The organism is Photorhabdus australis DSM 17609 (assembly GCF_000711895.1).
GTDB classification, from domain to species: Bacteria; Pseudomonadota; Gammaproteobacteria; order Enterobacterales; family Enterobacteriaceae; genus Photorhabdus; species Photorhabdus australis.
This window is the reverse complement of the sequence record NZ_JONO01000028.1, coordinates 1-57,671: the sequence shown is the minus strand read 5'-3', so window position 1 is coordinate 57,671 and position 57,671 is coordinate 1. Positions and strand designations below refer to the sequence as shown.

Sequence of the window (57,671 nt, the reverse complement as noted above, 5' to 3'; positions counted from 1 at the left end):
CTTGGGTTTCATGGATGTTGCAGAACTGATAGGTGAATTACGTCGTTTACATTGCCAGGGCAAAGATATTGGTCAGCATTTCTATTTACGTCGATATGAACGCCGTCGTAAACATAGCGCAGCGGTGATGCTGGCTGGGATGCAGGGTTTTCGTCAATTATTCGACGGCAATAATCCAGTGAAAAAGCTTTTACGAGATATTGGGTTATCTCTGGCTGATAATTTACCCGGAATTAAACCTCAATTGCTTCGTCAAGCCATGGGGTTGAATGACTTACCAGATTGGCTCTCTTCTCACTCCTTATTCGACTGAAAAAATCTAATTTAGCCTCTGCATATCAATTAGTATTTCTCATGCACTGCTGAAATATGGATAAGTGGTTTTATTCATATTTCAGTTAGCTCTTAATGGAAAATGATCGTTTTCTAATGTTAATTGTTAATTTTGAGTATTATAGCTCATTTTAATAGTTGAAAATTCTGCATACTCATAGCGTGTTTTCTGGTTGTCTCTGAATTGGACCCTATTTTTACTTATGGTTCATTTTGATTTTCAATGATAACTTTCATTCTAAGATATCGTTTGCGTCGTGTTTTTTAGCCGCTTTTTATTCATGATTCACAGTATCTGTCGGTTAATACGCGGCATGTTTTCATGTAGGAAATGAAAAGAGGGAAATAATGGCAAAACAAACTCCATTGTATGACCAGCATCTGGCTTGCGGGGCGCGCATGGTAGATTTTCATGGCTGGATGATGCCTTTGCATTACGGTTCACAAATGGATGAACATCACACCGTCCGCACTGATGCGGGTATGTTTGATGTCTCCCATATGACGATTGTGGATTTGCATGGTACTGGCTGTCGTGATTTCCTGCGTTATTTACTGGCAAATGACATTGCTAAACTCACAGAGAAAGGTAAAGCCTTATATACCGGGATGCTTAACGCTTCCGGTGGTGTCATTGATGACCTGATTGTTTATTATTTTAGCCATGATTTTTATCGGATGGTGGTCAATTCCGGGACCCGTGAGAAAGATCTGGCCTGGATTAATGAACATGCAACTCATTACTCAGTCGATATTCAAGTTCGCGATGATCTGGCGTTGATCGCTATCCAAGGTCCTGAAGCTCAGGCAAAAGTACAATCTCTGTTGAATGATGAACAAAAACAGGCTATTGCCAGTATGAAACCATTCTTTGGTATTCAGGTTGATGATCTATTTATCGCAACGACGGGCTATACCGGAGAAGCGGGTTATGAAATAGCGATGCCAAAAGAGCAGGCCGCAGATTTCTGGCAAAAATTACTTAATGCTGGCATTAAGCCCGCAGGGTTAGGGGCGCGTGATACTTTGCGGCTTGAAGCAGGTATGAACCTCTATGGACAGGATATGGATGAAACTATTTCTCCATTAGCAGCCAATATGGGTTGGACAATCGCCTGGAAACCAGAAGATCGTCAGTTTATAGGCCGTGAAGCGCTGGAAAGACAGCGTAAAGGGGGCACAGATCAATTGGTTGGCTTGGTGATGAGAGAGAAAGGTGTATTACGCAGTGGTTTAATGGTTAGTTTCATTGATGAGATGGGCGCCTTACACTCTGGCGTTATTACCAGCGGTACGTTCTCCCCAACATTAGGATTCAGTATTGCCCTTGCCCGTGTACCGCAAGGGATTGGTGAACAGGCAATTGTACAAATACGTAATCGTGAAATGCCGGTTCAGGTAGTCAAACCTGGCTTTGTGCGGGCGGGTAAACCTCTCGTATATACCCAATAGATTTCAAGTTGCAGTGCGGCGGTAAGTGAACGCAACCAACAAAGCAGCAGCTTGAAAGATAATAGGTATAGTCATTTTTATCTAATAACATGATGAGTAAATAGCAACTTATCTCAGTAAGCATGATTGGTGCAAGAAAGCACAATGGCTTGAATGAGATTGGTTCTAAGATTGAAGGAGACGATGGTAATGAGTAATGTACCCGCAGAGTTAAAATATGCTAGATCGCATGAGTGGGTTCGCGCAGAAGGTAATGGTGAATACACTGTAGGTATTACCGAGCATGCGCAAGAGCTGTTAGGCGACATGGTTTTTGTTGATTTACCAGAAGTTGGTGCTGCAATCAATTTTGGTGATGAGTGCGCTGTTGTGGAATCAGTAAAAGCCGCCTCTGATATTTACGCACCGCTGAGTGGTGAAATTATTGCCGTTAATGAAACACTGAGCGATGCCCCTGAATTAGTTAACAGCGAGCCTTATGATGAAGGCTGGTTGTTCCGTATTAAAGCTGCTGATGAGAGTGAACTCTCGAATTTGCTAGATGCCGATGGATATCAGGCACTTCTGGACGAAGAAGAATAAAGTGCCCACTGTCGCCCCGTTTCACATCGTGATCGGGGCGTTTTTATTTGTATGCCATTTCTGGCCAGTTTCAGGAATTAGTACCAAATGACTCAGACATTAAGTCAACTTGAAAACCGGGGCGAGTTTATCCGCCGTCATATTGGCTCTTCCGCCGAACAGCAAAAAGAGATGCTGGCGATAGTAGGGGCAGGTTCTCTCAGTGAGTTAACCCAGAAAATTGTTCCCTGTGATATTGCGTTACCAGAGCCACCCGATGTAGGCGGTGGTGCAACTGAACAACAAGCATTGGCTGAACTGAAAGCCATTGCCAGCCAAAATAAGCGTTACCAATCCTATATTGGTATGGGATATGTGCCTTCTGTGCTCCCTCCGGTTATTTTACGCAATTTATTAGAAAATCCTGGCTGGTATACAGCTTATACACCTTATCAACCGGAAGTTTCTCAAGGACGCCTTGAATCATTACTAAACTTCCAACAAGTGACTATCGACTTGACGGGGTTAGATCTTGCTTCTGCCTCTCTGTTGGATGAAGCAACTGCTGCGGCTGAAGCAATGGCAATGGCAAAACGTGCCAGCAAACTGAAAAATGCAGACCGTTTCTTTGTTGCTGATGATGTACATCCTCAAACGCTGGATGTTGTCCGTACCCGCGCCAAAACTTTTGGTTTTGATGTGGTTGTAGATAAAGCAGAAAAAGTTCTGGAGCTGGACGGTGTATTTGGTGTGTTGCTGCAACAGGTTGGTACGAAAGGTGAAATTCATGATTACACTGACCTGATCGCACAACTGAAACAGCGTAAAATCATTATCAGCGTTGCTGCTGATTTGATGGCTCTGGTACTTCTGACTGCTCCGGGCAAGCAAGGGGCAGATGTGGTGTTTGGTTCTGCTCAGCGTTTTGGGGTGCCGATGGGTTATGGCGGTCCCCATGCAGCATTTTTTGCCTGCCGTGATGAATTCAAACGTTCTATGCCGGGACGTATTATCGGCGTTTCCCGTGATGCGGCTGGTAATACCGCTCTGCGCATGGCAATGCAGACCCGTGAGCAGCATATTCGTCGTGAGAAAGCGAATTCTAATATCTGTACTTCTCAAGTTCTGCTGGCAAATATTGCAGGGATGTATGCGGTATATCACGGTGCAAAAGGACTAAAACGTATTGCAGGCCGCATTCATCGTCTGACTGACATTCTCGCCGCTGGGCTACAGAAAGCGGGATTAACTCTGCGCTACAAAACTTGGTTTGATACGCTGACCGTTGAAGTGGCTGATAAAGCCACAGTATTGGCACGAGCAGATAAGGCAGAAATTAACTTGCGTACCGATATTCACGGTGCCGTGGGTGTTACATTGAATGAAACTACCACCCGTGATGATTTGGTCAAATTATTCTCTGTGCTGACGGGTACAGAGGAACGGCTGGATGTTGAGGCATTGGATGAGAATGTAATAGCGGAAAGCCACTCTATCCCTGCATCTATGCTGCGCAACGATGAAATTCTCCAGCATCCGAATTTCAACCGTTATCACAGCGAAACGGATATGATGCGTTATATGCATCGTCTTGAGCGTAAAGATTTGGCGCTGAATCAGGCAATGATCCCACTGGGTTCTTGTACCATGAAGCTCAATGCTGCGGCAGAAATGTTACCTATCTCTTGGCCTGAGTTTAATGCACTGCATCCATTCTGCCCGCCAGAACAGGCGCAGGGTTATCAACAGATGATTAGCCAGTTATCTCATTGGTTGGTGCAACTGACAGGTTATGATGCGGTTTGTATGCAACCAAACTCTGGTGCACAGGGGGAATATGCCGGTTTGCTGGCCATTCGCCATTATCACGAAAGCCGTGGAGAAGGGCATCGTCATATCTGTTTAATTCCAAGTTCTGCTCATGGTACCAACCCGGCTTCTGCTCATATGGCAGGAATGACAGTTATTGTGGTTGGTTGTGATAAAGAAGGTAACATTGATCTGTCCGACCTGCGTGAAAAAGCGGAAAAATCAGGTGATGAACTTTCTTGTATCATGGTGACTTATCCATCAACCCATGGCGTCTATGAAGAAACTATCCGTCAGGTGTGTGAAATTATCCATCAGTATGGTGGTCAGGTTTACCTTGATGGTGCGAATATGAACGCACAGGTTGGTATCACCTCTCCAGGCTTTATTGGCGCTGATGTTTCGCATCTTAACCTTCATAAAACATTTTGTATTCCACATGGCGGTGGTGGTCCGGGCATGGGGCCGATTGGTGTAAAAGCCCATTTGGCGCCGTTCTTACCGGGGCACTCGGTGGTTCAAATGGATGGAATTACTGAACAGGGCGCTGTCTCGGCGGCGCCATTTGGTAGTGCTTCCATTCTGCCTATTAGCTGGATGTATATTCGTATGATGGGTTCACAAGGGCTAAAACAGGCAAGCCAGACAGCGATTTTGAATGCTAACTATATTGCTGCCCGCCTGAAGAATGATTATGACGTGCTGTATACGGGCCATAACGGTTATGTGGCGCATGAATGTATTCTGGACATTCGGCCACTGAAAGAAAAGTTTGGTATCAGCGAAATGGATATTGCCAAGCGTTTGATTGATTATGGTTTCCATGCACCAACGATGTCATTCCCAGTTGCTGGCACGCTGATGGTGGAACCCACGGAATCAGAAAGCAAAGTAGAAATTGATCGCTTTGTGGATGCGATGCTGGCAATTCGTGCTGAAATTAGCAAAGTAGCGAAAGGTGAATGGTCATTGGAAGATAATCCATTGGTCAATGCGCCTCACGTACAAACTGAGCTGGTTTCTGACTGGAGCCATAGTTACAGCCGTGAAATTGCAGTATTCCCAACCGCAGAAACCAAAGCCAATAAATATTGGCCTGCCGTTAAACGTCTGGATGATGTTTACGGTGATCGTAATCTGCACTGCTCCTGTGCACCTGTCAGCGATTATCAATAACCACTAATATAATAATCAACACCAGTATGATTGCTGGTGTTGTTATTTATCTCTATTGACATTGGTGCAATTTTCCTAATGTTCACTCATTCTTAAACACTCGTTCACCCCGGTCATATGTTTGCTATGCTCCTGGGGATTTATAGTGGTCAACTAACACATGTTAAATATACATAAAATTGTCAGTCACGGTCTGAAAAGTCACAATTAATTTAGTTCATATTGGCTATTTAAAGTGACCACTACACTTTTCAATATGTGTCTATTTTCCTCCCGCCAGATCGATGAAACTACCCGTGACATATGAAGCCTCATCAGACAATAACCATACTATTGCTTGGGCTACCTCCTCAGGTTGACCGCCACGTTTCATCGGCAAATTATCTTTTATTCGATCAACCCGCGTTGCCTCACCACCATAAGCATGCATCTCGGTATAAATGAATCCAGGACGAACAGCGTTAACGCGAATTCCTTGGGCGGCCACCTCTAGAGATAGACCAATGGTTAAGGTGTCAATAGCACCTTTTGAGGCTGCATAATCCACATATTCATGTGGAGAGCCTAGTCGAGATGCTGCTGAGGATACGTTAACAATGGCTCCTCCCTGACCTCCATGGCGAAGCGCCATACGTTTAACTGCTTCACGTGCGCAGATAAAACTGCCGCTGACATTAGTGGCAAATATAGTGGCTAGTCGCTGTGCATCCAACTGTTCGATGGATGCTTGGGGCATAAGTATTCCTGCGTTGTTCACTAATCCAGAAATTGGACCGAGCTCTTTATCTATTTGCTGAAACATTTCCACGATCTGTCCTTCTTGGGCAATATCGGCCTGTACGGCAATGGCTTTCCCACCAGCATGAAGAATCATATCGACAACCTCTTGCGCACGGGCTTTACGCGTATGATAGCCAATGCAAACCTTATGTCCTTTGCTCGCCAGACATAACGCGGTAGCCCGACCAATGCCGCGATCCCCACCGGTGATCAGGGTGATTTTATTTTTCATGTTTTATTTATCCAGTCGCAAATTTATTTTTGATTTATTTATCAACATCAAAATAGCAATACTGAGGCAAAACAACGCCATTACGGTAAATACCCCTTTACCCCACCATTCTAGCAACGCGCCACCGATAAAAGGCCCCAAGGATAACCCCAGAATCACAAGTGTTGATGCACCTAAATAGGCTCCACGATAGCGTTCCGGTGCCAGACGGTCGAGCAAGATGCTCAGATTAGGTAACAAGATGGCTTCTGCAATGCTGAACACCACTGCAACCAAGCCCCACCAGAATGCACTGGCGGTATCGTTAATCCAGAACAACAGCTGGGAAACGGCAAAGATCAGCGCGCCAACTAACCTCTTTTCCAGCGGTAAAAAGTATTTGAGAAATTTCCCAATAACGGTAAGTCTTACTGACATTATTGTCCCCTTGAGCATAAGCTAATATTTTTTAAGTTTTCTTCTGACTTCCTGTCCTTCTTTCTTATATATTAACCTCAACTAACATATGTTAAATATATACCCGTTATCTTCCAGGTAGCCTCTTTGTTGGCTGCACTCACTCACCCCGGTCACAGAGTTATCTATGCTCCCGGGGATTCGTTCCCTTGTCGTCGCGATGCATCCTGAAATTCATTGGGTATATTTTATTTGCCGTTTTTTGTAATAGAGACTGAACCCGTTGGTTTGTCCATATTGCCTAGTCCGTAAAATCTGAAATCCTCGATCCTGTTCATAGATCGGCATATTTTCCTAAGCAGGAGTGCCGAAAGTTACATTTATGTATCTGATTAATCTTTTGTTTTTTACTTTTTTGTTACAAATTTGACAGTGGTGTAACCGTTTAATATATTAAATTATAGGTTATATTTTATGTTATCCAATTCATCAGGAGGTAACCATGGCGGTGCCAATGCTCAGGCATTTCATTAATGGTCAGTATGTTGAATCTAAAAGTTCCGAATATTTTGATCTGGTAAGCCCGGTCACTGGTGAAACTTATGCGCGTTCTCCTAACGCGACTGTGGCTGATGTTGATGAAGCGTATGTATCAGCTAAAGAGGCGTTCAAGATCTGGGGGCGTAGCACCCCGTCAGCCCGTCAGCAGGCATTGCTGGCATTAGCCGATGCAGTGGAAAAAAACGCTGAACGTTTGATCGAAGTGCAAAGCCGCAATACGGGGCAGCTCAAGCATATGATTGCCTCTGAGGAAGTTGCGACGTCAGTGGATCATATTCGTTTCTTCGCTGGTGCCGCTCGTTTTCTGGAAGGTAAAGCTACTGCTGAATATCTTCCTGATATGACGACCAGCATCCGGCGCGAACCATTAGGCGTGGTGGGTCAAGTTACACCGTGGAATTACCCGCTGATGATGGCCGTATGGAAGATAGCGCCTGCGCTGGCTGCGGGCAATACTGTGGTACTCAAACCGAGCGATACCACGCCGGAAAGTACTCTGTTGCTGGCTGAATTGGCCAATCCGTTCTTCCCTGCCGGTGCATTCAACGTGGTGTTGGGTAATGCTAATGCGGGTGCTTTGGTTGTTTCACACAAAACGCCAGCTATGGTTTCTATTACAGGTTCTGTGCGTGCAGGCTTGCAGGTTGCCTCTTCGGCGGCGACTAATCTCACCAGAACACATTTGGAGCTAGGGGGCAAAGCGCCAGTGGTTGTTTTCGCTGATGCAGATATGGATAAAGCAGTGGAGACCATTGTTACTGCGGGGTACTTTAATGCTGGTCAGGATTGTACAGCAGCCTCGCGTGTGCTGGTGCATGAATCTGTTTACGATACCTTCGTCGCCAAACTGGTGGCGGCAGCTAAAGTCACCCGCTTTGGTGATCCGGAAGATGAAGAGGCGCTGTATGGACCACTCAATAATGTTCGTCAGCTGGAGCAAGTCAAAGGGTTCATTGCACGTCTGCCCGCTTATGCCCGTATCGAAACAGGAGGCCGTCAAGCCGAACGTTTGGGTTATTACTTTGAGCCTACGGTAATTACCGGCCTGGAACAGCACGATGAAGCAATCCAGACCGAGATTTTCGGCCCGGTTATCACGGTGCAGAAGTTCTTCGATGAACAGGATGCCATAGAGAAAGCTAACGATGTGAAATACGGACTGGCCTCTAGTGTCTGGACCCGCGACCATGGCCGCGCGTTGCGCCTGTCACGTGAACTCGATTTCGGTACCGTTTGGATTAACACCCATATTCCTCTTACGGCAGAGGCGCCGCACGGTGGTTTCAAGAGCTCTGGATATGGTAAAGATCTGTCGGTTTATGGCTTCGATGAATATACGCGTATCAAACACGTGATGAGTTCCAACGACTGACACAGGACATCTGTAATGACTCAGAATAGATCTCTACGCGATTGGGTGTCGCGCGCACACCACGAGCTATTTACTGACCGTGATGTAGGGGCGCTTGAGCGTTGTTTCTCGCCGCATTTTATCGAACATTCTCCATTGGTCAAAGAGGGGCTTGCCGGATTACGTGAGCTGATCTGCACACATCCTGAGCTGCACCACGAAACGTATCGTGTATTGCAGGATGGTGATTTGGTTGCTATCCACGGTCGTTTTCTGGGGTTAGACGACAGGCCGTTGGTCGGTTTTGATCTGTACCGGGTTGTCGACGGCTTAATCGTGGAGCATTGGGATGGTCTGGTACCACAGGCTGCACCCAACGCCAGTGGTCGGACTCAGTTAGACGGCCCGACTGAAACAGGTCATAGCCATAACCCGGAGAAGAATCGCGAACTGGTGGTCAACTTTTTTACACGTACCCTGATCGAGGGTTACTACGAAGAGTTTGGGAACTATACCAATGGTGAACTGTTTCGCCAGCACAGCCCCGATATTCCCGATGGTACGGCGGCAGTCATCTCGTTTCTTAAGCAACTCAGGGATGAAGGGCGGGGCCTGCATTACACTAAAATTCACCGTACGGTAGCCGATGGGCAATTTGTTCTGACCCATTCGGAGGGGAGTATTGCCGGAGCGCGTCACAGCTATTTCGAGCTATGGCGCATTGAGAACGGTAAAGTGGCTGAGCTTTGGGATGCTATCACCCCGGTCCCGGAGGATGCGAAAGCGCTGCATCGCCACGGTATTTTTTAATGTCGTTTGCAGACATGTCGGAATCCATGTTTTTTCAATCAGGAATTAAAGAATGATGGCATATTCCATCGTCTACGCACAGCTCGATCAGGCCACCCGGACCGAACAGGTTGTGGAACGTTTAAGTAACGCGATCATCTCTGGGGTATTACAGACCGATGAGCAGTTGCCTAATGAAAACGAGCTGTCGCGTTTGTTGGGGGTGTCGCCAGTAACGGTACGTGATGCTCTGAATACGCTGCGCACCAGGCAGTTGATCGATACCCGGCGAGGACGTCATGGCGGTAGTTTCGTATGTCAGGTTCCCGTTGAGATAATGCGGAAATATCATCCGTTGCGGTTGATGGCTTCAGGCGAGCTGGCGGATTTCAGCGAATTTCATTGTGCAGTGATTGGCCACAGCGCGAGGCTTGCGGCGCAACGTTCAACGCCGGGTGAACTGGAGATGCTTGGGCAGTTGATCGACAGTTTTGCAGCTGCGACGCAACCAGATGCTCGTATACAGGCAGATATGCGCTGCCTGTTAACCCTGGCATCCCAGGCGCAATCGGCGAGGCTTGCTAACCAGGAGCTGGAGATTCAGTCCGAATGGACGCCTTTGGTGGTGCTTCTGTACCGGGAGGCTGCTGTACACAGCGAAGTTGTTACCGCCTGGCGTTCACTTTTGGATGTTCTACATAAGGCTGACGATTTCGCCTGTTATCAGCTGGCGCAGAGAATGATTTCCCGCATTACTGACCACCTGCTTGAATGCAAATTGCGCATGGATATCAATGCGTCGTTCTTGCAGAAACCCGCCCGCGAGTAACGCGGCTGCATTCATCCCAGGAAAGGAAGTGGCATATGTACAACAACATACATGCAGAATGGGTCAGGAACATCCTGGACGATATCCTGACCTCGGCACAGAGGGCTACCGCAGCCCTGGCAGATGCGACGGCGCGTATTTTATCGGAGATGCCTGTACATTATACGGAAGGTGCCCGCTTAACGCGGGAGCAGCGTACTGCATTGCAAAAACATATCCACGATGTACTGCATGACAACGCCTGGTGTAATGGGGCGGGGTTCGCCAGTTATGTGTCAACGAAGATGGCGGGGGAGGAGGGAGGCTACTGGACGTTGGAGTGGTGGCGTCAGGAAGGGGGCACCATTCAACAGGCACAACTGGAACACAATCAGGAGCAGTGCAGACGTCTGGACTTCCGATTGTTTGACTGGTTCCGGCAGCCGGCAAGTTGCCATCTGCCCTTTATCGATGGTCCCTATGTGGATTATGTCTGCAACGGAGCCTACACGATTACAATAGCTCACCCGGTACTCATCGGTGAGGATTTTGTCGGCGTTGCGGCGGCGGATATGCTGGTTTCAACGCTGGATCGGTTACTTCTGCCCGCTCTGGGAGCCATTGGTAAGCCAGTATTGGTTATTAATGGCGATGCGCGGGTTGTGACCTCGACAGTGCCGGGAGTGCGTTCCGGTTCACTATGGAAGTGTCAGGACGTTAATCAGTCAGTCGATGGTGAAGTACCTTCACTGCGTTTGGTGATCCTACCATCATTACATCGGGAGTCTGCCTGTTGGAGTGTGGTCTGATCCTGCTGATGTGTGGTATACACGGCAATGTGATACGTTTCCTTCCGCCGCTGACCATACAAAATAATGTTTTTGACGAAGCACTTAACATTCTGGAATCTGTGCTGTTCGATCTGACTGATCCGTCCGTAAAAAGTCAGGGGGGCGTAATGACTGGGAGCTTGCGCGAGTGTTGACTGAACGGGTGCAGATTTTACGGGTTGGTTAGAGCCTGCTGCTTCACAAGAGAGAACAACAATGCACTGGTATTTAAATGTATTAAAGAACTATGCATGTTTCAGGGGGCGAGCCAGGCGTAAAGAGTTCTGGTATTTCGTTCTGTTCCAGATTCTGGCTGTATTTATTATCTCTTTCCTTGAAAACTACTTTGCTGTTGCCAATCCTGAAATTTATATGGGCTGGTTCAGCGCTGTCTATCTGCTGCTCACATTTTTGCCCGCGCTAGCAGTGAATGCCCGCCGCCTGCATGACATCAACTGTAGCGCTTGGTGGTTACTGCTGCATCTCATTCCGTTTATCGGCACCGTTATCCTGCTGATCCTCGCCGGTCTGAAAGGGAGCTCTGGCAGCAATAAATACAGCTCAGAGAGCCGGATTCACTTACAGGGAAACGCCCCGGACTAGACCTGCGGGTGATTTCAAGATCACGACAGGAGTGCTGAAATGACAATGAACAGGAGAGACTTTATCTCTACCGCCGTGACACTCGCGGGGGCAGGAGTGCTTTCATCCGTACTTCCTTCCTTCTCCCTATTCGCCCGGACTTTAACTGAGGCTGATGTTTCTGCCGTCAATGTTGATAAGCTCCGGCCAATATTGTTGGAGGATGCGCAGCACAGAGCCAGCCGGTTGAGGTTGGACCCGCGTATCTGGAACTGGCATAAAGACGCTGCTGCTGACGTCATGCCAGCCAACTACTATGAAGCTTCTCTGGCTGACTGGCCCGCTTTTGGACGTCTGCCCGGAGACCAGAACTGCGAGGTTGTGGTCATCGGCGGTGGATTGCTGGGGGCTTCCACTGCATTGCATCTTGCAGAAGCGGGCGTGGATGTGATTTTGGTTGAAAAGGATAACATTGGTTCAGGCGCTTCTGGCCGCAACGGAGGACAGATGACTCCCGGGCTCGCTCGCTGGGAAGCTGAAACCATGCTGGAAAAACTTTCATCCGATGAGGCTAAACGCTTATGGCGTTTTGCGTCTGTTGAAGCGATGAATCTGGTGGATGAACTCCGTGAGCGTTACAATTTCGAATGTGACCGCAAATATGGTCATATCACTGTTGCGGTGCACGCAGGCCACATGGGGACACTGGTGGCTAATGCCGATGCCCGGCGCCAGCTGGGCGATACGGCGGTGAAGGTTATTGGATCGCACCAACTACAGGAAGAGTATGTGCGGTCGAGTATCTACCATGGAGCAAATATCGACAGTATCAGCGGGCAGGTCCAGTCTCTGGCACTGTTGCGTGGCTTGGTTTACGGTTTCGCCAGACTGGGTGGGCGAATCTATGACAGCACGAAAGTGAAGGGCATCAGGCAGGAAGCTGGTAGCACAGTGGTAGAAACTGAGTGGGGAATTATCAGGGCGAGTAAAGCCGTGGTGCTGGGTGTGCATAGCTCCACGGGTGAGTTTATCTCCGGCCCTTCCACCACGGTGCCTTTTTTCACCTATGTGTCGGTAACGCCGCCGTTGCCAGTGGATGTCAAGGAGCTGATCCCGTCAGATATGCCGGTCTACGATACACAGTTACAGGTTGACTACTATCGTGCAGTGCGTAACAACCGCCTGCTGTTCGGTGGACAGGGTACTGGCAACTCTTGGTCACCGCGTGATGTAAACAACTATCTGCTTGAGCGTATCAGAACCGTGTTCCCGCAGCTGGAAAAAATCGAACTAGAATATTCCTGGGGTGGGATCAGCGATCTGACCCTGAACGGTGCAACCGATGCCCGTAAGAGCGGCGACAGTGTACCCGTGTATATGGTACATGGCTGGAACGGTCATGGACTGGCGCAGACGGTGCGTATTGGCAAAGCTATCAGCGACGAGCTTACCAGACGCAATGACGACTTTACCATGCTTACCTGCATTGACCACGTGAGTATCCCGCTGGGTTCCTATCTTTCTCCGGTCGTCATTCCATTGGTTAAGGGTGCTCTGGGAATGATAAGCATGTTTAATCCGGCAGAAATAATTTCGTTCTGAGCAAGAGGGACGGTTTATTTTCCTTAACTTCGCTAATTTAGTAATATCAATAATCACCAATATAATAGTCAATGTCAGTATAATTACTGATGTTGCTATTTTTTCATATATTACGGGGAATTGATAGAAAATATAAATTTAAAAAATCACTTGTTTTGAGGATTTTTGTTTTTATATTGAAGAATGAAAAAAATTTAAAATAATGTTCCCCGTAACAATTAAAATAAAAATTATTTTTATTTTGTATTGAAAACATTTATATGATTTTTTTATTTATAATATGAGGATAAATTTATTTGACAGTTTTGTATTTGATGACTATTGTTCTTTCCTGATTTGTAAGTGTTATTTACAATTTAATAATATCACTTGTTATTATTTGTTTTAAATATAATTATATTTTTGTAATTTTTGTTTAACGCAATGTTTTTCCTTTTTTTTCTTGTTTTTTATGTTGTAAGTTTTATTTAATTAGTTTTCATAGGTGATTGTATTTGCTTGATAATAGACGGAAACTGTTTCTGAATGTGATTATTTATTGTTGTTGCATATTTGTTTTTTAATTTCACAAGTATTGGTGTGGTTCGTGATTTTAATTTATGACTGACGTGCTGTTAATTCTTTTCTACCATTGATGTAATTCGGTAAAAATATCTTTGCTGTAAAAAGGTAATAATTGTTTTTCTGTTGTTGTTGACAAAATATTTTAAATAAACTGGCTACAGGCCATACAGGAGTAAATAAGTGAAGTATGACTTTATTGTTGTGGGTTCAGGGGCAATTGCAGGTTCAATCGCTTATGAGCTGGCAAGCAGAAATTTTTCCGTTTGTAGAGTTGGCGAAACGGATAGAACCAACGCTGCCTCTAAAGCTGCTGGTGCAATGAATGGTTGTTTTGGCGAAATTACCAGCGGTTTATTAGCGAGTGAACACGGTAAGTTAAAGTTGAATATGGATTGTATCGCTAAGGAGCTTTGGCCGGCCTGGGCGCAACGGTTAGCGGACTCTTCCGGTGATACAAGGTCGCTGTTCACCGCTAAAGGGACTCATGTGATACTCAACACTGCCGGGATGGAAGAGGTTGACACTATCAATTATGAAGCTATCGAGCAAACCCTGATCGATTATGCCGCCCCTTATGAACCCGTTGATCCGCGTGAAATTCAGTGGTTAAAACCCAACGATTTAGTGCGTCCGTTGCGTGCTTTGTATATCCCTGATGAACATGCGTTGGACTCGCATTTATTACTGGAAAAACTGGATGCCGCATTGATTGCTGAAGGGGGTATCCTGAAAGACGAAAATATTAAGTGTGTACTGATTGAAGAGGGTGTAGCTACTGGCGTCGAATTGCTCAGTGGTGAGCATTTAATGGCAGATAAAGTTGTTGTTGCTGCCGGGGCGCATTCGTTGGATCTGTTATCAAATGTACCTTCTGTTGTTCGCCAAATTCCGCCAATTTTTGCCGGTTATGGGGTGTCAATTTTGGTCAAGATGCCAAAAGGTAGAGAGTTACCGACGTCAGTCATTCGTACTCCTAACCGGGCATTTGCCTGTGGGTTGCACTGTGTACCTCGTGGTGATGGTGTTCTGTATCTTGGGGCGACCAATATTTTGGCCGAAAAACCACGTAGTCAGGCACTGATTTCTGATGTGCAGTTCTTGCTGGGGTGTGCGTTAGAGCAGTTGGATATTAACTTACATGATGCTGAAATCCTTTCAATTCAGGTTGGTAACCGGCCAATTCCTGCTGATGGATTCCCGTTGATTGGTGAATGTGGCGTGAATGGTCTTTGGCTGGCTACCGGTACTTACCGTGATGGCTTACATCAGTCACCATTATTGGCAGATTATATCGCCAATGCTTTGACTGGCATTGAAAATACGCAGATTAACCTTGATTCCTTCAATCCTGTTCGCCCCCCACTCGTGGGTTTCTCCCGTGAAGTAATGGCTAAAGAGACTGTCCAGCAAATGCTTGCTACAGGTTACGAATATCGCTGGGATATCAAACCTTATTGGTTACCACTGCTGAATGAAGGTATGACGCGGAATTACCAGGATTTGATTGAATCTCTTCATCCTCAGTTCACACCACCACCAGAACTGGTTGCTTTCTCTTATATTTATGAATCTATGCGTAAACGGTTACGTAGTTATTATGAGGCATGGTCATGAGTTTTTCGTTGAAAGATCAGGAAGCCATTGATAAGGCCAGGGAATTACTGTCAGAAGCGGGTGTTTGGGATGTAGAAACCGATCTTGATTGTCTGGTTGATCGCTATCTGGAACGGCGCTGTCAGGATCGTGCCCGTGATGAATTCATGCTCGCGGTCCATGAGCGTTGTAACCGTATTCCGCTTGGGCATATTGTTGGTGCTGTGGATTTCGATGGGTTGCCTCTGGTGGTTGGTTCGGGGGTATTTATTCCGCGTCCTCATAGCCAGATTATTCATAAATGGCTGGAGAATGAGTATAAAGTGCCTCAAGGGGCAACTGTTTTGGATTTATGTTCCGGCAGTGGTGCTATCGGTTTAGCTATTGCTAAACGTCGCCCGGATTTAAAGATCATTTGTGTTGAATATGACGATGTCGCTTTTCAATACCTGACGCGCAATATCAATCGATTGACTAACTGGGCGATTAGAGCCGAAGCATTAAAAGCAGACTTACGGGATTGGCAGGCATTTTCTCAATTTAACCAATCGGTAGGGTTAATTGTTGCCAATCCGCCTTATGTTCCAGAGCAACAGACAATATTACCGGAGTGGGAGGAACATCATCCTTATACTTCGGTGTATTCAGGCAATGATGGACTTGATTTAACACGATTGATTATTAAACAAGCCTGCCAGCTACTGCAATTAAATGGTTGGTTGGTCATTGAACATGGTGAAAGCCAGGGGGAGAGAGTCAGAACATTATTTTCAGACGCAGGTTTTTCTCTGATTCGAACAATTATCGATGAAGATATTTCTGACAAAACAGGCAGTTCGGTAATCACTGTAGGTTGTAAGCTCATTTGAACTTAGACAGTTGGAGTCTAGATAATGGATGTAAAACACAAACAGGATTGGATGACAATTCGCAGATCGCGGACTACCAGAGCTTTAGCACAAGCTATCGACGAAGGTTTGACCAGCTTCACTGTAGTAGAGCGTCAAGGTAAACAAGTTACTACAGAAGAAAGAAAGGTTTTTACTGAATTTGTCTCCTGTTCTTATTTAGGATTGGAACATCATCCTGCGTTAATCGAAGCAGCAAATCAGGCAATGGCTAAGACCGGGATACATTTGTCATCATCCCGTGGTGCTATGCGCCCGCCATATTTAGGGCAATTGGAGAAATTGCTGGAAGAAATCTATCAGGGTGGCTCCGTTGCTGTGTTTACGTCCACCAGTAATGTGCATCTTGGGGTATTACCGTTATTGGGTAGTGGTTCTTTACCTAATTATCCTCTTGCCCGGTCAGCACATTGGTTAATGGATAAAACTGCTCATGCATCTATGCAGATATTACGCGGTATTCTCGAACAATTTGGACCGGTATCGCGGGTTGACAGTGCCGATGAGCAATCGATACAGCAAGCTTTGCAGAACTGTGAGGAGAATCAGCGTACTCCTATCCTGTTGATTGATGGCATTGGTTCAATGAATGGTTTGATCCCCGTTGCAGAATTAACCCGGAAATTGGCCGCTGCTGGAGGCTATGTCTATGTAGACGATGCCCATGGTATTTCTATTATGGGGCGTCATGGTGCAGGTTACGCCTTTGCAGCACTTGACCATATTTTGCCGTCTAACCTCATACTTGCTGGTTCGTTATCCAAAGCATTTGGTGGTGCGGGTGGTTTTGTGGTTGTTGCAGGTGCCGATGATGTTGAAGTGATTAGCACTTTGGCAAATCCTTTGGTTTTTGGTCATTCGATTATGGTGCCGATGCTGGCAGCTAATGTTGCCTCAGCAAAACTTCATCTTAGTCTGGAAATAGAAATACGGCAGGAACAACTATGGAAAAACATCAATCTGTTTGATTCTTTGATGAATAACAGCCTGATGAATGCTGGTGTGCAATCGCCTGTTCGTGGGGCTTTATTTGAAAACGAAGCAGAAGGGCTTGAAGCAGCTCGTTTGCTACGTGACAGCGGTATTCTATTGTTCCCGGTATTTTATCCACTTGTCCCGGATGGTAATGCGATGTTGCGTTTTGCTTTCTCTAGTGAACATAGAGTTGGTGAGATTAGGCACTTGGCAAATACTTTGCTCGAAATACGGGAGAAAGGGTTAAATTGGGTTGAGCCACAGGCCGTCGTTCCACAGGTCTAAGTGACACATAAATTTATCAATAAAAAAGATGATCACAATGAACGCGTGATAAAGAGCAAAGATATGACTCAATCAATAATAAGTAAGCAGGACATATTGCAACCTCACAGGGAATCTCTGGATATTATTAATATACAGATTTTGTCGCTACTTTCTGAACGGATGAAGATCTGTATGAAAATCGCTGAAATAAAGGCGGAGCAGGATATTCCGATGATGCAGCCGCAACGTATTACCGCGTTATTGGCTATGTTGAAGGATAAGTCAACGGATTTTGGGCTACGGCCTGAATATACTGAATTAATATTTCAATTGGTTATTGAAGAAACCTGCCATCAAGAAGAAAAACTGATTGATAAGTTATTACGTGAGAAAAAAAATAATAATGAAAATATTGCTCATTGATAATTATGACTCCTTTACGCAAAACATTGCTCAATATCTGTATGAAGTTACCGGCAATGTACCGGTTGTCGTTACCAATTCCGTGGCTTATGAGGAGTTGGCGATAGACGATTATGATGCGGTAGTCCTTTCGCCAGGACCGGGGCATCCGGCTGAAAGTCGTGATTTTGGCGTCTGTGCAGAAGTCATTGCACGTGCCAAAGTGCCATTATTGGGTATTTGTCTCGGTCATCAGGGAATTAACCTGGCATTTGGTGGTTCTGTAGAACATGCCCCCAATCCGGTACATGGTTATCGCAGTCGTATCAGGAATACCGGGGAAGGATTATTCCGCGGTTTACCTGAACAGTTTGAAGTGGTCAGATATCATTCGTTGGTATGTACCCGACTTCCTGATAATCTAAAATGCACTGCCTGGACTGATGATGGTTTAATTATGGCAATTGAACACACTCAACGGCCGATCTGGGGGGTTCAATTTCATCCTGAATCGATTGACTCTGAGTATGGGCGTGAGCTGTTGGGTAATTTTGTTCACATAGCGAAGGCATATAAAGAAAATAATGAGCCGGAAATTATAGTTCAGGATAAGCGCCTCTCTGTCAATGATGCTTATCTTGCAATAGGCGGAAGTGAGCATCTTAACCTGAATTATCGTGAATGTGAGGGCATCGTTGATCCTGAAGCTCTGTTCATTCATCGTTACAGCAATGATACCCATTCTTTCTGGCTTGACAGCGAAAACTCTGACAGACCCAATGCTCGTTTTTCAATTATGGGAAGCGGTAATGAACGGGGCACTATCAGGCTTGAATACAGTGTACAAACTGAGAATTTGCGTCTGGTTGGTGCTGAGGGAGAAAAGATTGTCCATGGTGATTTTTTCTCGTTGATGTCTGACCTACTGAGTTTTGTGGAGATTTCAACACCAAAAACGATGCCATTTGTATTCAAGGGTGGCTTTGTCGGTTATTTGGGATATGAATTAAAGGCGCTAACAATTGGTAGCAGTAAATATCATTCAGCACAGCCTGATGCCAGCTTAATATTTACGCCGCATTTTTTTGTATTTGATCACCAGCAGAATAAGCTTTATGAATGCCTGATTACACCGATAGGACAACCACAAAATTGGCCATCGGAGCCTTTAGTGGCAATTGCAAAAAATACCGGTGAAGTGATACCCAACTTTATTCCAGGTGCTGTCGATCAGAATAAGATTTGTCTGGAATATGATGCTCAGAAGTATATAGATGGAATTTATAAATCACTTCAATACATCAGAGATGGCGAATCTTATGAAATTTGTCTGACCAATAGGGCAAAGATGGCTTATTCCGGGCAGCCATTGGACGCTTATCGGCGGATGCGTCATGCCAGCCCCGTTCCTTATGGTGCATATTTGGCATGTGGAGAATTTTCTGTGCTCAGTGCATCGCCGGAAACGTTCTTACGCATTGATGAAACCCGAGGTGTTGAATCCAGGCCGATTAAGGGTACTCGGCCACGAGGAAAAACAGAGGCAGATGATCAGCGTCTTCAGCTGGAATTGAGTCAATCAGCTAAGGATAGAGCTGAAAATCTGATGATTGTTGATTTAGTACGCCATGATCTTAATCAGGTGTGTCGCCCCGGTAGTGTGCATGTACCTGAATTGTTTAAAGTTGAGAGTTTCTCTTCTGTACATCAATTGGTTTCGACAATACGTGGTGAATTATGTGATGAAACTTCATCAATGGAAGCTATCCGGGCATGTTTCCCGGGCGGATCAATGACTGGCGCGCCGAAGAAGCGCACGATGGAAATTATTGACACTTTAGAATCATCGGCACGCGGTATCTATTCCGGTGCGCTTGGCTGGTTATCCTTCAGTGGTGAAGTGGAATTGAGCATTGTGATACGTACCGCTGTGTTACATCAAGGATGTGCTGAATTTGGTGTAGGAGGAGCAATTGTGGCTCACTCCGATCCTTATGGCGAATTTGAAGAAACATTGGTTAAGGCTAGCGTGCCCTATTTCAGTTTTAGTCATACGGCGGAGGAAGCGTGTGAGTAACCACAAAGTCGTCATTCTTGGTGGGCAGGGGGCTATAGGTTCTTTATTAGGGCGTCTTTTTACTCACTTTGGTTGTGTGGTACACAGTGTAGACAAACGAACGCAGGGAGTGCGTTCTGATTGCTATCAGGTTGATATTTTAAATCCGACTGCGGATTCTGGAGTGATTTTTAATGAGGCAAAGGCAGTCGTCTTTGCCTTACCGGAAGCCGTTGCAGTACAGGCTTTGCCTTGGGTATTGTCGGCGGTGGGTGATGATGTACAGATCGTATCAACCTGTTCAGTTCAAGCCCCGTTCTATTCTGCATTGAAAGCTGCCGCCCCTGGGCAGCCTTTCATTGGGGTTAACCCGATGTTCTCACCATCTTTGCCGGAGCAAAAAAGGCCAGTTGCAGTCGTTCTCGATAACTGTCATGTTAGTGAGCATTGGATTGAGCAGGTATTGAAGCAGGCCGACATGCGCATTAGCAGAATGATGCCGGAGGAGCATGATCGGGTTATGGCGCTTTGTCAGGCTTTACCCCATGCTGCGATACTGATTTTTGGTCTGGTGTTGGCGAAAAGTCCGTTGGATATTTGTACTCTGGCGACGGTTGCGCCGCCACCGATGCGTACAATGCTGGCATTATTAGCAAGGATCTTACGTAATCCAATAGAAGTGTACTGGGACGTTCAATATGAAAATTCGATGGCTGCTGAACCACGTCAAGAGTTACTGCATGCCATACAACAGTTAAATTCGATAGTACAGGCTGGTGATCAAACTGAATTTGGCAATAACCTCGGAGATATTGCTCAACAACTGGGGGAACAGCTCGATATCAGTGCTGCTGATTGCCAGCATATTTTTTCAACGCTTGAATGATATTAGGAAAGGAGTTGAGGGGATGTCGTTAAATAGAGTTGCTGAGGCTAACGGGCGGGCAGGACTCAGAAATTGGCTGGGATTACTGATATTGATGTTACCCGTATTGTTGGTGACTGTGGACAATACGATCTTAAGCTTTGCTTTGCCAAAAATTGCTGAAGCTCTGGGACCCAGTGCAAGTCAGCAATTATGGATAATTGATGCTTATTCATTGGTATTGGCGGGTTTGCTGGTATCAATGGGGAGTATTGGTGATCGTGTTGGTCATCGTTCATTACTGTTATTTGGATCTTTGGGATTTACTGTTATTTCCGTGTTAACAGCGCTGTCAACTTCACCCGTGCAGTTGATTGGAGGACGAGCCGTACTGGGATTTTTTGGTGCGATGCTGATGCCTTCAACCTTAGCTTTAATCAGCACTCTTTTTGAGGATCGTGAACAGCGTCGATTAGCTGTGGCTATTTGGGCGACAACATTAACTGTTGGTTCAGCATTAGGTCCTGTCATTGGGGGTGTTTTATTACAATTCTTTGATTGGAACTCAATTTTTCTATTAGCAGTACCAGTATTAGTGCCATTGTTGATTTTTGGGCCTATGTTGTTGCCAGAGTCCGATAAAAAGCAGACAGGCATTATCGATGTGTATAGCGTTCTGTTATCGATCATTGCGATGGTTGGTATTGTTTACGCGATTAAACATCTTGCCAGTGACGGGTTTGAAACAAGTGTAATACTAGAGCTGTCGGTTGGTCTCGTGGCTGGCGTGTTGTTTGTTCGCCGGCAGCGGAGTTTGTCTGTCCCGCTGATGGATCTGTCTCTGTTCCGTAATGGTGTGTTTACCGGTTCGATTATGGTCAACTTATTGAGTCTGGCCTTGCTGGTTGGTTTTGTCTTTTTTGCCACTCAGGTTTTACAAATCGTGCTGGGAATGAAACCGATTTCGGCTAGTCTGGCACTGGTTCCAGGACAAATCATGGCGATTGTTATTGGTATGGCAATAGTGCCGGTTGCTCAGCGGATGCCGGCTTACTATCTGGTGCCGCTGTTGCTGAGTTTTGCTGGTGCTGCGTTTCTGCTGGTCGCCAGTATCGGTAGCGATTTGACCACTCTGATTATTGCTTTCGCATTATTAAATGTTGGTGTGGGCGCAATCGCTTCGGTGTCCAACGATCTAGTGCTTTCGGCAGTGCCATCGTCTAAAGCAGGGGCGGCATCGGCTATCAGTGAAACCGCTTATGAAGTGGGGGTTGTACTTGGTACGACAATCATAGGTGGATTGGTAACCGCCTTCTATCGTGTCACTCTGCAATTGCCAGATGGGATCTCTCAGGAACAGAGTGGGTTAGCGTTAGAAACTCTGGCTAGTGCTTACGTTGTAGCGAGTTCATTGGCTGAGGTGGAAGGGCAGCAATTGATAGCGGCAGCCTCAGAATCATTCACCAGCGCTATTCATATGATGAGTTGGATGACGACGGTATTGACCGCAGGCGTGGTATTGCTCGCCTGGCGTTTGTTGAAAGCTCCGCAGAAAGCCCAGGTGCTTGAATATTGATAGTCTTTAATAGTGCAGCCGTTGATAACGGCTGCACCGTGTTATGCTGATTATTAGTCTGCCCTGATTCAGTTATTTTGATTTACTGCGTGACTTCAATTAAGGCTATTTTATTTACCTTTCTTGTCGCTAATTTAAGAATTTTTTTATAGAATTAATTTTTTAAAAATTTAAGGTAATTCGTAAAATATCTCATTTTTAATTATTTATATATTTCACTTAAATTATATGCATAATTTCATCATCAAATAATGTCTATAGTTTTCTATCTTGTCGTTATTTCTGAACGATATACTTATTATTTGTATTTTATAATAGTACCTGATGGGAAAAATATAAAATTAAAAGTTTTAATTGGTATTCATTAAAATATCGTGGTGTATCACGGAAATATTCACTTAGATTAATGAAAAAAGTGTAAAATTACACTAATATTTTAAATTGTGTGATTTAAATGTGGCATCCAATTGCTTTTTATAAAGCGAATAAGTACTTACCTAATTAATTTTCATGGGAATTATTTTGCAGGCATATTCGCTGTTGAGATGCTTATATCCTTTGCCAGAAAAAATTGATGTTTTCGCTATTGTTAATTTGGCGATTAACCAGGGGCAATATTTGGGCTATTAGTAATATACCCTATGGATTTCAGGGTGCATCGCGACGGCAAGGGAGCGAATCCCCGGGAACATAGATAACTCTGTGACCGGGGTGAGTGCAGCCAACAAAGAGGCAACTTAAAAGATGACGGGTATAAACATATAAACTTAAATTCTGGAGAATATCTATGGATAAAATAAGAACTGTCTCTGAAACTTTGGCAATATTATATCAGTATCATCATCTGGTTGGTATAGAACGGCAGCCAAAGCAACTTAATACTTTGGATTTTGACGGCAAAGTAATATTCTCTAACGATCCAAAAACAGCTACTGTGCCGCCTGCATTTGTCACGATACAGACAATACAAGAGATGAAGGAACTCGGTGGTGTGCCTGACAGTGAGTATGGCCCTGGCAGGATGGAACCTCATCATCCATTACCTGAGCCGTTTTCTGCTGAACGATTGGCAAATGTCTCGGGTAATCATATTGATCTGTGCAAAGCTTTCAGGGCCTATATCTATAGTGACTCTAATTTGGTCAAAGATTATGAAGAAATTCTTAATACAAAGCGTTTCCCGATGAAAGTTGCATTATACCGTGGGGAAACAATCACTATTGCTGCCGATAATCCGTTGATTATTGAGGATAAAGATGACTATGGTGAACCAGTTGTTTTGGTGTATGACCAGATAATCATTGAACCAGGAGGTCAAATTATTTACCGCACTCATGGTCGGATCGAAGCTAACACGCTTGTAGGTAATGGAAGTGATCAGAGACCGGACATTATCAGTAAAGGCGATGATGGAGGTGATGGTGTTGATGGTGCGGCAGGATATGATGGGTGTAATGGCAGAGATGGTGCTGCTGGTATAGAGAATAAATATGGCTGTTCTGTGGAGCCTGCAGCAGGTTCGGATGCAACTGATGGCTCTTCTGGAGGATTGGGGGTAGGAGGCGGAGATGGTGGAAATGCAAATGACATAGTTATTAATGTTCAATTTGTTACTGGGTCAGTCAATGTGAAATCAATAGGCGGCCATGGTGGAAACGGGGGCAATGGTGGAAATGGAGGGAATGGGGGAATAGGAGGGAATGGAGGTAATAAGACAGGCAAATCCAGTACGGGGAGAGGGAGTGCAGGAAATGGAGGAGATGGAGGAGACGCGGGGCATGGGGGAAAAGGTGGGAAAGGGGGAGACAGTGGCAACGTATATATTAATTTCCTGGGCGGTCAGCCAGTAATGAATGCTCAGTCATATGGAGGTAATGGCGGTAGTGGTGGGAAAGGCGGAAAAGGTGGAGTTGGTGGAGTTGGTAACAGTAGTCAACCAGGAGTATTTGGTCGGGATGGTATTGATGGAAAATCGGGAGGGGCGGGTGTAGCTGGCAAGATATATATTAACGGTAATGTACAGAATTAATTCTTGGGGGCACAATAATCGGATTGGTTTGAACGACGATAATTGAGTTAACGACTTTGCGTCGATGGGTAAGTATAATAATTTGGCAAATGATTAATCAGAGTAAGAAATATCGATATGAATCGGCAATGGGCCAGATAGCCCATGAAGTTGGAAGCTTCTTGCGGCAGGGCCGGGGAACCGTCACAATGCCAAATTGCCGGTTTGCCCGTGTGGAACTATTTGTCTGTGTTGAACTACAAGATGTGCAGCTATTTCCAGTGGCTGCACTGTATCAGGATAATGATTGATTCGGTCGTTTTGATTAACGATTTATTTAATTATGACTGTTTTATTGATCTTTTTATCGGTTATTCAATCGTTTATTTTTAAAAAATCTTATTTTAATGAAGAATTATTTTATAATTTTAGTTTAAATCATATTCATAATTTTATTATTTAATAATATCGATAGGTTTCTATTTTGTTGTGATTTTTTAAGAATACAATTATTCTTATTTTTTTATCCTTATTTTATAATAATACCTCATGAGATAAATATGAAATTGAAAATTTTAATTAGTATCTATTAAAAGGTAGTGATGTATCACAGAAATATTTTCCATAATTAATGGAAAAAATGGTAATTTGCATTAATATTTTAAATTGCGTCATTTCAATTTCGTATCTAATTGCTTTCTGTATAGTGAATAAATATTTACCTAATTAATTCTCGTCGGAATTATTTTTCTGGCCTGCTTGTTGTTGAAGTGGCTATATCCTTTGTCAGAAAAAAATCGATGTTTTCGCTCCGGTTAATCTGGTGATTAGTCAAAGAAAAAATTCTGACTATTAGCAATTTAGTGACATAACCGGTAGCGATAGCAGTAGAGACGTTGGAACCAGGATTGATATATGAAGTTATTCTAAATGTATAAATTTGAGATTAGGAGAACTTTTATGGAAAAAATAAGAACGGTTGCTGAGACTTTGGCAATATTACATCAATATCATCATCCGTTTGGTTTGGAACGACAGCCGAAGCAACTTAAGACCTCCGACTTTGACGGGCCGGTCATATTTTCTAACGATCTGGAAACGGCTACTGTGCTGCCGGCATTTTTTACAGTACAAACGATACAAGAGCTGAAGGCACTCAACGGTGTGCCTGACAGCCGGTATGGGCCTGGAAAAATGGAGTCCTGTTATCCGTTACCTGAACCATTTTCTGCTGAACGACTGGCAAACGTCTCTGGTCATCATATTGATTTGTGTAAAGCTTTTCGCGCCTATATCTATGGTGATTCTACTTTGGTTAAAGATTATGAAGAAATTCTTAATGCTAAGCGTTTTCCGGTGAAAGTTGCGTTATATAGTGGCGAGGAGATCACGGTTACCGCAGATAATCCATTGATTATTGAAGATAAAGAGCATTGTGGCGAACCGGTTGTTTTGGTGTACAACCAGATAACCATTGAGCCGGAAGGCAAAGTTATTTGCTACACCAATGGCAGGATTGAAGCGAATGTTATCCAGGGGGTTGGATTAGGTCCACAGCACTTTGTTAATAAAGGGAGAGATGGAAAAGATGGTACTGCTGGTACAGGTGGAAGCAATGGCGTTAGTGGCGTTAGAGGTCAATCTGGTTATGAGAGTAAAAATCGCTGTATAACTCAGCCTACATCAGGTACTGGTGGAACTAAAGGTTCTCCGGGAATTCCCGGATCGGATGGTGAACCCGGTCAAGAGGCGAATAAACTCATTGTCACATGTGATGAGGTGGGTGGGTCGTTCTATTTGACGTCTGAAGGAGGAAATGGGGGGAATGGGGGGCATGGTGGTGATGGGGGCTATGGAGGGGATGGGGGTGATGGGGGGTATGGTAGTATTTATAGTGGTAATCGCCGTCTTGCTACTAGCACACTGTGTAGTTCTGCATATGGAGGGGATGGAGCAGATGGAGGGGATGGCGGTAATGGCGGTAATGGGGGAAATAGTGGAGATGGGGGTGACATAGAGTTTAACTATTCTGCTGGTCATCCACAAATTAGTTATTCGGCGAGACCAGGTTTGGCAGGGGTTGGCGGTAGAGCGGGAAGGGGAGGGAAAGGCGGTGATGGGGGGACCTCGTGGTGTAATGTTGAGGATAACACTAAAAACTTAAGTTGTTGTGGCAAACCAGGTATAAAGGGTAGTGATGGAAATCCAGGGGAACCAGGGAAACCAGGAAAGGCGGGGCAGATATATATCAACGGCAAATTGTATTAATGTTCCATTTCCTAAATACAAATTGTTTGGAAATGAGTAATATTCATAATTTTATTGTTTAATAATATCGATAGGTTTCTGTTTTGTAGTGATTTTTGAAAAATACAATCATGCTTATTGTTTTTATTTTATAATAATCAATGAGGTAAATATATAATTGGAAATTTTGATTAATACCTATAGAAGGGTAGTGATGCATCACAGGAATATTTTCTTTAATTAATGAAAATAATAAGGGATTACACTAATATGTTAAATTGCGTTATTTTAATGTTGCATCCAATAGCTTTCTGTCAAGTGAATAAATATTTACCTAATTAATTCTCATAGAAATTATTTTTCTGGCATACCTATTGTTGAAGTGACTATATCCTTTGCCAGAAAGAATCGATGCTTTCGCTATTGCTAATCGGGTAATTAGTCAAAGGCAAAATTATGACTATTTAGTCATTCAGTACCACAATTGGTAGTAATAACAGTAGATACCTTGGAATTTGATCAAATAGACAACGGATATGTGAAGTTATCTTAAATAACGTATAAACTCAGGAGAATTCCCGTGGATAAAAGAAGAAATATTACTGAAACTTTGGCGATATTACATCAATATCATCATCTGGTTGGTATAGAACGGCAGCCAAAGCGACTTAAGACCTCGGATTTTGACGACAAGATAATATTCTCTAACGATCCAGAAACAGCCACTGTACCACCGGCATTTTTTACAGTACAAACCATACAAGAGTTGAAGGCACTTGGAGGTATACCTGACAGTGAGTACGGCCCTGGCAGAATGGAACCTCATCATCCGTTACCTGAGCCGTTTTCTGCTGAACGATTGGCAGATGTCATGGGTTATCATATTGATTTGTGTAAAGCTTTTAGGGCCTATATCTATAGTGATTCTAATTTGGTCAAAGATTATGAAGAAATCCTTAATGCCAGGCGTTTCCCGATGAAGGTTGCATTATACAGTGGGGAAAGAATCACTATCACCGCTGATAATCCATTGGTTATTGAGGATAAAGATAACTATGGCGAACCGGTTGTTTTGGTGTATGACGAGATAATCATTGAAGCCGGGGGCCAAATTATTTACTGCACTAATGGTCGGATCGAAGCTAACACGCTTGTAGGGAATGGAAGCTCTATAAATCAAGGCATTATCAATAAAGGCAGTCATGGTGCCAATGGTGCTGATGGTGCAATGGGGTTTCGTGGAGCTACTGGCAGTGATGGTAGTGATGGTATAGCAGATAAATATGGCTGCTTAGTTGACGCTACACCAGGTAATGATGGGGCCCCTGGTTCTGTCGGAGCACCTGGGGGAGATGGAGCTCCGGGTGGAGGTGCAAATGACCTGACTGTTGATGTTCAATATGCTACTGGGACAATAAAGGCGATAACGGTAGGTGGTCAAGGTGGAAATGGTGGTAACGGGGGGCTTGGTGGTGCCGGTGGTCAAGGTGGAAATGGGGGGAGTTCGGGGCCTTTGGGAAATGGAGAAATCAGGAAGTGTCTTAGTGCGGATGCGGGACATGGGGCAAATGGAGGAGATGGCGGAAATGGAGGGCATGGGGGTAAAGGTGGCGACGGGGGTAACATATATATTAATTACTCTGACGGTGATCCAATACTTGAGGTTGCGTCATATTGTGGTTTTGGCGGGGAAGGCGGGAGGGGGGGATTGGGTGGAATAGGTGGATTTCCTGGACGAAATCCTATTCCACGCTTTCCTGAAAAAAGTAAAAGATATGGGTTCAGTGGTGAAACTGGTAGTAGGGGAGAATTTGGCGATGACGGCATCGCCGGCAAGATATATATCAACGGCCATGAAAAAAAACCTGATCGCTAGTGAGTGGTGCAGCAATCCGCTTGGTCTGAGCTAATTAATTCTCATAGAAATTATTTTCTGGCATACCTGCTGTTGAAATGTTTTATATCCTTTGCCAGAAAAAATTGATGTTTTCGCTATGGCTAATTTGGTGATGAGTCAAAGGCAAAACTTTGACTATTTAGTCATTCAGTACCACGACCGGTAGTAATAACCACATATATTCCAGAGATTGACCAAATGGATAATGGATATATGAAGTTATCTTAAACAACATATAAACTCAGGAGAATTCCCGTGGATAAAAGAAGAACTGCTGCTGAAACTTTGACGGTATTACGTCAGGATTATAATCTGATGGGTATAGAACGGCAGCCAAAGCAACTTAAGACCTCGGATTTTGACGGCAAGGTAATATTCTCTAACGATTCAAAAACAGCTACTGTGCCACCTGCGTTTTTTACGGTACAAACCATACAGGAGCTGAAGGCCCTGGGAGGTGTTCCTGACAGTGAGTATGGTCCTGGCAGAATGAAATCTCATCATCCATTACCTGAACCGTTTTCTGCTGAACGACTGGCAGATGTTACGGGTTATCATATCGATTTGTGTAAAGCCTTTAGGGCTTATATCTATAGTGATTCTGCTTTGGTTAAAGATTATGAAGAAATTCTTAATGCTAAGCGTTTCCCGATGAAGGTTGCGTTATACGGTGGTGAAAGAATCACTGTTACCGCAGGTGCGCCATTGATCGTTGAAGATAAAAATGATTATGGCGAACCCGTTGTCCTGGTGTATGACCAGATAATCATTGAACCGGGAGGTCAAATTATTTACTGCACTAATGGTAAGATCGAAGCTAACACTGTTGTAGGGAATGGTAATGATAAAAAGCAGAGCATTGTCAGTATAGGCTCAGATGGAGCCGATGGTTTTGGGGGTGAACAGGGAAGTAATGGGGTTAATGGCAGCAATGGTAGTATTGGTTCAGATGATAAACACGGTTGCGCTGTCGCATCCACACCAGGTACTGATGCAACTGGCGGTTCTTCGGGGGCACAGGGGATGGATGGCAAAAGGGGGGGAAGTGCAAATGACGTTGTTATTAATGTTGAACTTTTTACCGGAGTAGTCAATGCGGCATCGATAGGTGGTAAGGGGGGAAATGGTGGATATGGCGGTAATGGGGGGAATGGAGGGAACGGTGGAAATGGGGGAGATCCAACAAGCGAATGTAGTGCTGGATATGGAGGAAGGGGAGGGAATGGCGGAAATGGAGGGGACGGGGGGAATGGGGGTAAAGGTGGGGACGGGGGTAACATATATGTTAATTTCACTGAGGGTCAGCCAGTAATTAATGCTCTGTCGCGTGGAGGGGATGGTGGAAGAGGCGGGGATGGAGGTAAGGGAGGAATAGGCGGATTAGGTGGGGCAGGTGGCGTTGGTAATAGAGGAGTAAGGACTGATGGTCATCCAGGAGTCTCTGGTGAAGGGGGTAATGATGGAGAATCCGGCGGTGACGGTACTCGTGGCAAGGTATATGTTAACGGTAATGTACAGAAGCATGGTGATAGTCAGACTTTAGACTGGTTTGAACGACTATAAATCTCTACAGGTCAGTTGTTTGTATTTCATAATGCATTTTCCTTTGGAGGGAAAGATGCTGAAGTATAGCAACTGACCGCCTTGCCAGAAAAGTTCACTTATTGGTTGAATCCAGGCTACACAATTGGCTATTTTATTTTTCTGTGCCAGTAATATTTAATTGTATAAAGTTTAGATTGAAATTATCAATTGATTTAAATGAAAATAGTGACGCACCATAAAAAATTCATTTTTATGATGGAAAAAGCAGAAAGGCATATTAATATTTTTAGTTATTGAAATAAAGTTTGCATTAAATTACTTCATATAAACTGAATAATTTTTTAATTGATTGTAGATGTTTATGAATAAAGTATAGGGGATATATCAATTCCCCTGAAATTATTTATTCAGTTGTTGAATGTCTATTGTGATGAATAAAATAATCACGCAAGAAGATAAGATGAGAGTGAAAATACACATTGTGAACAACGACAGGAGATAAGTTACTTTGTCTATTAGTTTTCACTCTAAACGGAGATAAATATATCATTGAATGATTAATATTCTGTATTTAAAGGGATTGTGTGAGAATAAAATATCGTGGGCAGTTATATAACGGAAAGATGATTCTAAAACTACAAATTTATATTCAGGAGATTTCCTATGAATAAAGTAAAAATTGTTGCTGAAACTTTGGCGGAATTGCGTGAGCATTATCGTCTGATGGGGATAGAACGGCAACCAAAACAATTGAAGACTGCGGATTTTGATGGACCGGTCATATTTTCCGATGATCCGAAAATAGCCACTGTTCCACCCGCATTTTTTACCGTACAAACGATACAAGAATTAAAAAGGTTGGGAGGTGTGCCTGATAGTGATTATGGCCCTGGAGGAATGGAACCACATCATCCATTGCCTGAACCTTATTCAGCTGAACGGTTGGTGAATGTCACGGGTAATCATGCCGATTTATGTAAAGCTTTCAGTGCTTATATTTATGGTGATTCTGCTTTGGTCAAAGATTATGAAGATATTCTTAACGCTAAGTGTTTCCCGCTAAAAGTTGCGCTATATGGTGGTGATAGCATGACGATTTCGGCGGACAAGCCATTGATCGTTCAAAGTCGAGATAATCACGGTGAACCTATTGTATTAGTTTATGAGCGGATAACAGTTGAACCTGGTGGACAAATTATTTATCGCACCAATGGGGCTGTTCAGGCGAATACCATGACAATGGTTAGCTCTTTGGGTTCAGATAGTGATCAGACCAATATTACTAATCGGGGAAGTGATGGAAATCATGGTGGCAACGGGGCTAATGGAAGTGATGGAAAGACCGGTAGTCATGGTAATGCCGGACAAGATAACAAAAGCTCCTGTGCAAAGGCTGCTACGCCGGGTACTAACGGGAGTGACGGTACAGATGGCGGTGCTGGAAACAATGGCGAAAATGGCGGCGACGCAAGTGATATTGTTCTGAAGGTTGCCCATCTTGTCGGTACGGTAATCCTGGAATCGACAGGAGGTAATGGTGGTAATGGCGGTGCCGGTGGTAAGGGGGGAAGAGGGGGAAATGGGGGTAACGGAGGTAGCTCTACTTCTTACTGTGGTGCTGGAAGAGGAGGGAATGGAGGGAATGGAGGCAAAGGGCAGAACGGTGGCAATGGCGGTAAAGGGGGAAATGGGGGCAATATTTATGTTACCTATGAGAGTGGAACCCCTGTCTTTAAGGCTCAGTCTGCTGGTGGTATGGGAGGTGAAGGTGGTTATGCTGGTTACGGCGGGAGTGGGGGCTATGGTGGTAGTGGTTCTCCTGGTGGCAGTTCTGGCAAAATTGGTGCATCGGGGAATAATGGGATTGCCGGAACAGAGGGTGTTAAGGGGTCTGTGTATATTAATGGAGAACGCCAGTAATGACAGGAGACGCTGGACATTCAAATTTGTGGTAACTGTTGAGATAAAGAGATAATAGTCACTATACCTGTTATCTTTCAAGTTGCCTCTTTGTTGGCTGCACTCACTTACCCCGGTCACATTATTACCCGCCTGTGATTACAAGCGGGTAATAGTAAAATATTTTGTAAACAATATTTCATTTCTTGGTTTTCTTTATATTTATAAAATAATAATAAATTCAAATTTGGTAAATGTATTTAAATGTTTTAGCTGTTGATTTAAGGTGAGAGTTTATTCTAAGAATATAGGGTATATAACATCGATTTAACTTGCTGGTTTTTACTTAATTTATATTAATAATTTCATTGTGAAATAATCGAGATCTATTTGTATCGGGTTGTTATTTGATTGAAAATGCACTATTTCACGTGGCAGATTTATTTTACTATGGTGATATTACTTAATTGTATTGGTTTGAAGTTGGGATAATTAATTGGCATACATTAAAAAATTGCAATGTGTCACAAAAATATCTTCTTTATTTGATGGAAAAAGTGGAGAATCACATTACTATTTTATTGATAGAATTTAAATGCCACATTTGATCATTTTTCGTTAAAGTGGACAAATGTGGCATTTAATTAATTCTAGGTATTTGGGCTTAATAAATAGGCTTTTGAAGAGATATATTAATTCTCAAGGGGATTATTTATTCAAATTTTTAGGTTGAATGATTTATGCAGTTATTAAGAGTTTCTTGTGATAACTAAAATAATTACTTAGAGAGATGAAATTCAAATGAAGACACATACTTTACATTTTGATTTAGCTCAAGGTCATTTACGTACCCAATCCAGCCAATTGAGTCTCTGGGTGGGTGAATATAATATACCGTTGCAAGAACATGATGAGTCAAGTTTAGCCAAAGCGGCTGGCGAGAATCCTGCAATAGATATGGTTCTGCGTTACGGTTCACACAATATTAGCCATTTCGCGGAGGTACCTGAACACTATTTTTTACCTCATCACGTTACGCTAATTAAAGTAGTTGGTGATAAATCCGGGCCTTATCGCTCTTCATTACCGGTTCTTTATCATCTTTCTTATCATATTCCCAATGCTCATTTACATCGTTATGCCAAACGTAACATAGAAAAATTGGTGGTAAATAATATAGCGATGGTTTTGCCAGGCAAGCTTAGTGCGCTTGGTGTTAATAGCCAACATTTAGCACGAAATTCTGTTCATTACAGTGATTTGTTGGTTGCGACTAATGAAATGAAAACACCGTGGGATGTTGCTTGTTCTATTGTGTTTTCCCATCCGGAATTGTCTAACAGTCAAGCTTATGCGGCATCAATTGTGATGGATGCACATATTGCTCCTCCAGAGGCAATAGACCCACAGCAATATAACCGAGTTTATGAACTGGCTATATCAATATCGAGTCAGGGACCTGCAACAGAAACCGGTGGTTTTGCCACTTATGGCCAATTGGTTGACCCTGATGGCAATGCGATGTTTTACGAATTTGACTGGGTGGGTGAAGACGGACAGGTGATTTTCGCCGAAGGTGATCCGGTGATGCAATATAATCTATCGGATGAAACAGAGAATTATTCAGGGTCACCGGCCTCTAATGCGCTGAAAACTTCACATAATGATACTCGTTTGCAAAATCATAACTGGAGTGTCAGCCAAAGTGCGTCTCTCGACGTTACCGAATTCAAAGATCAAGCTTCAGCATTGAATGCTCCGCGAAATACCAGCCAAATTTGGACCGCCACTAACCGCACACCTAATCATGGTATGGATGTGTATCCTGACAGCATCCGTTACGATCCCGGTCAAAGCCATTTTTCCGTTGATTTTAAAAATAAATACTTACGTCAGCTTGGTGTTTATATTCAATTCTTTAAAGACACTGAGATGAAACAGCCGATCGATAATCCAACGGTTGATGGTAATTGGCCGTTTTATTTCCCTAAAGAGTTAGCGGAATTATTTGAAACGCCATCACAAAAAGCCCTTGGGGTGTTGCCTAATGTCAATACGATCATGGGAATTCCGATGCCCACTGATCCCACAAATTTTGGTTTGCCTTGGCCGGCTGAAGCTCAGTCAGCTAAATTCTTGTTTGGTGGCTTGGGAACTTCCCGTTGGGATAACCCGATTGTTTGGCCGGGTGTGATTTTAACCGGTATGTTCCAGTACGGTATTCCATCTCTGATGATGTTGGCCGGTGCCGCAGTGACCAATACTCAGTGGTATAAGGATTTTATTTCTAATAAGGATAACGTTGCCATATTAGCAGGCATAGCTTTCCCATTGATTGGTGGTGGAGCAGCTGTCGGAGCCGCATTATTTAATACTAAAAAAGTGCTCACCAGTTTAGCCAGCATTGCTATCGGTATTCTGGCCAAGAAAGGGCTGGAAGCATTAGCCACTTATGTTACAGCTCAGATAGCTGCCAGTGCAGCTGCTCAGGCGGTTCCGGTGGTGGGTTGGGCATTCCGGCTCGCTTCAATTGCGCTGGATGTTGCGCAGATTGCAGTGACGACGGGGGAATTGCTTTCCACGCCAGCCACCCTGGAAGTGGATATCAAGCGTCAGATGACTTTGGCTTTTACCCTGCATCCCGATCCAGCTCATGGTGAAGTGGGTCGCCCGGAAACCGCAATCTGGCCGCCGGTGGGAGTGCAGTGCCAGGTGACGGTCGAATATACCAACGGCACCTACTACACCCAGACTATTCCATTACCTACAACCGGTTCCAATACACCGCTAATTTTTAATTTCAATTCGGTTGGTTGGGGAGGAACTCTGAAAATTAAGGCTAATGTTTATTCTGCTACTGGTTGGTTAGCGGGGAGCTACGTCAGTGAGCTGCTGAATGCGCAACCAGACGATCCTAATGAAGGCATTATGCGCGTCAGTGGCAATATAAAAGAGATGTTGGTGCCTCTGACTCAGGTGACGCAATATGAATATTGGGAACAGTTGTCTTACGATAGCGATAAAAAAGAGTATCAGTGGATTGAAGGCAGTGTGCCGTTGGAAACCCAATCTTCAACCAATTGCAGCAATGTAGGTAATAACATCTGCAAGCTGGTCAATATGACAATACTGAATTCAGATTATCAGGTTGGTTATTGCTACCAGGCTTCCGGTCAGAATATCCCATTGGAAGATCCATCAAGCCCTCCAAATAGCGGTCAGATGTATGTGTTGCAAAACATTTCCACTTTGAGCAATGACACACTGAATGAGCGTCTGAAATTATCTGAGGTGGGTTTCAAAGTACAACCGCTGATCAGTTATAACAGTTTTGGCGAAGGACCGGACGATAAAACCATCACACCTTATAACTTTATTATTGATTCACGATTCGGCGAATATCACTTGCGTCGCGTCGATCTGCGTGACGGCAGACATGATTTTGGTTTAACGGATAATCCGCTATCTTGGGGAACTTTCACGATTCCTCATCTGGATGCAATGGTGGTTCATCCGAGTGGTTATGTTATTGCGGTCAGTTGGCAATACAGCAAGATGCAGATTCTGCCGTTGGGAGATCAGGGTTACCCGGATGCTCAGGCGCCAGCAGCCCAGATTGTCTCTGGCGAAGGGATTCGACAAGGGCTAATGCATGGGCCAATTGCCCTGACTGTCACGCCAGATGGTCGCATCTTATTACTGGAAACAATCAATACCCGTGTTCAGGCGTTTGATACTAAAGGCAACCCATTTCCAAGTTTTCCAGGGGCAACACTGTTTAAACTGGCTACTGCTGAGTATCAGGCAACACTGGATGCTCAGGTGTTCTCTCCAGCATTACAACAAGCATTCCGTGAACAAGGGTTGACATTCCTGTTTAGTAACAGTGATCCGAACTTCATGCATTCACTGGATGCCGGATTGCTGGATGAGCAGATTATTGCTGCCTTTGCTGAGGACGGGATCTATCTGAGTTATAACCAGACCGCAGACGGTAATATTGACCCAGTTGGCAGCACAACGGTTGATGTGATACAGCAAGGGCAGAGTTGGTTGGTATATGATCCGCAGAAACCTGCAACTTACACGCTAACTGCTCAGGGACCAACGGTATCCGTATATAACGATTTGAGTAATGTGCAGGTTATCGCTATCGGTCAAGGTGTCAAATGGCAAATTGACGATCTTGCTGGCGCCCGCTCCTGGTTGTTAACCCTTGATGTAACGAATCCGGCTGAAATTATAGTCGCTGATTATCTGTCCTATATGCCGCTGAATAAGCCAGACGGAATAACTTATCTGGATGTTGCGGTTGAGTCTAAAGGATATATTTATATTTTGTCGTACCGTAATGAAGGGCGTGATCCAACGGATTATATTCTCGATATCTATGAGCCTGACGGTAAGTTCCTGGTCACTGTCCCTGATTCGACATTAACTCCTGATCCGACTAAACGTCAGCATATTGTTGCAGCGCATCTGGCGATAGATTCATTCCGTACTCTGGTGGCGATGAATTACGGCAAGTTCCTGGGGGAAAATCAACGTACCCAGCCACAAATCAGCCAATGGACGCCGACTACACCAATATTCGATCTGAATATCGATCAATTACCGATCTTCCAGCAACACGATATGGATAAAATCCGTGAAGTTTTTGCGGATAACAAACACCCTCTTAGTCATCAGGCAACTATCGAAACTATCAATAGCAATGGTTATTTCATCATTACCGATGTTGATACCCGTTACCCGGTTATTTCCACAGTAGATAGCGATAATTTGCAGATTATTTCTGTCTACAGTTTCTCGGAGAAAAATATGTTATTAAAAAGTTATAGTTCAGGATTTAAAGCGGTCTTGCAATTATTAGGTATCTCAGAGAGCGATGTAACGGAGACAGTCGTTATTCCATCTTCGTCGCAAGGCTTTTTACGGCCTGATGATCCACAGTCACTGGCCCCATCTCATCAGTCAAACGTGTCGTCAGCAGCGGAGCTGTTGATCCTTTCTGGTATCCCCCCGGTTGAAGCGCCGATAGCATTTCCGGCACCCGTTGATGTTTTTGCGATTGGAAAATTGGTGATTGCTAATGGTGAGACTTTGGAAATTAACAGCCCAAATTCACAGCCTATCGTGGTAGCGGTGGATACTCTGGTGATTGAACCGGGTGGGCAACTGATATGTGACGCTAATGTGATTCTAAATGTACAAACTTATACCCAAACTCAGGAGAATACCCATGAATAAAATGAAAACTGTTGACGAAACTTTGGCTATGTTGCGTGAGCATTATCATTTGACCGGTATAGAACGGCAGCCAAAACAATTGAAAACGTCGGATCTTGACGGGCCAGTCATATTTTCTCACGATCCGAAAATAGCTACGGTGCCCCCCGCGTTTTTTACCGTACAAACCATACAAGAATTGAAGGAACTTGGCGGGATACCTGACAGTGATTATGGCCCGGGTGGAATGGAACCCCATCATCCGCTACCTGAACCCTATTCTGCTGAACGGTTGGCAAATGTCACTGGTAATCACGCTGATATATGTAAAGCTTTTAGAGCTTATATCTATGGTTATTCTCCTTTAGTCAAAGATTATGAGGATATTCTGAACGCTAAACGTTTTCCGATGAAAGTCGCGTTATACAGCGGTGAAGATATCGTTGTCACTGCAAGTAACCCATTGATTGTTGGAAGTAAAGAGAGTCACGGCGAGCCTGTTAACTTGGTGTTTAATAAGATAACGATTGAACCTGGCGGTAAGATTATTCATTTGACTAATAGCACCATTGAGGCGAACGAAATTGTCATCGTTAATTCCCCAAACCCATATCCAACCCCAGGTGATAATGATGATCCACCCTTTATAAATATTGGAGGTAACGGAGGCGATGGTGGGAGCGGAAACAATGGTTCTGATGGAAGAAACGGCAGCAATGGTAGTGCTGGTAAAGATAATAAAAACTCCTGCGCAACGCAGGCTACGAACGGTACCGCTGGTGGCAGTGGCACTGATGGCGCTGGAGGAAGTGATGGCGAAAAAGGTGAGGATGCGGGTGATGTTCATTATCAAGTAGTTATCGTTGAAGGTCTTGTGAATATGGTGACACAAGGCGGTAATGGCGGCAATGGCGGTAACGGTGGTAATGGTGGTAGCGGTGGAAAAGGGGGGGATGGCGGCTCTTCTACTAGCGAATGTAGGGCTGGTAATGGTGGCAATGGTGGCAATGGCGGCAATGGTGGTAACAGTGGTAACGGCGGTAATGCGGGTAACGGTGGGAACATCTATTTTACTTACCAGAAAGGGAGTGCGACATTCGGGGCTAAGGCAATTGGCGGCAACGGTGGTAAAGGCGGCAATGGTGGTTCTGGGGGAGCTGGTGGTGGTGGTGGTACGGGTTATATCAGTGGTAGCCCAGGTAAAGGTGGTTCATCGGGGACCACAGGAACTGCCGGAAAAGCAGGTGCTGTAGGTTCAATTTATGTCAACGGCAAAAAACAATAATGGCAAGGAGGAGTCATGGTCGCAGATATTCAAATTTTCGGTACTAACGGTGTGAATGGTGCCGATGGAGCCAATGGCGCTGATGGCCAACGGGGTGCTGATGGTCAGAATGCTTCTCGTCGTAAGCCAGCCACTGCCGGTAGCCCAGGTGGTGATGGTCAATCTGGTCAGAGCGGTCTGGATGGTCAATCAGGTTCTGGCTGGTGGTTTGCCCTGCGTTGTACCCGTTTTGACGTACAGAGTGTGGTGCGTATTAGCAATAATGGCGGTAATGGTGGCGATGGTGGCACAGCGGGTTACGGTGGTAATGGGGGGGATGGCGGCAATGGTGGCCGTGGTCATTCATCATCGTCGGGCAAGTCCGGTGGTGTTGGTGGTAATGGTGGCAATGGAGGAAATGGCGGCAATGGAGGTGATGGTAGCGATGGTGGTCATGTTTGGGTCAGATATATCCAGACTAGCTTACCAAAACCGGTATCTGCCACCTCTAATGGCGGGAGTGGAGGACTTGGGCAGCCCGGTGGTGCTGGGGGGATCGCTGGGCGTGGTGGGGTAAATGGTGACGGTTCACATGCACCCGATGGAGAATATGGCATTGGAGGTATTAGCGCCAGCGGTGGTCAGGCTGGGAGAGCTGGAAAGGTTTCTATAAATCAATTGCTGCGAGGATAATGACATGAGTGAATCCAGATCTTTTGCCGGTAAATGGCAATTTGCCGCGACTTCTGGCCAGCTGATTACAGTTCAGGCGGATGGTACGCTTAATCTGTCAGCCAGGCAATCAGGGGCGATAAATCAAATGATTAATGCCTATGGCATGACTAACTTTTGGTTACAGGCTGGCAATGGTCAATATCTGGCTGCGAGCGGCAATACTCCTCAGGCTAATCAACCGCGCGATGGTGTGGTTGCTGAGATCCGGTTGGAAGAAGTGGGGGGATCTGGATTTCGCCTGCGTCGTATTAATAGCAGTGGTGACAGCTATTTGGTGGCGCAACAATCTGGGCTGATTTGGCAGGCAGTCACTGGCAGTCCACCCCTGTCAGCCCAATTTACTCGTACTATCGTGACAAAGGACCTGGAATTTCTCAAAGACTGGGGAGCCATGGGCGCCGATCTACGTTTTGCCTATCTCGCCGAAGAGAATTTGAATGAAATGGTGATGATGGCCGTCGATTTGTCCAATGCTGACCTGCGTGGCTCCACATTGCTTGGCGCTGATTTAACGAATGTCAAAGTTGATAATTGCAATTTTAGCAGTTGTGATTTAAGTAAGACTGATCTAACGCATATTCATGGTAAAAATGCACTTTTTGAAAAGTGTATCGTGGGTAGTGATACCAATATGCCTGATGCTGAGCTACCGAATGCCATTTTCCGTGGCTGTAAGAGCAGTGGTGGTCAGCCGGTATTAAATCGTCTAAAAGCGCCTGGGGCGAATTTCTCTGGTGCGTTGTTACCTTCGGTGATCATGGAGAATGCTGATTTATCGCAGGCGAATCTGGTTAATGTTGATCTCAGCGGCGCCAGTCTGGCTTCCTGTAACTTTACCGGGGCAATTATGACGTTGGTGAATTTGCAAAATACTACCTTGCAGACCTCGAATTTTAGTCAAGCCACGTTAGTAGGGACGGATTTTACTGAGGCGAATATCAATCATGTTAATTTCAGTGGCGCTAATCTGACCAACGCCCGGTTATCGTTAACCACTGGTTATAGTCAGCTTAACCTTAGCGACAGTACTTTATTAGCCACGGTGCTGACAGGGATGGATCTGGTCGATGCCACGATTACCGCTAAAACCAATTTCACTCAAGCACAGATGGATGGGGTCAATCTGAGTAAGCAGAAGTTGGATCAAGTCGTATTCCTGATGGCGTCAATGAAGAAGGTAAATCTGGATTTTACGTCACTCAATGGCGCCGTTCTGGTCGGCGCCAATCTGGCTGGTGCTACTGTCTTGGGTAATGTCTCCTTAGTGGGTGCGAATTTGTCCAATGCGAGTCTGGAGAATGTTAATTTAACTGGCGCTCAATTTGGCGCTTTATCCACAGTCACATATCTGGATGAAGCCGATGCTCAAGCGCTGGATAATCAGCAATTGCCTGAACAGTTACGTCAAATGTTGTATCAGGGAAAAGGGGTGATCTACGGTCAGGCAGAGGTGTTGGTTCGTCAGCCGGGCCAGAACTGGCTGGTGGAACATGAAGGTAAACCGTTATTTATTCACTATCAGAATGGGCAATTAAACGTTGCTCAAGATAATGGTGGTAATGCGGCAATTCTTGCCAACACATTTATGCCTAACGCTATCCTGACGGGCGCTAATCTGTATGCGGTTGATATGTCCGGCGCTCATTGGTACGGCAGTAACGCCAGAGCCGATAACGCTAATTTAGAACAGGTCAATTTGTCAAATGCTAACTTAGCGACGATGAATTTTACTCAGGCACGGTTATATGGTGCGAATTTGTCCTATGCTAATCTGGTGAATACTGACTTCAGCAAGGCAATGTTAGAACTAACCCAAGGTCTTAAACCAGCATCTCTGGCCTTTGCTTCAATTCAAGGCACTATTTTCACGGAAGCTAAATTGACCGGGGCTAATCTGACTAATGGCGCAGTGGCTTTACCGTTTGAGGAAGCAGGCAAAAAGCTGACCGGTGTGCCTTTATTCAGTGCGGCGCTTGAGCTGATGAGTTCATTAGATAATGGCGCGGTTTCAAAAGAGTTGCGTCAGGTATTTACTGATAACGGTTACAGCCTGTTATCTAATGCCAAAATTATCGAAAAGCAAAATGATCAATATTGGATTATCTCCAATCAACCGCCAGATACTGACCTGAGTTACCGGGGATATTGTAACTTTATTGTGATTCGGGTGAGTGAAGTCGGCAATAACCATCTGCAAGTTTGTGGCGGAGCACCATTACGTATCATCCGTACTGCGGCTGATAATACATTACAACCGATTAATGTTGCTTTTGGGGTGACAATTGATATCACTCAGGCAATGGATGGAGCTACCACTTGCCCAAGTGGCTTGCGCTATCAGTTACTCAATACGGGTATCAGCTATCAGTCATTGATGACGCCGGGATTGCCCCCTCATCCGCCGAAATGTATTCCCAGCCCGACGACTTGGTGTTGATAAGTAAGCACGATGATCTGGCAAACGACTAATCGGAGTAAAGAATACCACTATGGATATCAATATGATGAGAAGCGACAATATGCCGATTGCCATTATCGGTATGGGTTGCCGTTTCCCGGGAGGGGTTAGCTCTCCAGAGGAATTCTGGCAGTTGTTGTGTGGTTCAAGTGACGCAATTACCCCAGTTCCCCCAGAACGCTGGTCAACTCAGGCTTATAGTTCCCGAGATCGCAATTTGCCGGGGAAAATGGTAGCGCGAGAAGGCGGATTTATCGCTGATGTTACTGGCTTCGATGCAGCGGTGTTTGATATCAGTAATACAGAAGCGCCTTTTATCGATCCACAGCATCGTCTGATGTTGCAGGTGACATGGGAAACGCTGGAACGGGCGAGAATATCGCCAAAATCGTTGGCGGGTCAGGCAGTTGGTGTCTATATCGGTGCCTTCACTCATGATTATATGCACCTGCAATTTACTGATTTGCGTCAGACTACCGGTTATACCTCAACCGGTGCAATGGGAACTATGTTGTCAAACCGGATATCCCATGCGTTTGATTTTCAGGGGCCGTCCCTGACCATTGATAGCGCCTGTTCATCATCCCTGTTGGCGGTACATTTGGCTTGTGAAAGTTTGCGGCGCGGAGAATCACAACTGGCGCTGGCGGGTGGCAGCCAGTTAATGTTGATACCGGATTTTTCGGTAGTGGAAAGTCGTACCGGTTTTCTATCACTCACTAACCGTTGTCATAGCTTTTCGGCTAACGCTGATGGTTATGTGCGTAGCGAAGGAGTCGGTGCTGTTTTGCTGAAACCGTTGAATGCGGCTTTACAGGATGGCGATCCCGTTCTGGCGGTGATCCACGGTTCAGCGGCCAATCAAGATGGCCGCACGCCCACGATTACCCAGCCAAGTAGTGCGGCACAACAACGGGTGATTCGGTCAGCCTGTGCTCAGGCGGGGATTTCCCCGGAAGAGATTGATTATATTGAGGCGCATGGTACCGGAACGGCGGTTGGTGATCCGATAGAGGCAGAAGCGCTGGGACTGGTGTGTCGGCCCGATCCGACAGACCGTCCATTGTTGATTGGCGCGTGTAAATCCGTGATTGGTCATACAGAAGCCGCGGCAGGCATTGCTGGATTAATTAAAGCAGTATTGTGTTTACAACGGGGACAGGTACCGGGCAATTTACATGCCGATCCGCCTAACCGTTACATTCGTTTTACTGAATTGGGATTGCAAGTTCCACAGCAGTTAACCCCACTGCCCGAAGGAAAAGTGATAGCTGGGGTGAATTCCTTTGGTTTTGGTGGAACGAATGTTCATGTGGTGTTAAGCAATAACCCAGAGTCTTCCGTACAACTTCGGACGACGCAAGGGCAAGCTTTCATGCTGCCATTATCTGCGCAGTCTGAGTTTTCTCTAAAGCAACAAGCGCAGAGCATTGCTGATTTGCTGCAACAGCAGCCGGATATTGCTCTTGATGATTTGTGTTATAGCCTGGCGACGACTCGTCACCGCTTTCCGTTACGTAAGGGGATCGCATTCAGTAACCGAGAACAGTTGCGACAGCAGTTGACTAATCTGAATATGTCGTCGGAGCAGAATAATAAAAAAGTTGATCGTCTGGCCTGGATATTTGCGGGTATTGGCAGTGAAAGTTGGCGAGATTCTATCGCCTGGTTTCAGCAATTCCCCGAATTTACTGAACAATTCGAGCGTTGCGAGGCAATTTGGACGGGATTTTCTGCACCTTCCTTATATGCGGCATTGATCTCTGCCGATGAACTGATAGAGCCGCCAATGCAGTTTGCTGTGCAAATATCAATGGCTGCGCAGTTGCAGAAGTGGGGGTTCAAACCCGCGGCATTACTTGGTCATAGTTCCGGTGAAACGGCGGCTTGTTATCTGGCGGGAATTTATGATCTGACGCAAGCACTGACACTGTTACATCAGCGTTATCATTATCTGCAACGTGTGTTGAATAAAGGCGGCGGATTATTGATCGTGGCAGCAACCGTTGAGCAAATATTGCCTCATCTGTCTGCCCCTGGTACCGAGCCTGCCGTGGTGATAGCTGGGCGTAATAGTATCAATCGTTGCTTATTGTCTGGGCCTGTAAGTGAATTAACCGCCGTTGCTGATCGTTTAAAGCAGCAGCGTATCGCCAGTAGTTGGCTCAATTATAGAATTGCTTCTCATTCCCATTATATAGAGTCAATCAGGGCTGGGTTGACTGCGGATGCGGCAATGGTTCCAGCAGCAGAACCTTTGTTGCCAGTGTTTTCATCAGTCACCGGGGAATTGATTAGTGGTAAGTTGACTCCCGAGCATTGGGCTGACAATGTCGTCTCGCCATTCCGTTTTGACGATGCGGTAGAAAACATGCTCAAAGCGGGTTTCCACCATTTTCTGGAAATTTCACCTAAATCCCTACTGAGTGCAGGATTAAAGGATTGGAGTCAGCCTTATCGAGGACAAGTGTTTGCTTGTCGTGCAGGGCAGACTTGGCCACAACTGTTAGGACAGCTGTTTGAAGCTGGGGTTGAACCGGACTGGCGGGTTCTGATGCCTACCGCTTGCCCAATTGATCTACCCACTTACTCCTGGCATCAGCAATCTTATTGGTATGAGCCAGAGATTAGCCGTCGCCGCCGATTACGTATATTGAGCGGTGTATTATTGGGCGAAGCCCAGCCGGACAGTGAGAGTTGGCAAGCTGAGTTGGCGGTAGAACAAGTGCCTTGGTTACTCGATCATGTTGTCATGGGAAATGCAATGTTTCCGGCTGCGGGCTATATTGAAGTCATGTTGGCGGCGGCGCGCATCTGCTTTCCTGACGTTGGATTGGCGCTTGATAATATCGTGTTGCAATCGGCTTTACTGCTGGAGCCAGGCATAGAATTCAGGTTAAAGACATTGCTAGATCGCCAGCGCATGGAAGTGCAAGTATACATAACCCGCAATTTGGATGAGGATGCACATTACCAACTTGCAGCCAGTGCACAGGTGAACATCGTTGTACCGGGTGCTACTGCTTGTGCTATTCCTCCATTAGCGGCAAATGATCGCTATCCTTGCATATGGAACCAAGAGATGTTGTATCAGGCATTTCAACATCTGCATTTCAGCTATAGTGGTGTTTTTTGTACTCTGCGCCATGCGTTTGTTGGTAAAGAAGAAACAATCTGTGAGATTGAATTACCATCTGCACCGGAGGGAATGAATTTTCACCCAGCGGCTTTGGATGGCATCTTCCAATCATTGTTGGCGATTCAGTCTGTTGATGTTCACGCGCCAATTCCTGCCAACGAGTTCCGTATCCCGGTCAGTATTCAGCATTTACGTATCAATGGTAAATTGTCTGGTCGGGTTTGGGCACATGCCCGAAATACTAAGCAGACGCAACAACAATGGTTTGGTGATATTGATGTCTATACTGATAGCGGTATGTTGCTTTGTCAGATCAGCGGATTCTGCGTTCAGCTTGTTAGTAATAGAAAAAACAGCTTGTCTGCCAAACTGCACAATCTGGTTGTCGGCCAACCACAGTGGCGTAAACTGCCCACTCAGCCATCAACAGCGTCTGTGACGCAATGGGCTATCCTTGGGGGTGAAAACGCTCTGGCAGAAGAGTTGGTTGATGAGTTGCAACGCCGTGGTGGGTGTGCCTCGTTATATTCTGGTCTGCCCGACAGCCATCAGAAAATTCAAGAATTAGTTGATACCCTTCCTGTTGAAACCGAAAGAATCCTGATCCTCTGGCCGTTGCAGGCTCCGCGAATGGCTTATCATTCGTTGATCCATTTGTGTGCGGCGCTGGCCGAACGGTCGATAAAACCACGTTTGTGGATAGTGACTCAATGTGCTCATCAAGTCACTGAACAGGATTTGCCTGATCCATTTGCCGCCGCATTATGGGGAATGATGCGCGTTATTGGTCAACAGGAAGCGACCGCATTGTGGGGGGGATTACTGGATATTGACAGTAGCACGGCTCCAGCCAAATGGTGGGACGCGTTATTGATAGATGATGGCGAGGATCAATTGGCTCTGCGCCATGATCAACGTTATGTATTGCGCCTTGTGCCATTACCTGAAATACCCGCGCTACCATCGGTGCGTTTTCGTCCAGATGGCGGTTATTTACTGACGGGTGCCTTTGGTGATATGGGGCGTCAATTGATTCCCTGGATGGTACAGCATGGTGCTCGTCATTTGTTATTGATTGGGCGTCGTCCTGATCTTAATGCAGAGGAGCAGAAGTTACTGGAAATGCTGCATCAACAGGGAGTCGAGGCTAATTATCTGCCGATTGATCTCGGTGATGTGGAAATGACCAACATCTGTTTGGCTCAGTATCGACAACAAACCCGCCAGCCATTGCGTGGGGTAATTCATTGTGCTGCGCATGTTGAAGATCAGGGATATCGTGAACTCAGCCCCGAGGCGTTTGATAAAGTATTTGCTGCTAAAGCATTAGCCGCCTGGACATTGCATCAAGCATTGGCTGATGCACCTTTAGAGCATTTTGTTATGTTTTCCTCATTGGGGGCGTTATTGGCTTTACCGGGAATGGCATCTTACGCAGCGGCTAACGCCATGTTGGATAGTCTGGCCTGCTTACGGCGTCAGCAAGGTTTACCTGGGTTAAGCCTTAATTGGGGGCCATGGGAAGCAGGGATCGCTTTGCGTGATAGTCGAACGTTGCCAATACTGGAAAACAGTGGCTTACAGCCATTTGGTTCAGAGGAGGGATTAGCTGTTTTAGATCGCTTGTTTGCCCGGATTGAGCCGCAACTAGTGCCATTCTTGACGAATTGGTCAAATTTACTTTCCAGCCAGATGCGTCACCTGCCGCTATTGCGTGATATTCAGCAAGAAAATGTGGTTCAGACTTTACCCATAGAAGCGGCGCTTGCGGTGAGTGATCTGGACGATGTCGTTAGCTTGCTACAGACCTTTTGTGGTGAGATTGTTGGGACGCAAGCAGAAGTATTCCATCCTGATCTACCTTTGACTAACAACGGTATTGATTCATTGAATGGTTTAATGTTGGTACAAAAAATTAACAAACAATTACGTTTGGATATTCCGCTGGAATTGTTGTTAAGTGATAAGCCGCTGGCTGAACTTGCATCGTTGATTACATATCGACTGCAAGTTAAGGCAATTGCGAAGCAGGAATAACCTTCGAATTGTTTAAGAACAGCCAATTCAGAGACACGTTGTTGCGATTTAGTTTTAAGAGGAAACTTATCGGACTACAGTGTCTCTAATGTTCTATTTGGGAAGTGTTTTTTTAACTAATTAAATATAAATACCATTTCTATCAGAAACATTTTCCAGCATTATATTATTCCATAGCGTTACGGATATTAATGACTTATGTTATTCTCTTTGTTTACAGATAATCACCATACTATATAAATACCTTTTCAGGTTTTTTGCTAATTCTTGTTAGTTTAATAAGTTAATTATTAAGAAATATGATATTTGTTGTTATTCAACTTATTTGTGAGATATTCGACAAAAACACGTATTTTCGCAGGTAAGAATCGTGTTGGTGTATAAAGTATCCAGGCATCACCACAATAGCGAGTTTTAAATACCCAATCAGATAGAACCTGGACAATTCTGCCCTCTTCCAGTGGATGGCGTGCAATGAAATAGGGAAGGCTTCCTATCCCTGTATTTCTCAGAATAGCGTCGAGTCTCACTTCTGTATGATTAGCGGAATAGCGTCCATAGACTTTTATTTTCTCAATCTTGTTATTTTTGTGAAATCGCCATAATGAATCATTTTGATCTTCGCCAGGATAGATACAGTTATGATTTTTCAGGTCATTTGGCCGTATCGGAGCTCCGTGTATCTCAAGATATTCAGGAGTAGCGCAAATCATATGATGGATATTCATTAAACATCTACCCATTAGGCCAGATGGTGGCTGGTCTGTAATCCGAATAGCTAAGTCAATTTGATCATCAATAAGGTCAATGATGCGATCTTCAAGAAGTAGTTGAACATCTACTTTAGGATAACGATTTAAAAATTCAGGTATATGTGGATGTATAATAAAGTGTCCAACAGCTTTCGGAATACTTATTCGAATTAATCCTTGAGGTATTTCACTGGCGTTAGCCGAAGTATTTATGACAGCTTGTGCCGCATTAAACATTTCACAGCATTTTTCGTAAATTTCCCGTTTGCTTTCACATAATTTGACCTTGCGTGTTGTTCTCTGTAACAGACTGACTCCCAACGCTTTCTCAAGTCGAGTGATAGAACGACTTACAGCTGATGGGGTGGCACCTAATTGCCGTGCGGCACTGGTAAAGCTTCCTGCATCAACGACTTTTACAAATACAGCCATTTCACTCATTAGTGATAGCAATTTATTTGTGCTCATGAGGAAAAAGTCCTTTGTCAGTAAGGGGATTTATTATCATTAATAATGTAAATATAATATAGAAACATCAATTAGCATAAGTAAGTAAATATGACAGTTCGACTCTACCTCAATAATTCTGCCTCAGTTGTGGAAGTTCAGGTTTTGAAATGTATCGCCCGTGATGAGCAAACCTATGCCGTTTCACTTGATGCAACACCTTTTCATCCACAAGGAGGAGGTCAGCCTTCTGATATTGGTTGGCTGGATAATGTTTGTGTGACTCATACCCTGATAGAAAATGATGAGATTATACATCTGACAAATGGCTATCTCCCATCGGGAAAAGCGACAGCTCGAATTGATGAAGATGCCAGAATACTACATTCACGTTATCATTCTGCCGGTCATATTATTGGGAATATGCTGGAAAAAGAAGGATGGATTCCTGTAAAAGCTCATCATTGGCCTGGGGAGGCTAAAGTCACATTTTCCCCAACAGAACACGCTCAAGAGCTTACCCTTGAATCTATTAATGAATTATGTAATCAGCTCATAACAGAAAATTTAGTCTGTAGGATTTCAATGAATAAAGACGGGCTTAGAGAGGTTAGTTTTGGGATGTTACCTCCTTATGCATGTGGTGGTACACATGTTAATTCTCTGGGCGAAATTAAAAGTATAATCATTGAAGAAGTGAAAAGGAAAAAGGGGAAACTGATAGTTTATTATAAAGTTTAGCCATAATTGATCGCATATGAAAATAGTTTTGCCTTGATCTTATGAAAGTGATTATATGATAAAGGAAAAATAATCATGTTTATAGAAAATAACAAAATATGCAGTTTGAATATTCAAGATCTGATGACAGAAAAAATAATCGCCTTGAAATTAAATAAATTTATATCTCAGGAAATATCAGAAATTCTTTCAGAAAAAATTTTGGGAAAAGGTTTTAAGAAATATATTAACGCACCCGATATTGGTAGGATTGGAATGGCTTTTTATGAAGCTGAAAATGAACCAGGCAAAATGCAACTCTATTTTGATAGTGCCAGAGATAATATAGATGATCTTAGAGAACGTTGCTCACCGTATATTTCTCCTGTTGATATTCTAAGATGTATACTTGATGAGGTATGGCCTGCTGGCGCAAATCTTGAAAACCTATATGGAAAGAAGATGTTTGTCGGTTTATCAAGAGTAATTAAACCCGGCGTCACATTTTTGGCTCATCACGATATTTTTGCCAAAGATGCGCCAGATAATTTCAGAGCGTGGAGCCTCCAGACACAAATCGCGGCGAATATATACTTAGCAATGCCTGAAGAGGGTGGTGAACTGTATATTTGGAATAAAGAAATCTCGCCTGAGGCTTTCGATGAAATGCGTCGCGAAAGTTATGGAATAGCTCTCGCTTTGCTGGGTAATCCAGATGTTGTAATTAGACCATCACCGGGTGATCTGATTTTGTTTAATTCGCGTCGTATGCATGCGGTTTCTCCGGGTAGCAGTGGCATTCGTTTAAGTTTGTCATGTTTTATAGGATATAGGGGTATGGCAGAACCTTTGTCATTTTGGAGTTAATGTGTCCATTTTTATACATGAGTTTTTGGAGTTAGCTTTAATTCACTTTTTAGCTGTTGTTGTTCCGGGGCCTGATTTTGCGGTCACGGTGAGACAGAGTACGAGTTTTGGTCGAAAAGCGGGGATCTATACAGCAATTGGCATTGGTGCCGGGATTTCTGTACATGTTATTTATACATTGATCGGTATTGGTACAATAATGCACGCTTTGCCTTGGTTATTAAATACCGTTAGATTGATTGGTGGTGTTTACCTGTTTTATCTGGGTGTCTGTTTTATTAGAAAAAAGGCTGACACCAGTGTGATTGCGGAAAATCAAGGTGATAATTCAGGGGTTCTGATTAATAAAAGTTTATCTCGTTCATTAATAACGGGTTTTGTTACTAATGCAACAAACCCAAAGGCGACGTTATTTTTTCTGGCCATATTTACTACCGTAGTCAGCTCAAAAACACCTATGAGCATACAGATTTTTTATGGTTTCTGGATGTGTGCTGTCAATGCGTTATGGTTTGTGTTTGTAAGCCTGATATTTTCAAGTATGGCAGTAAGAAATAGATTTGTCAGTTATGGTCACTGGATTGAAAGGATAATGGGGCTCCTCCTGATTTTCTTTTCTGTAAGATTATTATTTTGGTGGGATAATTAACTCTATAAAGTATTATTGCCCTTTTACTAAGTTATTCTCACTTCGTGCGCTATATTATTCATATAGCGCACTCAGATTATGATCTAAAATTTTTGGCAGAAAGTTATTTTAACCAGCCTTTAGCATGAGCGGCTTCCAGTTGTGGTAACAAGTATTGCCAGAATTCAGGATAAACATCGGCAATAAATTTATTGCGGTTAATCACCTGCTCCAGGCTAATATCATTTTCTACCCAACTTTGGCCCTTATTATGCAGATTCATCAGAATGGGCATTAATCTATCCAGCATTTTAGCAAAATGAGCATCCTGACTTTCTCCTGCTTCATATTCCTGCCAAAGTGATATAAAGTGATTTTTTTGAGGTTCGGGGAGTAAACCAAAAAGACGGTTGGCGGCTTTAACTTCTTGCTCATGAATGGCTTCACGGGCAGCTAAATCGTAGACCATCACATCACCAGCATCAATTTCTACAATATCGTGAATTAATGCCATCTGGATAACCCGCTGAATATTTACCTCTTTCATATAAGGTGCAAAACACATTACAGCCATAGCAAAATGCCAGCTATGTTCTGCTGAATTTTCATGACGCTGGTTATCCAATAACTTAGTCCGCCGTTGAACTTTTTTCAGCTTATCTAATTCCATTAAAAAACTAATTACATCAGTAAAAGGACCAAAATCAACGGCAGGTACTGCTAACGACATATAAACCTCATTAATTATTTTTCTTCATCGAGAGAATAAGGCAGAGGCTGAATCGTGAGAGAATGTCCTTCATCGTCACGGACACGGAATACACTGTTACTTTCCATATCATTATTCATGACGACTTGTACCCAGACACTTTCATCATTTAACTTAACGGCAGCCAAAACGGTGCCTGTTCTCCGCCACTTATCTCCCAGTTGCCATTCTAAATCATCTCCGGCTACAGGAATTTTAGCCGCACTGCCAGCCAGCCAGTACATTGCCCGTTTGTTTGCTCCGCGGTATTTAGCACGAGCCACCATTTCCTGACCGGTATAACACCCTTTTTTAAAACAAATGCCTCCTTCCAATGCCTGAAGATTAGTTGCCTGAGGAATAAATTGTGTACTGTTTGCCGCATCAATAACAGGGAAGCCGGCGGCAATATCCAGAGCTAACCACAGTTCGCTGTTATTAAGCTGAGCCTGGAGTTTTTCTGTTAATTGCCCAGCAGTGGTTGTGTCGGTAATCAACATGAAGCGCTCAGATGGCAAGGTAAAATAGAGCAAAGTTGTGGTTTCATGTTCAACGACAGCATTATTAGCATCGGGTAGTGTTGGGAAAATATCATTCAGCGCCTCACGGCAGCCTTTACCTGCAACACCTAACAGCACGGCATTTTCATCCTGAACTAGCGTAATTTTAGAGAATATCGCATATTTTTTCAGTTCGGTAAGCTGGGTTTCCAGCACACTGCGGCGTTCAATATAAGCAAGGTTGCCACCACGATGAAAGAGGAGCAGATTACTCCACATTTTACCCTTTGCATCACAATGTGCACTAAGCACGTGTTGATTCTCAGCAAGTGAGAAAATATCTGCTGTAACCTGACCTTGCAGATATTTTTTGGTATCTGGCCCAGTTGCTGTTACCAGGCCCCAGTCATCCAGGGACATTAAAGTCAGGGGAAAAGTTGATAAAGACAATGGAAATTGTGAAGAAAACGGAGTCTTATAAGCCATAACAACACATCCTGCCAGTCAGATATTTGAGCCAATGATGTATCAATGGTAAAAGAGCTGAAGCACAATGCAAGTAGTTATTATTGCTATTAGCTGGCATGATGCATAAGTTTGCCGGTCGATTTACTGGCTAATGGATTTTACACAGACAATGAGAATAAAAAGGGGATTTTTTGAACATGGATATTGATAATAAAGCACGTATACATTGGGCATGTCGGCGTGGAATGCGTGAGTTGGACATTTCAATTATGCCGTTTTTTAAGTATGAATATGACTCACTCAGCGATGATGATAAACGACTCTTTATTCGTTTACTTGAATGTGCTGATCCTGATCTGTTTAACTGGCTAATGAATCATGGGCGTCCGGAAGATGAAGCGCTATTCCGCATGATTAAACTTATTCAGCATAGAAATAAAGATCGTGGTCCTGTGGAAATGTGATCTCAGGGTATCCTGGCATACCCAGCTGATTTCTACCTGTGTTCATGGTGCAATAGCGCTTATCGTATTACTTGCTCCGTGGCCGGCGGATGATGCTATTTTCTGCATTTTTTGGCTTCCTTTGGTACTGTTGATTATTGCCAGTTGGGGGCGTAGCCAGCAAAATATTCGCAAATCACAGGGGATTTTAGTTCTGCTCAATGATAATAGGCTGCAATGGAAGAAGCACGAATGGCAAATTATCCGACGGCCATGGTTGTGTCGCTATGGACTATTAATTACCGCTCAATCTTCTTATAACCAGAAAAAAATCCGCCTGTGGATAGCATCCGATAGTATGTCACAGGATGAATGGAGGAATATTAATCAACTGTTGTTGCAATATCCTGATATCTGATTGAGCCGAAATTTTGCTGATTTAAAGCAGAGGCTCCAATTCTTGCAGGATTTGTATACACCATTGTGATAAACGCTCATCGGTTTGCTCATACTGGTTGACATCGTCCAAAGCCAGCCCGACAAATTGTGAACCATTATCTGTTAATGGTTTCGGGCTGGTAAACTCATAACCTTCCGTTGGCCAGAAACCAATAAAATGCACGCCTGAAGGGAGTAGATGGTGATATAGCATACCAAGAGCATCAAGGAACCACTCGCCATAATCAATCTGATCACCCATGCCGTACATGGCGACGATTTTGCCCTGTAAATTAAGGGAAGGAATGTGATCCCAAATAGTTTGCCAGTCTTCCTGTAATTCGCCGAAATCCCATGTCGGGATGCCGAGAATCAGTACGGAATATTCTTCCATTAATTCAGGTGCTGTATCTTTGATATTGTGGAGATCAATTAAATCTTCACCAAGGATATCGCGGATTTTCTCTGCTACCATTTCGGTGTAACAGGTGCTGGAACCGTAAAAAAGACCAATCTTCATCGTTAATTATTATGGTTTTTGGACATCAGGGCTGGCATTGTAACAGAATAATTGCTTTTTCAGGCATAATAGCCAACATAGATTTGCAAATTTAAGGAAAGAGTTTCGTGCCAGAAGAACAGATTCAATTGATAAATCCATTGATAGAACAGTTTCTTGATGCTATTTGGTTAGAACACGATCTTGCGGAAAATACACTTGTTTCTTATCGGTTGGATTTACAGGCATTGGATAACTGGCTGGTTCATTATGGTCATGATTTATTATCTGTTCAATCGATTGATTTGCAATCTTTTCTGGCAGAACGCGTAGATGGCGGATATAAAGCCAGTAGCTCAGCGCGTTTACTCAGTGCTATGCGTCAATTATTCCAGTATTTTTACCGGGAAAAAATGCGGGCGGATGATCCGACTGCGCTTTTATCGGCACCGAAATTACCTAAGCGATTGCCGAAAGATTTAAGTGAAAAGCAGGTAGAAGCTTTGCTTAATGCGCCCTGTACAGATCAGCCAGTGGAACTGAGAGATAAAGCGATGCTTGAAGTACTTTATGCCTGTGGTTTACGAGTCTCTGAGTTGGTGGGGTTAACTCTTTCCGACGTCAGTTTGCGTCAGGGAGTGGTGCGGGTGATTGGGAAAGGCAATAAAGAACGACTAGTGCCTTTGGGAGAAGAAGCCATTTATTGGCTGGAGAATTATATAAAGTATGGGAGAGAGGGATTGCTAAATGGCGCAACTCTGGATGTGCTTTTTCCCAGCAACCGGGGGCGACAAATGACCCGACAGACTTTCTGGCATCGGATTAAGCATTATGCTGTACTGGCCGGAATTGATACTGAACGGCTATCTCCCCATGTTTTGCGCCATGCATTTGCAACGCATTTGCTTAATCATGGTGCTGATTTACGGGTTGTGCAGATGTTACTGGGACACAGCGATCTATCCACAACACAAATATATACTCATGTAGCAACAGAACGACTCAGATTGCTACATCAACAACATCATCCGCGTGGGTGAGCATGGATTTAAAGGAACCGAATAATGAAAAAAAGCGTGTTATGTTTTTCTATTTTACTGGCCTTAATTAGCGGAAATGCATTTGCTGATGATGGCGCTATTCATGGAACGATGAAAAAATTGGGGATTAAGGTAGAAAGTATCAAACCATCACCTATTGTTGGTTTAAATACAATAGTCACCGAGCAAGGTATCATTTATTTATCTGATGACGGCAAGTATTTATTGCAAGGGCCAATTTACGACGTCAGTGGTAATTCTCCTGTGAATGTCAGTAATCAATTGTTAATGAAAAAGCTGGAAGCGATGAAAGACCAAATGATTGTCTACAAAGCGCCAGAAGAGAAACATGTTGTGACCGTTTTCACCGATATTACATGTGGTTACTGCCATAAATTGCATGAAAATATGAAAGAATACAATAAACTGGGGATTACTATTCGCTATTTGGCATTCCCTCGCCAGGGCATGAAACATAAGTCTGCTGAAGAGATGCAATCTATCTGGTGTAGTGCAACGCCACAGAAATCACTGGATGCTGCGTTTAAAAATGATGATATTTCGCCAATTAAGGGCTGTAAGGTGGATATTGCTAACCACTATAAACTGGGTCTCCAGTTTGGTGTACAGGGAACGCCGGCGATTATCCTTGAAGATGGCAACTTGTTAGGTGGATATATGCCACCGGAAGCATTGGCAAAGACATTAGATCAGAGTGGTAAATAAGTTTAGTGAATATTGAAACACGACTCCGCCGCCGTCTGGCGGTGGATGACAGTCACCTTCCACAACAAATCCATCCATTACTGCGTCGCTTATATGCCATTCGAGGTATCCAGCAAGCTAATGAATTGGAGCGCAGTGTTCAGGGATTGCTCAATTATCAGCATCTGAATGGTGTAGAACAGGCGGTATCGCTATTACTGGCAGCATTGCATGAACACTGGCGTATCGTTATTGTCGGCGATTTCGATGCTGACGGTGCAACCAGTACGGCACTGGCGATCCGATCATTACGGGCAATGGGATATCGTAATCTGGATTATCTGGTGCCAAATCGTTTTGAAGATGGCTATGGCTTAAGCCCACAGGTGGTAGAAGAGGTCGTCAAAAAAGGCGCTGATCTTATTATCACTGTGGATAATGGTATCTCTTCTCATGACGGGGTTGCGGCTGCCCATCAACACCAGATGAAGGTGATTGTCACTGATCATCACTTGCCGGGCGAAATTCTGCCAGCGGCTGATGCCATTATTAACCCCAATCTATCTGATTGTTCGTTTCCGTCTAAATCATTAGCGGGAGTTGGCGTCACATTTTATTTGATGTCTGCTTTGAGAGCAGCTTTAAGAAAAGAGCAATGGTTTGAAAAGCAGGGCGTTGCTCTGCCGAATTTGGCGGAAATGCTGGATTTGGTTGCGTTGGGAACCGTTGCTGATGTTGTGCCTTTGGATACCAATAACCGGATTCTGGTTTATCAGGGGCTGAATCGCATTCGTGCCGGACGTTGTTGTGCGGGGATTCGTGCATTACTGGAAGTTTCCAAACGTGATGCTCATAAACTGACTGCCAGCGATTTGGGCTTTTTTCTGGGGCCAAGGTTGAATGCCGCAGGTCGTTTGGATGACATGTCTATTGGTGTCGCTTTATTGCTAACTGACGATATGGCAAAAGCGCGTCAGATAGCTTGCGAATTGGATGGACTTAATCATACTCGTCGTGAAATAGAACAGGGAATGCAGCAAGAAGCGCTGCAAATCTGTGACAAACTTGAACGTACTAGCACTGAACTACCTTATGGGCTGGCGCTCTATCACCCAGAATGGCATCAGGGGGTGGTGGGCATTCTGGCCTCCCGTATTAAAGAACGCTTTCACCGGCCTGTTATCGCTTTTGCGCCGGCGGGGGATGGTGTTTTGAAAGGTTCTGGCCGTTCAGTTCAGGGGTTGCATATGCGCGATGCCCTTGAACGGCTTGATACTTTAAATCCAGGGCTGATACTTAAGTTTGGTGGTCATGCAATGGCTGCCGGTTTGTCACTTGAACAGGATAAATTTGAACAATTCCAGCATCACTTTTCTGCTCTGATGGCAGATTGGTTGGATATTTCGCAACTTGAAGGTGTTATCTGGAGTGATGGTGAGCTAACGCTTGGTGAACTGACGTTGGAAATTGCTGAAATGTTGCGTGATGGTGGTCCCTGGGGGCAGGCTTTCCCGGAGCCTGTTTTTGACGGTAAATTTAAGCTACATCAACAGCGTATTGTCGGAGAACGTCATTTAAAAGTGATTGTGGAGCCATTAAATGGTGGACCGATGTTAGATGGTATTGCATTCAATATCGATCCAACTCGCTGGCCGGATAACAGTGTCCGTGAAGTGGAACTCGCTTATAAACTGGATGTTAACGAGTTTAGAGGCAATCGCGATGTACAACTTTTGATCCAGCATCTTTGGCCTTATTAACGTTCTTAAAGGTGTGCTTAGGGTTATGAAAGCATGGCGAGCTTAAAACGGCAAACCAGGCTTTAAAAAAACAGTATCTATACCCGTTATCCTTCAAGTTTCCTCTTTGTTGGCTGCACTCACCCCGGTCACATAGTTATCTATGCTCCCGGGGATTCGCTCTCTTGCCGTTGCGATGCGCCTTGAAATCCATAGGGTATAGGTAAATGATGAAAAGGGTTTTTCCAATCCTTTTCATTACAACCAAGTCATATCCCGTATGCAGGTATCGAGTGGCTGGTAACAATAGCTTCTGTTGTACCTGTTCCCCCCTTTATTGGTTTAATTGTTAACAATGTGTTTATTATTTGTTGCAAATTATGGGTTTTTACATGCATTTTCGATGATAAAATCCGCAATTTTCAGAGTATTCCTATATTATTTTTAAGTTAAATCTGATGAATTATTCATCATCTCTGTTAATGAATAAGTAGGATAAAAACATGATGATGATTTCAGTCAGATCCACTCTCCAACGGGTCAGCCAATGGAGAAGTAATTAGATGGCAATAGGATATTTTTTGCTCGTTGGTGACAAGACCACTTGTGGCGGCCAGATTATTACCGGTGACCCCACCATGACATTTAATGGTCGGGCAACCGCGCGTGAAGGGGATAAGGTGACCTGTGGTAAACATCCCGGTACTTATATGATTGTCGGTGGTGTTTCAGATGTGTTTGACATGGGACG

At 44.3% G+C, this 57,671-nt stretch carries 43 protein-coding genes and 1 pseudogene (1 of these 44 running past the window's edge); 38 read left to right on the top strand and 6 right to left on the bottom strand.

All coding sequences use genetic code 11. From position 1 onward, the window contains the following. The 4 genes from ubiI to gcvP all read left to right on the top strand — a co-directional run. Positions 1-313, top strand: partial view of an FAD-dependent 2-octaprenylphenol hydroxylase gene (gene ubiI / locus BO26_RS09595; RefSeq protein WP_036771053.1) — the 3' end only. It extends 911 nt beyond the left edge of the window; the window shows 313 of its 1,224 coding nt (coding positions 912-1,224); its start codon lies beyond the left edge, outside the window; the stop codon is at positions 311-313. 368 nt (positions 314-681) lie between these two features. Then, positions 682-1,785 carry a glycine cleavage system aminomethyltransferase GcvT gene (gene gcvT, locus BO26_RS09590; protein ID WP_036771052.1) on the top strand — a complete coding sequence of 368 codons (1,104 nt, stop codon included), beginning with the start codon at positions 682-684 and terminating at the stop codon, positions 1,783-1,785. 189 nt (positions 1,786-1,974) lie between these two features. Further along, entirely contained in the window at positions 1,975-2,367 is a 393-nt protein-coding gene (gene gcvH / locus BO26_RS09585; protein ID WP_036771051.1) for a glycine cleavage system protein GcvH, read from the top strand. Positions 2,368-2,454: 87 nt separating this feature from the next. Further along, positions 2,455-5,331: an aminomethyl-transferring glycine dehydrogenase gene (gene gcvP / locus BO26_RS09580; protein ID WP_036771050.1), complete on the top strand. Its 2,877-nt coding sequence runs from the start codon at positions 2,455-2,457 to the stop codon at positions 5,329-5,331. Between the two features lie 262 nt (positions 5,332-5,593). On the opposite strand, the gene BO26_RS09575 is transcribed toward gcvP, so the two are convergent. Both BO26_RS09575 and BO26_RS09570 read right to left on the bottom strand, forming a co-directional pair. Further along, the gene (locus BO26_RS09575; protein WP_036771049.1) at positions 5,594-6,343 is read right to left on the bottom strand and encodes an SDR family oxidoreductase; all 750 of its coding nucleotides are present in this window, start codon (positions 6,341-6,343) and stop codon (positions 5,594-5,596) included. Between the two features lie 3 nt (positions 6,344-6,346). Beyond that, on the bottom strand, positions 6,347-6,760 hold the full coding sequence (locus BO26_RS09570) for an MFS transporter (RefSeq protein WP_081861884.1): 414 nt from the start codon (positions 6,758-6,760) through the stop codon (positions 6,347-6,349). 487 nt (positions 6,761-7,247) lie between these two features. Here BO26_RS09570 and BO26_RS09565 point away from each other — a divergent pair, with 487 nt between their 5' ends. From BO26_RS09565 to BO26_RS09450, 25 genes and pseudogenes are all read left to right on the top strand, one after another. After that, a complete protein-coding gene (locus tag BO26_RS09565; RefSeq protein ID WP_236637417.1) occupies positions 7,248-8,672 on the top strand; it encodes a gamma-aminobutyraldehyde dehydrogenase in 1,425 nt (474 codons plus the stop codon). A gap of 15 nt (positions 8,673-8,687) precedes the next feature. Continuing rightward, entirely contained in the window at positions 8,688-9,461 is a 774-nt protein-coding gene (locus BO26_RS09560; protein ID WP_036771047.1) for a nuclear transport factor 2 family protein, read from the top strand. Positions 9,462-9,513: 52 nt separating this feature from the next. Next, a complete protein-coding gene (locus BO26_RS09555) occupies positions 9,514-10,269 on the top strand; it encodes a FadR/GntR family transcriptional regulator (protein WP_036771046.1) in 756 nt (251 codons plus the stop codon). Between the two features lie 35 nt (positions 10,270-10,304). After that, the gene (locus tag BO26_RS09550; protein WP_036771045.1) at positions 10,305-11,057 is read left to right on the top strand and encodes a cache domain-containing protein; all 753 of its coding nucleotides are present in this window, start codon (positions 10,305-10,307) and stop codon (positions 11,055-11,057) included. Beyond that, positions 11,042-11,233 (top strand): annotated as a pseudogene (locus tag BO26_RS22050) (hypothetical protein); the annotation flags it as partial. The gene BO26_RS09550 and the pseudogene BO26_RS22050, both read left to right, overlap by 16 nt. A gap of 61 nt (positions 11,234-11,294) precedes the next feature. Then, positions 11,295-11,681, top strand: a complete 387-nt coding sequence (locus BO26_RS09545; protein ID WP_036771044.1) for a DUF805 domain-containing protein — start codon at positions 11,295-11,297, stop codon at positions 11,679-11,681. Positions 11,682-11,720: 39 nt separating this feature from the next. Continuing rightward, positions 11,721-13,262 carry an NAD(P)/FAD-dependent oxidoreductase gene (locus BO26_RS09540; protein ID WP_036771043.1) on the top strand — a complete coding sequence of 514 codons (1,542 nt, stop codon included), beginning with the start codon at positions 11,721-11,723 and terminating at the stop codon, positions 13,260-13,262. 744 nt (positions 13,263-14,006) lie between these two features. After that, positions 14,007-15,440, top strand: coding sequence for an NAD(P)/FAD-dependent oxidoreductase (locus BO26_RS09535; RefSeq protein ID WP_036771042.1), 1,434 nt, complete (start codon positions 14,007-14,009; stop codon positions 15,438-15,440). Continuing rightward, positions 15,437-16,288: a HemK/PrmC family methyltransferase gene (locus tag BO26_RS09530; protein WP_036771041.1), complete on the top strand. Its 852-nt coding sequence runs from the start codon at positions 15,437-15,439 to the stop codon at positions 16,286-16,288. Before BO26_RS09535 ends, BO26_RS09530 begins: the two co-directional genes overlap by 4 nt. Before the next feature lie 24 nt (positions 16,289-16,312). Further along, positions 16,313-17,587 carry an aminotransferase class I/II-fold pyridoxal phosphate-dependent enzyme gene (locus tag BO26_RS09525; protein ID WP_036771040.1) on the top strand — a complete coding sequence of 425 codons (1,275 nt, stop codon included), beginning with the start codon at positions 16,313-16,315 and terminating at the stop codon, positions 17,585-17,587. Positions 17,588-17,650: 63 nt separating this feature from the next. Beyond that, a complete protein-coding gene (locus BO26_RS09520; protein WP_236637416.1) occupies positions 17,651-17,992 on the top strand; it encodes a chorismate mutase in 342 nt (113 codons plus the stop codon). Then, positions 17,973-20,048 (top strand): aminodeoxychorismate synthase component I, encoded by a 2,076-nt coding sequence (gene pabB / locus BO26_RS09515; RefSeq protein ID WP_036771039.1) that lies wholly within the window; start codon positions 17,973-17,975, stop codon positions 20,046-20,048. Before BO26_RS09520 ends, pabB begins: the two co-directional genes overlap by 20 nt. Next, positions 20,041-20,913: a prephenate dehydrogenase dimerization domain-containing protein gene (locus BO26_RS09510; RefSeq protein ID WP_036771038.1), complete on the top strand. Its 873-nt coding sequence runs from the start codon at positions 20,041-20,043 to the stop codon at positions 20,911-20,913. Before pabB ends, BO26_RS09510 begins: the two co-directional genes overlap by 8 nt. A 22-nt stretch (positions 20,914-20,935) precedes the next feature. Then, entirely contained in the window at positions 20,936-22,468 is a 1,533-nt protein-coding gene (locus BO26_RS09505; protein WP_036771037.1) for an MFS transporter, read from the top strand. 787 nt (positions 22,469-23,255) lie between these two features. Further along, positions 23,256-24,497: a hypothetical protein gene (locus BO26_RS09500; RefSeq protein WP_036771036.1), complete on the top strand. Its 1,242-nt coding sequence runs from the start codon at positions 23,256-23,258 to the stop codon at positions 24,495-24,497. An 89-nt stretch (positions 24,498-24,586) separates the two neighbouring features. Then, complete coding sequence (locus BO26_RS09495; protein WP_036771035.1) at positions 24,587-24,787, top strand: hypothetical protein; 201 nt, start codon at positions 24,587-24,589, stop codon at positions 24,785-24,787. 649 nt (positions 24,788-25,436) lie between these two features. Further along, on the top strand, positions 25,437-26,744 hold the full coding sequence (locus BO26_RS09490) for a hypothetical protein (protein WP_036771034.1): 1,308 nt from the start codon (positions 25,437-25,439) through the stop codon (positions 26,742-26,744). 559 nt (positions 26,745-27,303) lie between these two features. Beyond that, complete coding sequence (locus BO26_RS09485) at positions 27,304-28,599, top strand: hypothetical protein (RefSeq protein ID WP_036771033.1); 1,296 nt, start codon at positions 27,304-27,306, stop codon at positions 28,597-28,599. Between the two features lie 276 nt (positions 28,600-28,875). Next, positions 28,876-30,183 carry a hypothetical protein gene (locus BO26_RS09480; RefSeq protein WP_036771032.1) on the top strand — a complete coding sequence of 436 codons (1,308 nt, stop codon included), beginning with the start codon at positions 28,876-28,878 and terminating at the stop codon, positions 30,181-30,183. 645 nt (positions 30,184-30,828) lie between these two features. Next, positions 30,829-32,085, top strand: a complete 1,257-nt coding sequence (locus BO26_RS09475) for a hypothetical protein (RefSeq protein WP_036771031.1) — start codon at positions 30,829-30,831, stop codon at positions 32,083-32,085. A gap of 780 nt (positions 32,086-32,865) precedes the next feature. Further along, positions 32,866-37,314: a C-type lectin-like domain-containing protein gene (locus BO26_RS09470; RefSeq protein WP_036771030.1), complete on the top strand. Its 4,449-nt coding sequence runs from the start codon at positions 32,866-32,868 to the stop codon at positions 37,312-37,314. Continuing rightward, positions 37,307-38,578 (top strand): hypothetical protein, encoded by a 1,272-nt coding sequence (locus BO26_RS09465; RefSeq protein WP_036771029.1) that lies wholly within the window; start codon positions 37,307-37,309, stop codon positions 38,576-38,578. The genes BO26_RS09470 and BO26_RS09465 overlap by 8 nt, the downstream gene beginning before the upstream one ends. 15 nt (positions 38,579-38,593) lie before the next feature. Then, positions 38,594-39,250 (top strand): hypothetical protein, encoded by a 657-nt coding sequence (locus BO26_RS23450; protein WP_036771028.1) that lies wholly within the window; start codon positions 38,594-38,596, stop codon positions 39,248-39,250. A 4-nt stretch (positions 39,251-39,254) separates the two neighbouring features. Then, complete coding sequence (locus tag BO26_RS09455; RefSeq protein WP_036771027.1) at positions 39,255-41,729, top strand: pentapeptide repeat-containing protein; 2,475 nt, start codon at positions 39,255-39,257, stop codon at positions 41,727-41,729. 64 nt (positions 41,730-41,793) lie between these two features. After that, the gene (locus BO26_RS09450) at positions 41,794-46,926 is read left to right on the top strand and encodes a type I polyketide synthase (RefSeq protein ID WP_167332156.1); all 5,133 of its coding nucleotides are present in this window, start codon (positions 41,794-41,796) and stop codon (positions 46,924-46,926) included. A 290-nt stretch (positions 46,927-47,216) separates the two neighbouring features. Here BO26_RS09450 and BO26_RS09445 read toward each other — a convergent pair whose 3' ends face one another. Then, positions 47,217-48,146, bottom strand: coding sequence for a LysR family transcriptional regulator (locus BO26_RS09445; protein WP_036771025.1), 930 nt, complete (start codon positions 48,144-48,146; stop codon positions 47,217-47,219). A gap of 90 nt (positions 48,147-48,236) precedes the next feature. Here BO26_RS09445 and BO26_RS09440 point away from each other — a divergent pair, with 90 nt between their 5' ends. From BO26_RS09440 to BO26_RS09430, 3 genes are all read left to right on the top strand, one after another. Then, positions 48,237-48,866, top strand: a complete 630-nt coding sequence (locus tag BO26_RS09440) for a serine-tRNA(Ala) deacylase AlaX (RefSeq protein WP_036771024.1) — start codon at positions 48,237-48,239, stop codon at positions 48,864-48,866. A 75-nt stretch (positions 48,867-48,941) separates the two neighbouring features. Continuing rightward, positions 48,942-49,712, top strand: coding sequence for a 2OG-Fe(II) oxygenase (locus BO26_RS09435; protein WP_036771023.1), 771 nt, complete (start codon positions 48,942-48,944; stop codon positions 49,710-49,712). Position 49,713: 1 nt separating this feature from the next. Beyond that, a complete protein-coding gene (locus tag BO26_RS09430; RefSeq protein WP_036771022.1) occupies positions 49,714-50,361 on the top strand; it encodes a LysE family translocator in 648 nt (215 codons plus the stop codon). A 103-nt stretch (positions 50,362-50,464) separates the two neighbouring features. Here the strand turns inward: BO26_RS09430 and BO26_RS09425 are convergent, their stop codons facing one another. Both BO26_RS09425 and ygfZ read right to left on the bottom strand, forming a co-directional pair. Beyond that, on the bottom strand, positions 50,465-51,070 hold the full coding sequence (locus BO26_RS09425; RefSeq protein WP_036771021.1) for an HD domain-containing protein: 606 nt from the start codon (positions 51,068-51,070) through the stop codon (positions 50,465-50,467). Positions 51,071-51,084: 14 nt separating this feature from the next. Beyond that, on the bottom strand, positions 51,085-52,074 hold the full coding sequence (gene ygfZ / locus BO26_RS09420) for a tRNA-modifying protein YgfZ (protein WP_036771020.1): 990 nt from the start codon (positions 52,072-52,074) through the stop codon (positions 51,085-51,087). Between the two features lie 179 nt (positions 52,075-52,253). Here ygfZ and sdhE point away from each other — a divergent pair, with 179 nt between their 5' ends. Together sdhE and BO26_RS09410 are read left to right on the top strand one after the other, a co-directional pair. After that, positions 52,254-52,520, top strand: a complete 267-nt coding sequence (gene sdhE / locus BO26_RS09415) for an FAD assembly factor SdhE (protein ID WP_036771019.1) — start codon at positions 52,254-52,256, stop codon at positions 52,518-52,520. Beyond that, positions 52,501-52,917, top strand: a complete 417-nt coding sequence (locus tag BO26_RS09410; RefSeq protein ID WP_036771018.1) for a protein YgfX — start codon at positions 52,501-52,503, stop codon at positions 52,915-52,917. The genes sdhE and BO26_RS09410 overlap by 20 nt, the downstream gene beginning before the upstream one ends. 21 nt (positions 52,918-52,938) lie before the next feature. Here the strand turns inward: BO26_RS09410 and fldB are convergent, their stop codons facing one another. Beyond that, complete coding sequence (gene fldB / locus BO26_RS09405; RefSeq protein ID WP_036771017.1) at positions 52,939-53,457, bottom strand: flavodoxin FldB; 519 nt, start codon at positions 53,455-53,457, stop codon at positions 52,939-52,941. Between the two features lie 122 nt (positions 53,458-53,579). On the opposite strand from fldB, the gene xerD reads away from it, so the two are divergent. From xerD to BO26_RS09385, 4 genes are all read left to right on the top strand, one after another. Next, positions 53,580-54,476: a site-specific tyrosine recombinase XerD gene (gene xerD, locus BO26_RS09400; RefSeq protein ID WP_036771067.1), complete on the top strand. Its 897-nt coding sequence runs from the start codon at positions 53,580-53,582 to the stop codon at positions 54,474-54,476. A gap of 24 nt (positions 54,477-54,500) precedes the next feature. Continuing rightward, positions 54,501-55,202, top strand: a complete 702-nt coding sequence (dsbC, locus tag BO26_RS09395) for a bifunctional protein-disulfide isomerase/oxidoreductase DsbC (RefSeq protein ID WP_036771016.1) — start codon at positions 54,501-54,503, stop codon at positions 55,200-55,202. A gap of 5 nt (positions 55,203-55,207) precedes the next feature. Beyond that, entirely contained in the window at positions 55,208-56,941 is a 1,734-nt protein-coding gene (recJ, locus tag BO26_RS09390) for a single-stranded-DNA-specific exonuclease RecJ (protein WP_036771015.1), read from the top strand. Positions 56,942-57,483: 542 nt separating this feature from the next. Beyond that, the coding region (locus BO26_RS09385) for a PAAR domain-containing protein (protein WP_036771014.1) at positions 57,484-57,671 on the top strand (188 nt) is incomplete at its 3' end.

What these genes read in the sequence shown, in the direction of transcription:
- BO26_RS09520 (WP_236637416.1), top strand. Translation starts at nt 17,651, where the DNA reads ATGACTCAATCAATAATAAGTAAGCAGGACATATTGCAACCTCACAGG.
- BO26_RS09525 (WP_036771040.1), top strand. Translation starts at nt 16,313, where the DNA reads ATGGATGTAAAACACAAACAGGATTGGATGACAATTCGCAGATCGCGG.
- gcvH (WP_036771051.1), top strand. Translation starts at nt 1,975, where the DNA reads ATGAGTAATGTACCCGCAGAGTTAAAATATGCTAGATCGCATGAGTGG.
- BO26_RS09450 (WP_167332156.1), top strand. Translation starts at nt 41,794, where the DNA reads ATGATGAGAAGCGACAATATGCCGATTGCCATTATCGGTATGGGTTGC.
- BO26_RS09530 (WP_036771041.1), top strand. Translation starts at nt 15,437, where the DNA reads ATGAGTTTTTCGTTGAAAGATCAGGAAGCCATTGATAAGGCCAGGGAA.
- fldB (WP_036771017.1), bottom strand. Translation starts at nt 53,457, where the DNA reads ATGAAGATTGGTCTTTTTTACGGTTCCAGCACCTGTTACACCGAAATG.
- BO26_RS09445 (WP_036771025.1), bottom strand. Translation starts at nt 48,146, where the DNA reads ATGAGCACAAATAAATTGCTATCACTAATGAGTGAAATGGCTGTATTT.
- BO26_RS09475 (WP_036771031.1), top strand. Translation starts at nt 30,829, where the DNA reads ATGAATAAAGTAAAAATTGTTGCTGAAACTTTGGCGGAATTGCGTGAG.
- BO26_RS09470 (WP_036771030.1), top strand. Translation starts at nt 32,866, where the DNA reads ATGAAGACACATACTTTACATTTTGATTTAGCTCAAGGTCATTTACGT.
- BO26_RS09490 (WP_036771034.1), top strand. Translation starts at nt 25,437, where the DNA reads ATGGAAAAAATAAGAACGGTTGCTGAGACTTTGGCAATATTACATCAA.
- BO26_RS09435 (WP_036771023.1), top strand. Translation starts at nt 48,942, where the DNA reads ATGTTTATAGAAAATAACAAAATATGCAGTTTGAATATTCAAGATCTG.
- BO26_RS09550 (WP_036771045.1), top strand. Translation starts at nt 10,305, where the DNA reads ATGTACAACAACATACATGCAGAATGGGTCAGGAACATCCTGGACGAT.
- ygfZ (WP_036771020.1), bottom strand. Translation starts at nt 52,074, where the DNA reads ATGGCTTATAAGACTCCGTTTTCTTCACAATTTCCATTGTCTTTATCA.
- sdhE (WP_036771019.1), top strand. Translation starts at nt 52,254, where the DNA reads ATGGATATTGATAATAAAGCACGTATACATTGGGCATGTCGGCGTGGA.
- BO26_RS23450 (WP_036771028.1), top strand. Translation starts at nt 38,594, where the DNA reads ATGGTCGCAGATATTCAAATTTTCGGTACTAACGGTGTGAATGGTGCC.
- BO26_RS09555 (WP_036771046.1), top strand. Translation starts at nt 9,514, where the DNA reads ATGATGGCATATTCCATCGTCTACGCACAGCTCGATCAGGCCACCCGG.
- BO26_RS09455 (WP_036771027.1), top strand. Translation starts at nt 39,255, where the DNA reads ATGAGTGAATCCAGATCTTTTGCCGGTAAATGGCAATTTGCCGCGACT.
- gcvP (WP_036771050.1), top strand. Translation starts at nt 2,455, where the DNA reads ATGACTCAGACATTAAGTCAACTTGAAAACCGGGGCGAGTTTATCCGC.
- BO26_RS09540 (WP_036771043.1), top strand. Translation starts at nt 11,721, where the DNA reads ATGACAATGAACAGGAGAGACTTTATCTCTACCGCCGTGACACTCGCG.
- BO26_RS09425 (WP_036771021.1), bottom strand. Translation starts at nt 51,070, where the DNA reads ATGTCGTTAGCAGTACCTGCCGTTGATTTTGGTCCTTTTACTGATGTA.
- BO26_RS09500 (WP_036771036.1), top strand. Translation starts at nt 23,256, where the DNA reads ATGGATAAAATAAGAACTGTCTCTGAAACTTTGGCAATATTATATCAG.
- BO26_RS09465 (WP_036771029.1), top strand. Translation starts at nt 37,307, where the DNA reads ATGAATAAAATGAAAACTGTTGACGAAACTTTGGCTATGTTGCGTGAG.
- pabB (WP_036771039.1), top strand. Translation starts at nt 17,973, where the DNA reads ATGAAAATATTGCTCATTGATAATTATGACTCCTTTACGCAAAACATT.
- BO26_RS09575 (WP_036771049.1), bottom strand. Translation starts at nt 6,343, where the DNA reads ATGAAAAATAAAATCACCCTGATCACCGGTGGGGATCGCGGCATTGGT.
- BO26_RS09505 (WP_036771037.1), top strand. Translation starts at nt 20,936, where the DNA reads ATGTCGTTAAATAGAGTTGCTGAGGCTAACGGGCGGGCAGGACTCAGA.
- dsbC (WP_036771016.1), top strand. Translation starts at nt 54,501, where the DNA reads ATGAAAAAAAGCGTGTTATGTTTTTCTATTTTACTGGCCTTAATTAGC.
- BO26_RS09560 (WP_036771047.1), top strand. Translation starts at nt 8,688, where the DNA reads ATGACTCAGAATAGATCTCTACGCGATTGGGTGTCGCGCGCACACCAC.
- BO26_RS09440 (WP_036771024.1), top strand. Translation starts at nt 48,237, where the DNA reads ATGACAGTTCGACTCTACCTCAATAATTCTGCCTCAGTTGTGGAAGTT.
- gcvT (WP_036771052.1), top strand. Translation starts at nt 682, where the DNA reads ATGGCAAAACAAACTCCATTGTATGACCAGCATCTGGCTTGCGGGGCG.
- BO26_RS09495 (WP_036771035.1), top strand. Translation starts at nt 24,587, where the DNA reads ATGATTAATCAGAGTAAGAAATATCGATATGAATCGGCAATGGGCCAG.
- BO26_RS09570 (WP_081861884.1), bottom strand. Translation starts at nt 6,760, where the DNA reads ATGTCAGTAAGACTTACCGTTATTGGGAAATTTCTCAAATACTTTTTA.
- BO26_RS09545 (WP_036771044.1), top strand. Translation starts at nt 11,295, where the DNA reads ATGCACTGGTATTTAAATGTATTAAAGAACTATGCATGTTTCAGGGGG.